This window comes from Amycolatopsis sp. NPDC028719 (genome assembly GCF_055565395.1).
This window is the reverse complement of the sequence record NZ_JBVHUL010000012.1, coordinates 1-54,575: the sequence shown is the minus strand read 5'-3', so window position 1 is coordinate 54,575 and position 54,575 is coordinate 1. Positions and strand designations below refer to the sequence as shown.

Annotated in this window: 58 protein-coding genes (1 of these 58 running past the window's edge); 34 read left to right on the top strand and 24 right to left on the bottom strand. The window is 71.1% G+C overall.

Going from position 1 to position 54,575, the window contains the following annotated elements; genetic code table 11:
- Positions 1-823, top strand: partial view of a C40 family peptidase gene (locus ACZ4TR_RS40515; RefSeq protein ID WP_465293447.1) — the 3' portion only. It extends 209 nt beyond the left edge of the window; the window shows 823 of its 1,032 coding nt (coding positions 210-1,032); its start codon lies off the left edge, out of view; the stop codon is at positions 821-823.
- Here the strand turns inward: ACZ4TR_RS40515 and ACZ4TR_RS40510 are convergent.
- Positions 796-1,449 (bottom strand): hypothetical protein, encoded by a 654-nt coding sequence (locus tag ACZ4TR_RS40510; RefSeq protein ID WP_465293446.1) that lies wholly within the window; start codon positions 1,447-1,449, stop codon positions 796-798. The two genes, ACZ4TR_RS40515 and ACZ4TR_RS40510, sit on opposite strands and share 28 nt — an antisense overlap.
- Positions 1,450-1,498: 49 nt before the next feature.
- Here ACZ4TR_RS40510 and ACZ4TR_RS40505 point away from each other — a divergent pair, with 49 nt between their 5' ends.
- Positions 1,499-1,834: a VOC family protein gene (locus ACZ4TR_RS40505; RefSeq protein ID WP_465293445.1), complete on the top strand. Its 336-nt coding sequence runs from the start codon at positions 1,499-1,501 to the stop codon at positions 1,832-1,834.
- Between the two features lie 3 nt (positions 1,835-1,837).
- Here ACZ4TR_RS40505 and ACZ4TR_RS40500 read toward each other — a convergent pair whose 3' ends face one another.
- On the bottom strand, positions 1,838-2,842 hold the full coding sequence (locus ACZ4TR_RS40500) for an alkene reductase (RefSeq protein WP_465293444.1): 1,005 nt from the start codon (positions 2,840-2,842) through the stop codon (positions 1,838-1,840).
- 64 nt (positions 2,843-2,906) lie between these two features.
- Here ACZ4TR_RS40500 and ACZ4TR_RS40495 point away from each other — a divergent pair, with 64 nt between their 5' ends.
- Positions 2,907-3,761 carry a sigma-70 family RNA polymerase sigma factor gene (locus ACZ4TR_RS40495; RefSeq protein WP_465293443.1) on the top strand — a complete coding sequence of 285 codons (855 nt, stop codon included), beginning with the start codon at positions 2,907-2,909 and terminating at the stop codon, positions 3,759-3,761.
- Here ACZ4TR_RS40495 and ACZ4TR_RS40490 read toward each other — a convergent pair.
- On the bottom strand, positions 3,751-4,338 hold the full coding sequence (locus ACZ4TR_RS40490; RefSeq protein WP_465293442.1) for a dihydrofolate reductase family protein: 588 nt from the start codon (positions 4,336-4,338) through the stop codon (positions 3,751-3,753). The genes ACZ4TR_RS40495 and ACZ4TR_RS40490 overlap by 11 nt on opposite strands.
- Positions 4,339-4,528: 190 nt before the next feature.
- On the opposite strand from ACZ4TR_RS40490, the gene ACZ4TR_RS40485 reads away from it, so the two are divergent.
- The 3 genes from ACZ4TR_RS40485 (at position 4,529) to ACZ4TR_RS40475 (ending at position 7,015) form a co-directional block, all read left to right on the top strand.
- Complete coding sequence (locus ACZ4TR_RS40485; protein WP_465293441.1) at positions 4,529-5,347, top strand: class I SAM-dependent methyltransferase; 819 nt, start codon at positions 4,529-4,531, stop codon at positions 5,345-5,347.
- A 15-nt stretch (positions 5,348-5,362) separates the two neighbouring features.
- Complete coding sequence (locus ACZ4TR_RS40480; RefSeq protein ID WP_465293440.1) at positions 5,363-5,974, top strand: TetR/AcrR family transcriptional regulator; 612 nt, start codon at positions 5,363-5,365, stop codon at positions 5,972-5,974.
- 132 nt (positions 5,975-6,106) lie between these two features.
- Positions 6,107-7,015, top strand: coding sequence for a LysR family transcriptional regulator (locus ACZ4TR_RS40475; RefSeq protein ID WP_465293439.1), 909 nt, complete (start codon positions 6,107-6,109; stop codon positions 7,013-7,015).
- Between the two features lie 149 nt (positions 7,016-7,164).
- On the opposite strand, the gene ACZ4TR_RS40470 is transcribed toward ACZ4TR_RS40475, so the two are convergent.
- Entirely contained in the window at positions 7,165-8,163 is a 999-nt protein-coding gene (locus tag ACZ4TR_RS40470; RefSeq protein ID WP_465293438.1) for a GlxA family transcriptional regulator, read from the bottom strand.
- A gap of 71 nt (positions 8,164-8,234) precedes the next feature.
- Here ACZ4TR_RS40470 and ACZ4TR_RS40465 point away from each other — a divergent pair, with 71 nt between their 5' ends.
- Entirely contained in the window at positions 8,235-9,002 is a 768-nt protein-coding gene (locus tag ACZ4TR_RS40465) for an NAD(P)H-dependent oxidoreductase (protein ID WP_465293437.1), read from the top strand.
- 52 nt (positions 9,003-9,054) lie between these two features.
- Here ACZ4TR_RS40465 and ACZ4TR_RS40460 read toward each other — a convergent pair whose 3' ends face one another.
- Positions 9,055-9,792, bottom strand: a complete 738-nt coding sequence (locus ACZ4TR_RS40460; protein ID WP_465293436.1) for an SDR family NAD(P)-dependent oxidoreductase — start codon at positions 9,790-9,792, stop codon at positions 9,055-9,057.
- Positions 9,789-10,640 (bottom strand): NAD(P)-dependent oxidoreductase, encoded by an 852-nt coding sequence (locus tag ACZ4TR_RS40455; protein ID WP_465293435.1) that lies wholly within the window; start codon positions 10,638-10,640, stop codon positions 9,789-9,791. Before ACZ4TR_RS40455 ends, ACZ4TR_RS40460 begins: the two co-directional genes overlap by 4 nt.
- 82 nt (positions 10,641-10,722) lie before the next feature.
- Between ACZ4TR_RS40455 and ACZ4TR_RS40450 the strand changes: the two genes are divergently transcribed.
- The gene (locus tag ACZ4TR_RS40450; protein WP_364518798.1) at positions 10,723-11,088 is read left to right on the top strand and encodes a winged helix-turn-helix transcriptional regulator; all 366 of its coding nucleotides are present in this window, start codon (positions 10,723-10,725) and stop codon (positions 11,086-11,088) included.
- Between the two features lie 9 nt (positions 11,089-11,097).
- On the opposite strand, the gene ACZ4TR_RS40445 is transcribed toward ACZ4TR_RS40450, so the two are convergent.
- Positions 11,098-11,658, bottom strand: a complete 561-nt coding sequence (locus ACZ4TR_RS40445) for a flavodoxin family protein (protein WP_465293434.1) — start codon at positions 11,656-11,658, stop codon at positions 11,098-11,100.
- Positions 11,659-11,735: 77 nt separating this feature from the next.
- Here ACZ4TR_RS40445 and ACZ4TR_RS40440 point away from each other — a divergent pair, with 77 nt between their 5' ends.
- The 6 genes from ACZ4TR_RS40440 to ACZ4TR_RS40415 all read left to right on the top strand — a co-directional run bounded on the left by ACZ4TR_RS40440 (position 11,736) and on the right by ACZ4TR_RS40415 (position 16,696).
- Complete coding sequence (locus tag ACZ4TR_RS40440; protein WP_285999899.1) at positions 11,736-12,152, top strand: MarR family winged helix-turn-helix transcriptional regulator; 417 nt, start codon at positions 11,736-11,738, stop codon at positions 12,150-12,152.
- A gap of 56 nt (positions 12,153-12,208) precedes the next feature.
- Positions 12,209-13,000 (top strand): SRPBCC family protein, encoded by a 792-nt coding sequence (locus ACZ4TR_RS40435; RefSeq protein ID WP_465293433.1) that lies wholly within the window; start codon positions 12,209-12,211, stop codon positions 12,998-13,000.
- A 34-nt stretch (positions 13,001-13,034) separates the two neighbouring features.
- A complete protein-coding gene (locus ACZ4TR_RS40430) occupies positions 13,035-14,138 on the top strand; it encodes a sensor histidine kinase (RefSeq protein ID WP_465293432.1) in 1,104 nt (367 codons plus the stop codon).
- Positions 14,135-14,782, top strand: a complete 648-nt coding sequence (locus ACZ4TR_RS40425) for a response regulator transcription factor (protein ID WP_364518806.1) — start codon at positions 14,135-14,137, stop codon at positions 14,780-14,782. The genes ACZ4TR_RS40430 and ACZ4TR_RS40425 overlap by 4 nt, the downstream gene beginning before the upstream one ends.
- A gap of 64 nt (positions 14,783-14,846) precedes the next feature.
- Positions 14,847-16,484: an acyl-CoA carboxylase subunit beta gene (locus tag ACZ4TR_RS40420; RefSeq protein ID WP_465293431.1), complete on the top strand. Its 1,638-nt coding sequence runs from the start codon at positions 14,847-14,849 to the stop codon at positions 16,482-16,484.
- Complete coding sequence (locus ACZ4TR_RS40415) at positions 16,481-16,696, top strand: acyl-CoA carboxylase subunit epsilon (RefSeq protein ID WP_364518810.1); 216 nt, start codon at positions 16,481-16,483, stop codon at positions 16,694-16,696. The genes ACZ4TR_RS40420 and ACZ4TR_RS40415 overlap by 4 nt, the downstream gene beginning before the upstream one ends.
- A gap of 4 nt (positions 16,697-16,700) precedes the next feature.
- On the opposite strand, the gene ACZ4TR_RS40410 is transcribed toward ACZ4TR_RS40415, so the two are convergent.
- Both ACZ4TR_RS40410 and ACZ4TR_RS40405 read right to left on the bottom strand, forming a co-directional pair.
- Positions 16,701-17,159, bottom strand: coding sequence for a MarR family winged helix-turn-helix transcriptional regulator (locus ACZ4TR_RS40410; protein ID WP_465293430.1), 459 nt, complete (start codon positions 17,157-17,159; stop codon positions 16,701-16,703).
- Positions 17,160-17,168: 9 nt separating this feature from the next.
- Positions 17,169-18,062 (bottom strand): LLM class flavin-dependent oxidoreductase, encoded by an 894-nt coding sequence (locus tag ACZ4TR_RS40405; protein ID WP_465293429.1) that lies wholly within the window; start codon positions 18,060-18,062, stop codon positions 17,169-17,171.
- Positions 18,063-18,501: 439 nt separating this feature from the next.
- Between ACZ4TR_RS40405 and ACZ4TR_RS40400 the strand changes: the two genes are divergently transcribed.
- The 3 genes from ACZ4TR_RS40400 to ACZ4TR_RS40390 all read left to right on the top strand — a co-directional run bounded on the left by ACZ4TR_RS40400 (position 18,502) and on the right by ACZ4TR_RS40390 (position 22,479).
- A complete protein-coding gene (locus tag ACZ4TR_RS40400) occupies positions 18,502-20,085 on the top strand; it encodes a TROVE domain-containing protein (protein WP_465293428.1) in 1,584 nt (527 codons plus the stop codon).
- A 170-nt stretch (positions 20,086-20,255) separates the two neighbouring features.
- Positions 20,256-20,885 carry a PadR family transcriptional regulator gene (locus ACZ4TR_RS40395; RefSeq protein WP_465293427.1) on the top strand — a complete coding sequence of 210 codons (630 nt, stop codon included), beginning with the start codon at positions 20,256-20,258 and terminating at the stop codon, positions 20,883-20,885.
- Positions 20,866-22,479 carry a DHA2 family efflux MFS transporter permease subunit gene (locus ACZ4TR_RS40390; RefSeq protein ID WP_465293426.1) on the top strand — a complete coding sequence of 538 codons (1,614 nt, stop codon included), beginning with the start codon at positions 20,866-20,868 and terminating at the stop codon, positions 22,477-22,479. The genes ACZ4TR_RS40395 and ACZ4TR_RS40390 overlap by 20 nt, the downstream gene beginning before the upstream one ends.
- A 144-nt stretch (positions 22,480-22,623) precedes the next feature.
- Here ACZ4TR_RS40390 and ACZ4TR_RS40385 read toward each other — a convergent pair whose 3' ends face one another.
- Positions 22,624-22,752 carry a hypothetical protein gene (locus ACZ4TR_RS40385; protein WP_465293425.1) on the bottom strand — a complete coding sequence of 43 codons (129 nt, stop codon included), beginning with the start codon at positions 22,750-22,752 and terminating at the stop codon, positions 22,624-22,626.
- A gap of 117 nt (positions 22,753-22,869) precedes the next feature.
- Between ACZ4TR_RS40385 and ACZ4TR_RS40380 the strand changes: the two genes are divergently transcribed.
- Both ACZ4TR_RS40380 and ACZ4TR_RS40375 read left to right on the top strand, forming a co-directional pair.
- Positions 22,870-23,499, top strand: a complete 630-nt coding sequence (locus ACZ4TR_RS40380) for a Maf family protein (RefSeq protein WP_465293424.1) — start codon at positions 22,870-22,872, stop codon at positions 23,497-23,499.
- Between the two features lie 100 nt (positions 23,500-23,599).
- On the top strand, positions 23,600-24,952 hold the full coding sequence (locus ACZ4TR_RS40375; protein WP_465293423.1) for a dicarboxylate/amino acid:cation symporter: 1,353 nt from the start codon (positions 23,600-23,602) through the stop codon (positions 24,950-24,952).
- A 62-nt stretch (positions 24,953-25,014) separates the two neighbouring features.
- Here ACZ4TR_RS40375 and ACZ4TR_RS40370 read toward each other — a convergent pair whose 3' ends face one another.
- On the bottom strand, positions 25,015-25,737 hold the full coding sequence (locus ACZ4TR_RS40370; RefSeq protein WP_465293422.1) for a hypothetical protein: 723 nt from the start codon (positions 25,735-25,737) through the stop codon (positions 25,015-25,017).
- Between the two features lie 130 nt (positions 25,738-25,867).
- On the opposite strand from ACZ4TR_RS40370, the gene ACZ4TR_RS40365 reads away from it, so the two are divergent.
- The 8 genes from ACZ4TR_RS40365 (at position 25,868) to ACZ4TR_RS40330 (ending at position 32,156) form a co-directional block, all read left to right on the top strand.
- Entirely contained in the window at positions 25,868-26,143 is a 276-nt protein-coding gene (locus ACZ4TR_RS40365) for an SAV_915 family protein (protein WP_465293421.1), read from the top strand.
- Positions 26,144-26,249: 106 nt separating this feature from the next.
- On the top strand, positions 26,250-28,043 hold the full coding sequence (locus ACZ4TR_RS40360; RefSeq protein ID WP_465293420.1) for an acetyl/propionyl/methylcrotonyl-CoA carboxylase subunit alpha: 1,794 nt from the start codon (positions 26,250-26,252) through the stop codon (positions 28,041-28,043).
- 58 nt (positions 28,044-28,101) lie between these two features.
- Positions 28,102-28,656, top strand: a complete 555-nt coding sequence (locus ACZ4TR_RS40355; protein ID WP_465293419.1) for a DUF1707 SHOCT-like domain-containing protein — start codon at positions 28,102-28,104, stop codon at positions 28,654-28,656.
- A 6-nt stretch (positions 28,657-28,662) separates the two neighbouring features.
- Positions 28,663-29,052: a DUF1707 SHOCT-like domain-containing protein gene (locus ACZ4TR_RS40350; RefSeq protein WP_465293418.1), complete on the top strand. Its 390-nt coding sequence runs from the start codon at positions 28,663-28,665 to the stop codon at positions 29,050-29,052.
- Between the two features lie 22 nt (positions 29,053-29,074).
- Positions 29,075-30,229 carry a sensor histidine kinase gene (locus ACZ4TR_RS40345; RefSeq protein WP_465293665.1) on the top strand — a complete coding sequence of 385 codons (1,155 nt, stop codon included), beginning with the start codon at positions 29,075-29,077 and terminating at the stop codon, positions 30,227-30,229.
- 75 nt (positions 30,230-30,304) lie between these two features.
- Positions 30,305-31,321: a hypothetical protein gene (locus ACZ4TR_RS40340; RefSeq protein ID WP_465293417.1), complete on the top strand. Its 1,017-nt coding sequence runs from the start codon at positions 30,305-30,307 to the stop codon at positions 31,319-31,321.
- 59 nt (positions 31,322-31,380) lie between these two features.
- Positions 31,381-31,911 carry a GNAT family N-acetyltransferase gene (locus tag ACZ4TR_RS40335; RefSeq protein WP_465293416.1) on the top strand — a complete coding sequence of 177 codons (531 nt, stop codon included), beginning with the start codon at positions 31,381-31,383 and terminating at the stop codon, positions 31,909-31,911.
- Positions 31,908-32,156 carry a hypothetical protein gene (locus ACZ4TR_RS40330; RefSeq protein WP_465293415.1) on the top strand — a complete coding sequence of 83 codons (249 nt, stop codon included), beginning with the start codon at positions 31,908-31,910 and terminating at the stop codon, positions 32,154-32,156. Before ACZ4TR_RS40335 ends, ACZ4TR_RS40330 begins: the two co-directional genes overlap by 4 nt.
- A gap of 371 nt (positions 32,157-32,527) precedes the next feature.
- Here the strand turns inward: ACZ4TR_RS40330 and ACZ4TR_RS40325 are convergent, their stop codons facing one another.
- Positions 32,528-34,261 carry a glycerol-3-phosphate dehydrogenase/oxidase gene (locus tag ACZ4TR_RS40325; protein WP_465293414.1) on the bottom strand — a complete coding sequence of 578 codons (1,734 nt, stop codon included), beginning with the start codon at positions 34,259-34,261 and terminating at the stop codon, positions 32,528-32,530.
- 235 nt (positions 34,262-34,496) lie between these two features.
- On the opposite strand from ACZ4TR_RS40325, the gene ACZ4TR_RS40320 reads away from it, so the two are divergent.
- Both ACZ4TR_RS40320 and glpK read left to right on the top strand, forming a co-directional pair.
- Positions 34,497-35,246: an MIP/aquaporin family protein gene (locus tag ACZ4TR_RS40320; protein WP_364518845.1), complete on the top strand. Its 750-nt coding sequence runs from the start codon at positions 34,497-34,499 to the stop codon at positions 35,244-35,246.
- A gap of 31 nt (positions 35,247-35,277) precedes the next feature.
- The gene (gene glpK, locus ACZ4TR_RS40315; protein WP_465293413.1) at positions 35,278-36,792 is read left to right on the top strand and encodes a glycerol kinase GlpK; all 1,515 of its coding nucleotides are present in this window, start codon (positions 35,278-35,280) and stop codon (positions 36,790-36,792) included.
- Positions 36,793-36,865: 73 nt separating this feature from the next.
- Here the strand turns inward: glpK and ACZ4TR_RS40310 are convergent, their stop codons facing one another.
- From ACZ4TR_RS40310 to ACZ4TR_RS40290, 5 genes are all read right to left on the bottom strand, one after another.
- Positions 36,866-37,669, bottom strand: a complete 804-nt coding sequence (locus ACZ4TR_RS40310) for a VOC family protein (RefSeq protein ID WP_465293412.1) — start codon at positions 37,667-37,669, stop codon at positions 36,866-36,868.
- Positions 37,670-37,759: 90 nt separating this feature from the next.
- Positions 37,760-38,404 (bottom strand): class F sortase, encoded by a 645-nt coding sequence (locus ACZ4TR_RS40305; protein ID WP_465293411.1) that lies wholly within the window; start codon positions 38,402-38,404, stop codon positions 37,760-37,762.
- 86 nt (positions 38,405-38,490) lie between these two features.
- Entirely contained in the window at positions 38,491-39,054 is a 564-nt protein-coding gene (locus ACZ4TR_RS40300) for a hypothetical protein (protein ID WP_465293410.1), read from the bottom strand.
- A 219-nt stretch (positions 39,055-39,273) separates the two neighbouring features.
- Positions 39,274-39,747: a hypothetical protein gene (locus ACZ4TR_RS40295; protein WP_465293409.1), complete on the bottom strand. Its 474-nt coding sequence runs from the start codon at positions 39,745-39,747 to the stop codon at positions 39,274-39,276.
- A 72-nt stretch (positions 39,748-39,819) separates the two neighbouring features.
- Entirely contained in the window at positions 39,820-41,220 is a 1,401-nt protein-coding gene (locus tag ACZ4TR_RS40290) for an NAD(P)H-quinone dehydrogenase (protein ID WP_364518858.1), read from the bottom strand.
- Between the two features lie 128 nt (positions 41,221-41,348).
- Here ACZ4TR_RS40290 and ACZ4TR_RS40285 point away from each other — a divergent pair, with 128 nt between their 5' ends.
- A complete protein-coding gene (locus tag ACZ4TR_RS40285) occupies positions 41,349-41,801 on the top strand; it encodes a gamma-glutamylcyclotransferase family protein (RefSeq protein ID WP_364518860.1) in 453 nt (150 codons plus the stop codon).
- Positions 41,802-41,833: 32 nt separating this feature from the next.
- Here ACZ4TR_RS40285 and ACZ4TR_RS40280 read toward each other — a convergent pair whose 3' ends face one another.
- The 6 genes from ACZ4TR_RS40280 to ACZ4TR_RS40255 all read right to left on the bottom strand — a co-directional run bounded on the left by ACZ4TR_RS40280 (position 41,834) and on the right by ACZ4TR_RS40255 (position 49,738).
- Positions 41,834-42,676, bottom strand: a complete 843-nt coding sequence (locus tag ACZ4TR_RS40280; protein WP_465293663.1) for an endonuclease domain-containing protein — start codon at positions 42,674-42,676, stop codon at positions 41,834-41,836.
- Between the two features lie 202 nt (positions 42,677-42,878).
- Positions 42,879-44,180: an amidohydrolase gene (locus ACZ4TR_RS40275; RefSeq protein WP_364518862.1), complete on the bottom strand. Its 1,302-nt coding sequence runs from the start codon at positions 44,178-44,180 to the stop codon at positions 42,879-42,881.
- Positions 44,181-44,377: 197 nt separating this feature from the next.
- Positions 44,378-44,680: a hypothetical protein gene (locus ACZ4TR_RS40270; protein ID WP_364518864.1), complete on the bottom strand. Its 303-nt coding sequence runs from the start codon at positions 44,678-44,680 to the stop codon at positions 44,378-44,380.
- Between the two features lie 49 nt (positions 44,681-44,729).
- Entirely contained in the window at positions 44,730-45,725 is a 996-nt protein-coding gene (meaB, locus tag ACZ4TR_RS40265; protein WP_465293408.1) for a methylmalonyl Co-A mutase-associated GTPase MeaB, read from the bottom strand.
- Positions 45,726-45,728: 3 nt separating this feature from the next.
- On the bottom strand, positions 45,729-47,897 hold the full coding sequence (gene scpA, locus ACZ4TR_RS40260) for a methylmalonyl-CoA mutase (protein WP_465293407.1): 2,169 nt from the start codon (positions 47,895-47,897) through the stop codon (positions 45,729-45,731).
- Positions 47,894-49,738 carry a methylmalonyl-CoA mutase family protein gene (locus ACZ4TR_RS40255; RefSeq protein ID WP_465293406.1) on the bottom strand — a complete coding sequence of 615 codons (1,845 nt, stop codon included), beginning with the start codon at positions 49,736-49,738 and terminating at the stop codon, positions 47,894-47,896. Before ACZ4TR_RS40255 ends, scpA begins: the two co-directional genes overlap by 4 nt.
- A 171-nt stretch (positions 49,739-49,909) precedes the next feature.
- Between ACZ4TR_RS40255 and ACZ4TR_RS40250 the strand changes: the two genes are divergently transcribed.
- A complete protein-coding gene (locus tag ACZ4TR_RS40250) occupies positions 49,910-51,595 on the top strand; it encodes a serine/threonine-protein kinase (protein ID WP_465293661.1) in 1,686 nt (561 codons plus the stop codon).
- On the opposite strand, the gene ACZ4TR_RS40245 is transcribed toward ACZ4TR_RS40250, so the two are convergent.
- The gene (locus ACZ4TR_RS40245; RefSeq protein ID WP_465293659.1) at positions 51,592-52,224 is read right to left on the bottom strand and encodes a MerR family transcriptional regulator; all 633 of its coding nucleotides are present in this window, start codon (positions 52,222-52,224) and stop codon (positions 51,592-51,594) included. The genes ACZ4TR_RS40250 and ACZ4TR_RS40245 overlap by 4 nt on opposite strands.
- Before the next feature lie 113 nt (positions 52,225-52,337).
- Here ACZ4TR_RS40245 and ACZ4TR_RS40240 point away from each other — a divergent pair, with 113 nt between their 5' ends.
- The 3 genes from ACZ4TR_RS40240 to ACZ4TR_RS40230 are packed head-to-tail and all read left to right on the top strand — an operon-like array spanning position 52,338 to position 54,471.
- Complete coding sequence (locus tag ACZ4TR_RS40240) at positions 52,338-53,279, top strand: hypothetical protein (RefSeq protein ID WP_465293405.1); 942 nt, start codon at positions 52,338-52,340, stop codon at positions 53,277-53,279.
- Entirely contained in the window at positions 53,276-53,695 is a 420-nt protein-coding gene (locus ACZ4TR_RS40235) for an ABA4-like family protein (protein ID WP_465293404.1), read from the top strand. The genes ACZ4TR_RS40240 and ACZ4TR_RS40235 overlap by 4 nt, the downstream gene beginning before the upstream one ends.
- Positions 53,692-54,471 carry a purine-nucleoside phosphorylase gene (locus ACZ4TR_RS40230; protein WP_364518877.1) on the top strand — a complete coding sequence of 260 codons (780 nt, stop codon included), beginning with the start codon at positions 53,692-53,694 and terminating at the stop codon, positions 54,469-54,471. The genes ACZ4TR_RS40235 and ACZ4TR_RS40230 overlap by 4 nt, the downstream gene beginning before the upstream one ends.
- The last annotated feature ends 104 nt before the right edge of the window (positions 54,472-54,575 follow it).

The following is a 54,575-nucleotide window of genomic DNA, read 5'->3' as shown; positions in this document are numbered from 1 at the left end:
GGAACCGGGCCAGGGCGCGGCCGGCCAGGGTGGCAAGAGCCCGCTGCAGCAGTGGGCCGGCCAGCTGGCCGGGCCCCTCGACATCCCGGCGGACGCGTTGATCGGCTACGCGAACGGCGAGCTGGCGCTGCGGAGCGAAGACCCGTCGTGCCACCTCTCGTGGGTGACGCTGGCGGGGGTCGGCTCGGCCGCGTCGAACCACGGCCGGTCCGGCGGGAACCTCCTGGGCCTGACCGCGGCCCAGAGCAAGAAGTACGGCACCGACGCTTCGATCGCGGCCGGGCGCGCCCTGTGCGCGGGCGGCACCGACCTCGGCGCGGGCGCGGGCTGGTGGAAGGCCATCGCGGCCTACCACCCGGGCAACGACACGGAGCTGTTCCGGCAGCGCGTCCTCGGCATGGCCCAGCTGTACGCGACGCTCTCCCTGGACCCGGCGGCGGCCGATTCGGCCCGGGTCCGCGCGACCCGGTTCGCCCTGGGCCAGCTCGGCCTCCCGTACGTCTGGGGCGGCAACGGCCCCGACGCGGGCGCGGCGGGCTTCGACTGCTCGGGCCTGACGAAGGCGTCGTACGACAGCGCGGGCGTGGCCCTGCCGCGCACGGCGGACAGCCAGTTCCGCGCGCTCCCGCCGGTGCCGGCTTCGCAGGAGCCCCGCCTGGGCGACCTGGTGTTCTACGGCAGCCCGGCGACGCGCATCCACCACGTGGGCCTGTACCTGGGCAACGGCCTGATGATCAACGCCCCGACCGAGGGCCAGGCGATCCAGATCCACACGTACCACTCGAAGGGCGACGACTACGCGGGCGCGGGCCGCCCGGCCTGAGTCAGCTCCCCCATCGCCCGCGCCAGCAGCGCGGCCTCCTCCTCGGGCAGCGACTGTCCCAGCCGCACCATCTGCACGGCGGTCAGCAACGCCGTCCGGTCGTCCGCCGTCCCGAGGTCACCGAGGTAAGGCGGCAGCAGCACCCCGAGCGCCCGGAAGTCCTTGCGCTCGCACAACTTGCCGAGCAGCTCGGTCAGCGCGGCGCTCCCGCCGTCGTCCGTCCGCAAGGCGGCGGCGATCGTGAACCGCATCCCGTCGCGGTACGGCCCGGCCGGCACGTCCTGGAGGCGCGCGGCCGCCTGCCGGTAGTGCTCCTGCGCCCGCTCGGCGTCTCCGAGCTCTTCGTGCGCGCGGGCCAGGTTCAGGTGCAGCGACGGGTAGAACCCGCGGACCCGCTCGTCCCCCACGCGGTCCGCGCGCTCCAGGCACTCCTGGTTCCAGCGCAGCACGTCCTCGGGAGTCGTCTGGTGCCGGGCGAGGTAGTGCGCCGCGACGCAGGCGCCGTAGTCGTCGGTCGCCGCGTCCCAGGCCCGCTCGAACAGCGCGTGCGCGTCTTCGTTGCGGCCTGCCGCTTCGGCTTGCATGCCCTCAGCGCACAGGCGCACGACGGCGTCGTCGAGATCCATGGCGCCCAGGCTAGCGTTTTTGTCGGTGGTCGCCGCTAGCTTCGGCACCATGTACGAAGTCGACTTCGCCGAGTTCCCGTCCACGTCGGCCACCGCGTCCGGCGAGTTCTTCGCGCGCGCCTTCGGCTGGGAGGTGACGCCGTACGGGCCGGCGTACGCGGACGTCCGCGCGCCCGGCCTCACCTTCGGTTTCCAGGCCGACCCGGCCGAGCAACCCCGCGCGCCCCTGGTCACGATCCGCACGGACGACCTGGCGGCGGCCCGCACCGCGGTCGTCGCGGCCGGTGGGGAGGTGACGAGGGAACCGTTCGGCTTCCCCGGTGGCCGCCGCTTCCACTTCCGCGAGCCCGGCGGCAGCGAGCTGGCGGTGTGGTGCCCGGAATAGCCGTCACGACACCGCGGTGACGCCGTAGTACGTCGCGGGATCGGCGGTTTCCAGCGGCAGGCCGAGCGCGAACCGCGTCACGAGGTCCGGGTTCGCGACGAAGTGCCGGGAGTACGACACCGCGTCGGCGATCCCGGCCCGGATCGCGGCGTCCCCGGAGTCGCGGTCGAAGCCGTTGTTCACGATGAGCGAGCCACCGAACAGACGCCGATACCGTGCGAAGCCGGTGAAGTCCGGCCCGGCGTCGGGTCCGCGAAGGTGCAGGTACGCGACATCGAGCCCGGCGACCAGCTCGTCGTATTCGGCGCGCAGGGATTCATCCACAGTGAACAGTCCGCCCGTCCACCACGGCGAAAGCCGTACCCCGACAGCGATTCCGGAGGCACGCACGGCGTCGACGATCTCCAGCAGCAGTTTGGGCCGGCAACGCCCGTACGCGTCGGTGCGGCGGTTCGACCGCGGGTGCAGGAACTGCGCGAGCAGGTACACGCCGTTGGCCGCCACCTCGACGCCGTCGAAGCCGGCCCGCCGCGCGTTTTCCGCCGCCGCGCCGTAGTCCGCGACGACGGCCCGGATCTCGGCCACGCTCATCTCGCGCGGAGTCACCGTCGGCCGCCGGCCCGAGGCGGTGTGCACGGACTCTTCCGGGTTCACCGCCGACGGGCCGGCCGGCCGCGCGCCGAGGAACTCCGGGTGTGAGACCGCGCCGGTGTGCCACAGCTGCACCACGATCCGGCCGCCGAGAGCGTGCACGACGTCCGTGACCTGGCGCCAGCCGGCGACCTGGTCCTCGGTGTACAGCCCGGGAACGTCCAGGAATCCGACGGCCCGCTCACTCACCCAGGTGCCTTCGGTGACGATCAGCCCGGCGCCGGCACGCTCCGCGTAGTAGGCGGCCTGCGGTTCACCGGGCACGCCGCCGGGAACGTGCGCTCGGGTCGTCGGCGCCAGCACCACGCGGTTCGGCAGGCGCCATCCGGCCAGGTCGGCGGGGGTCAGCAAGCTCATCGGTCACCTCTGGTCGCAGCGATTCGTCGGGAGTGCGACGGTGGGTGCGGGCGAAAGGTGACCGATGGACGAGCTGGCCCGGGAGTTCGAGGCCGAACGCACGAGGCTGCGCGGGCTGGCCTTCCGGCTGCTCGGCTCGGCGGCCGAGGCGGACGACGCCGTCCAGGAAGCCTGGCTGCGGCTGAACCGGGTGGACTCCGTCGACAACCTGGCGGCCTGGCTGACGACGGTCGTCTCCCGCGTCTGTCTCGACGTCCTGCGCTCGCGGAAGGCCCGTCGCGAGGACCCCTTCGACGTCGTGCCGGAGCCCACGGCCGACGCCGATCCGGCCGGCGAGGCCGAGCTGGCCGACTCGGTGGGCCGCGCGCTGCTCGTGGTGCTGGACGCGCTGGGCCCGGCCGAGCGGATCGCGTTCGTGCTGCACGACCTGTTCGCCGTGCCGTTCGACCGGATCGCCCCGGTGCTCGACCGCACGCCGGTGGCGGCGAAGAAGCTCGCGAGCCGCGCGCGGCACCGGGTCCACGGCGCGTCTCCGCTGCCCCCGGCCGACCTGACGCGGCACCGCCGGGTCGTCGACGCGTTCCTGGCCGCGGCCCGCGGCGGCGATCTCGGGGAGCTCCTGGACGTCCTGGCTCCGGACGTCGTCCGCCACGCCGACGCGGCCGCCCTGCCGGCCGGAGCGGCCCTCGAGACCCGCGGGGCCCGTGCCGTGGCCGAGGAGACGCAGGTGTTCGGCAAACGGGCTCACTTCGCCGAGGCGGCCCTGGTGGACGGCGCGGTCGGCGTCGTCGTGGCCCCGCGCGGCCGGCTGCTGCTCGCGCTCGCGGTGACGGTCGAGGGCGAGCGGGTGGCGGCGTACGAGGTGATCGCGGACCCCGCCCGGCTCGCCGCGCTGCACGTCACGCTCCTCAGCGCTTGATCCGGTAGGAGAGGTGCGTGACGCCGGTCCCCTCGACGACCTCGGGCCCGGTCAGCTCGGTGGTGGCGTCGAGCTGGTCGAAGAACCGGACACCCGAGCCGAGCAGCACCGGGACGAGGTCGACCTGGATGCCGTCGAGCAGGCCGAGGTTGAGGCACTGCTGCGCGATCTTGGTGCTGGCGACCGCGACGTTCTTGTCGCCGGCGACCTTCTTGGCCTGCTCGACGGCGCTGGCGACGCCGTCGGTGACGAAGGTGAACGGCGCGTCCGGGTGCGGCCAGTCCGCGGGTGCCTCGTGGGTGACGACGAAGACCGGCGCCCCCATCGGGTGCTGCCCGCCCCAGCCCTGGGTGATGTCGAACAGGTGCCGGCCCGCGATCAGCGCGCCGACGTTCTCCATGGCGTCGCGGAGCATCTTCGCGCTGGCTTCGGAGGTCTTGAAGGTGGCCCACTCGACGGCGGTCGGCACCTCGACGTCGCCGTTGCCGAACCACCCGAACAGGTGGTCGATGCGGTCCTGCGGGTCGGCGACGAAGCCGTCGAGGGACATGGACATGTTGGCGATGACGTCGGCCATTTCTAGCTCCTTTGTGCTGGTCGGAGGCGGTTTGCCTCGCTGATGAGAAGTCTTGCGCGATCGCCCGGCCGGAAGATCTGCCACCTGGCCGACATCCGTCGGCGGGTGGCCGATGCCTTGACAGGCACCCGCGCCTTGGCAACTATGAACGAGTGTTCATGAACGCGTGTTCACGATGAAGGAGATGGGGATGACCGGGATCGTCAACACCGCGCAGGCCGAGGCTTGGAACGGCTACGAGGGGGAGCACTGGGCGTCGCACGCCGACCGCTACGACGCGGTGAACGACGGGTTCAACGGCTACGTGCTCGACCGGGTGGGCCGGGACGACCGGGTGCTCGACATCGGCTGCGGCAACGGCCGGCTGACGCGGCTCGCGGCGGCGCGGGCCCGGTCGGCGACCGGGGTCGACCTGTCCGGGCCGATGCTCGCGACCGCGCGGGCACGGGCGGCGGAGGTGCCGAACGTGGCCTTCGAACAGGGTGACGTCCAGGTGCACCCGTTCGCCGAAGGCGGGTTCGACCTGGCGGTCAGCCGGTTCGGGGTGATGTTCTTCGCCGATCCGGTGGCGGCGTTCGCCAACGTCCGGCGGGCCCTGAGCCCCGGCGGACGGCTCGCGTTCCTCTGCATGGCGGCGCTCGCCGGCACCGATCTCGGCAAGGTGTTCGGGGCGATGGCGGCGTACCTCCCCCAGCCGACGGGTCCGGACGGCAGCGGCCCGACGTCGTTCGCGGACCCGAGCCGCACGACGGCGGTCCTGACCGAAGCCGGCTTCGAGGACGTGGAGTGCACCCGCGTCGAGGCCGACCAGGTCTGGGGCCGTGACGTCCCGGACGCGGCGCGGTTCATCAGCGACTGGGGGCCGGTCCGCCACCACCTGGGCATGGTCGACACCGCGACCGCCGCCAAGGCGACCGAAGCGCTGACGGCGGCGCTCGAGCCGTTCGCGGGCCCGGAGGCGGTCCGCCTGCGCGGGGCGGCGTGGCTGGTCACGGGAAGGAGGTCCTAGGACGCTGGTTCTACGATGGCGGTGATGTCACCGAGGAAAGCCGCGGCTCAGCGGGACGGCCAGTCCCTGCACGACCTGCTGGTCGAAACCGCTCAGAAGATGATCGCCACGCACGGGACGACCGGGATGACCGTGCGCGAGATCGCGCGCATGGCGGGTGTCGCCGACGGCGTGCTCTACAACCACTTCTCCGACAAGGAGGAGCTGGTGGCCAGGGCCCTCCTGGAGCACGTGCGCACGACGGAAGCCGAGCTGGGCGAGCTGCCGGTGGCCGGCGAAGGGACGTTGGAGGGGAACCTCCGCCGCCACCTGGAGTTCGGCCTCGCCCTGCACGAGGTGATCGTGCCGGCGTTCAGCGGCCTGCTCGGGCAGCCGAGGGTGCTGGAGCGGTTCGCCGAGATCAGCGAGCGATCCGGCTACTGGCGCGACCGCCTGCTGGCTTACCTGAGGGAGGAGCGCACCCTCGGCAGGCTGCGCCCGGAGTCCGAAGTGGACGCGACGGCGGCCATGCTGGTCGGCTACTGCCACGCCTCGGTCATGGCGGCGGTCTTCCCGCACACGGGCCCGCTCGACCCGCCCACGGTGGACTCGGTGGTGCGGGCGGCCCTCGACGGCATCGCACCCTGACACCGCCCTTCGCCCGCTTCACAGGGTTTCCGCCATCGGTATCCGTCCTTTGTGGAATTCTCGACACCTAGGCCGCCATTCGCACGGCAGAAAGGCAAAGACCGATGGGCTCCGCCGCGATACCCTCGCGGTGTGGACGACGTCGAGGTCCGTGAGCTGCGGTACTTCCGCGCGGTCGCCGAAGAGCTGAACTTCTCCCGCGCCGCCGAGCGGCTCGGGATGGCGCAGCCACCGTTGTCCCGCGCGATCCGGTTGCTGGAGCGGCGGCTGGGCGTCCAGCTCTTCGAACGCACCAGCCGGCACGTCGAGCTGACACCGGCTGGGAACGTCCTGTTCACGGAGTCGGCGAAGGCACTGGACGCGGTCACGGCCGCCGTCCGGCGCACTCGCCGGGCGGCGCAGGAGCTGCCGGCGCTCGTCGTCACCGCGAAACCCGGGTTCGCCACCGAACTGCTGCAGCGGATCGCCGACCGGCACCCGGACCCGGTCGAGATCCGGCTCGGCGGGTTCGGCGGGTTCGGCGCGCGGACGGCCATACTGCGCGACGGCCCGGCCGACGTGGCGTTGGTCGGCTGCCCGGGCGGCCACGGCGACCTGGACGTCGAGGTGCTCGTGACCGAGCCTCGGGTCGCCGCGCTCCCGGTGCGGCACGAGCTGGCGCACCGGGCGTCGCTGACCTGCGCGGACTTCACCGGCCGGGCGACGCCGTCCTGGCCGGACGCGTCGGCCGCCGACCGGGCCTACTGGTCGGGCCGGGACGTGACCGGCGGCCCGGTCACGCCGGGGCCGGTGGTGCACGACAGCGCGCAGCTGCTGGAGACGATCGCACTCGGGCAGGCGATCGCGCTGCTGCCGGTGTCGTTCGCGGAGGGGCACCCGCGGGCCGACGTCGTCTACCGGCCCGTCGCCGACGCGACGCCGTACTCTCTGGCCCTCGCCTGGCCGGCGGGCGCACGGGACCTGCGGATCGCGCGGTTCGTCCGGACGGCCGTCGAGGTCAGCGAAGCACTATCTCGACCGCGAGCCGTCCCGGCGGGGTGACCGAGGGATCACCGGTGGCGCCCGCACGTCCGCGGCCTCGGGCTCGGGCTCGGGCTCGGGCTCGAACAGCGCACGCAGCTGCTCGGCCGGCGACCACGCCTCCGTGACCACGTAAAGCCGTGCCGGGTGCTGTCGCCTGGGCGCGGAATTCAGCCGGCCTGCGCCGTCAGCTCGCCGCGGAACGTCGTGCGGTATGCGCTCGGTGACACTCCGAGGGCGGCCTGGAAGTGCTGGCGCAGCGATGCCGCCGTGCCGAAGCCGGCCTCCGCCGCGACGCGGTCGACCGGCAGGTCCGACTCCTCCAGCAGCTGGCGGGCGCGCTCGATCCGTTGCTGCGTCAGCCATTGCAGGGCCGAGATGCCGACCTCGTCGCGGAAGCGGCGGGTGAACGTCCGGGTGCTCATCGCCTCGCGGGCGGCTAGTTCGCGCAGCGTCAGCGGGCGGTGCAGGTTCTCCAGCGCCCACGCTCGCGCCGCCTTCGTCGACGACGTGCGCGGCTCGGGTACCGGCCGCCGGACGAACTGGGCCTGGCCGCCTTCGCGGTGCGGGGACACCACCGTGCCGCGGGCGACCTCGTTGGCGACGGCCGCGCCGTGGTCGCGGCGGATCATGTGCAGCACCAGGTCGATTCCGGACGCGACGCCCGCGGACGTCAGGACGTTGCCGTCGTCGGTGTAGAGGACGCACGGGTCGACCTCGACCTCTGGGAACCGGTTCTGCAGGTCGTCGGCGGAGCGCCAGTGGGTCGTCGCGCGGCGGCCGTCGAGGAGGCCGGCCGCGGCGAGCACGAACGCGCCCGTGCAGATCGACGCGATCCGCGCGTCCGCCGGGATCCGGTCCAGCGCCGCCGCGAGGGGCGGGGTCAGCACGCGCGCCATCGGCTCGTACTCGGCCAGCGATGCCGGGACGATCACCGTGTCGGCTTCCGCCAGCACCTCGGGACCGCGGTCGATCGGGATCGTGAAGTCGGAGTCGGTGCGGACCGGGCCGGGTTCGAGGGTGCAGGTCACGACCTCGTACAGCGGCTCGCCCGACGCCGAGCGCGCCTGCCCGAAGAGCCGGTGGACGATGCCCAGCTCCATCACGAGCATGCCGTGCCTGACCAGCACGGCGACGTGGTGACGCGAAGGGTGCACGAAAGCGGCCATGGCTCGATTCTTGCACATGTTGGCTATCAGGCCACTCGATCGAGGCGCCGGCCCGCGTGACCATCGAGGTCATGAACGTCTTGTGGGTTTACGCGCATCCCGAGCCGCGCTCGCTGAGCGGGGCCCTTCGCGACGACGGGCTCCGGACGCTCCGCGAGCTCGGTCACGACGTCCGGGAGTCGGACCTGTACGCGATGAAGTGGAACCCGGTGGTCGACGCGGCCGACTTCGGCGCCGAGGCGGACGACGAGCGGCTGGTCGTCGGGGCGACGTCGGCCCGGGCGCACGCACGCGGTGAGCTGAGCCCGGACATCGTGGCCGAGCAGGAGAAGCTCGACTGGGCGAACACGGTCGTGGTGCAGTTCCCGTTGTGGTGGTACGGCATGCCCGCGATCCTCAAGGGCTGGTTCGACCGCGTGTTCGTGAAGGGGTTCGGCTACGGCGTCCGCGCGGCGGACGGCCGAACACTGCGCTACGGCGAAGGCAGGCTCGCGGGCAAGCGCGCGATGGTGGTGCTCACCGCGGGGGCCCGCGAGCCGGCCCTGGGTCCGCGCGGGGTGAACGGCGAACTAAACGAAGTCCTGTGGCCGCTGCAGCACGGAACTCTGTTCTACGCGGGAATGTCGGTCCTGGAGCCCCTCCCGGTCTACGGTGCCGACCGGCTCCCGGACGACCAGTTCGCCGAAGCCCGAGAACGCCTACGCGAACGTCTGCGCACGCTGGAGACAGCCGACCCGATCCCGTTCCGGACCCAGCACGGCGGCGACTACGACGAAGACCTGGTCCTGCGTCCTGACCGCGCACCCGGCGAGACGGGCCTGGCCGTCCATCTCACCTGAAGTGAAGGGCACATCGAGAGACCCGAAGTCCCTCGATGTGCCCTTCACGGCTTTACGCGGGGAGGGTGAGCCGCTGGCCCAAGCCGCCGTCCACCGGGAGGTCCGCTCCCGTGGTGAACGTCGCCTCGAACGCCAAGAACAGCACCGCCGCCGCGACTTCCTCCGGCCTCGCGTGTCTCTTCAGCGGCGTCACCTCGTCGCCCGTCGCCTTGAAGGCCGCCATTACCGAAGACGGCACCCCCGTCACCCCCATCGTCGGAGTGTCGGTGTAGCCCGGGCTGACCACGTTCACCCGGATCCCGCGCGGGGCCAGCTCGGCCGCGTACGTCAGCGCGAACGACCGGACCGCCGCCTTGGCCGCCGAATACGGCCCCATTCCCGCGATCCCTGCCCCGGCCGCCACCGACGTCGTGAACACGAACGACCCGCCCGGCCGCACCAGCCCGGCCAGCCGCTGGGCCGTGAAGTACGCGCCCTTCGCGTTGACGTCGAACGTGCGGTCGTAGATCTCCGGAGTCGCTTCCGAATACGGCGTCAAAGTCGCGAAACCGACGTTGATGAACACCAGGTCCACCGACCCGAGGGTGTCCGCGGCGACCGAAGCCAGCGAGTCGATGTCGGCCAGCGACGAAGCGTCCGACGACAGCAGGTGCGCCGGCAGGTCCAGTCCCGACACGTCGCGGCCGGTCGCCAGGACCTCCGCGCCGCCGTCCGCCAGCGCCCGCACCACCGCCAGCCCCATTCCGTGCGTGCCGCCCGTGACGACGGCCTTCTTCCCCGAGTACTTCACCGGATCTCCTCGATGACGCTGGCGATCGCGTGCGCACCGTGGCCCGCCGCCACCGCGCGGTCGAACAGCTCCCGTACGGCCGCCGGCACCGAAGACCCGATCCCCTGCGCGCGGCTCGTCTCCACCAAGAGGCCGAGTCCGGCCGCGTTGATGTCCAATGCGGACACGTCGGTCTCGTAGTCGCCACTGGCCACCTGCGCGCCGATCCCCGGCAGGAACCCGCCGACCGCCGAAAGCCACGACAACGCCATCGGCGTGAACGTCGAAGGCGTGACGCCTTCGGTCCCCACCAACGCCAGCGCGTGCAGGTACCCGGCCATCGTCGACCACATGATGCCCAGCAGCGCCAGGTCGTACAGCGCCGCCAGACCGGCGTCCTCGCCGAGGAACACCGGCTCCCCCAGCACCGACAACACCTCGCGCTGCGCCGAAAACGCCGGCACCGATCCGCTGTACAGGATCCGTGACTCCGCGGTCCCGATGCCCTGCGGCACCGCCATGATGACGCCGTCCACGTAGTCGATCCCCGCCGACGACGCCCACGAAGCGACCTCACGAGCCTGCGCGGGGGTTCCCGACGTGAGGTTGACGAGCACCTTCGGGGAAGCGGCTTCCAGCACCGCCCGCTGACTGTCGTATGTGGACAGACAGCTGACGACGACGTCCGCCGAGGCCACCTCCGCCGGCGTGGCCGCGAGCCGCGCGCCGCGGTCGAGCAACGGCCCCGCCTTGAGCGGCGACCGGTTCCACACCACGACGTCGTGGCCCGCCCCCAAAAACGCGCCGGCGAGGGCCGAACCCATCCGGCCCAGGCCGAGCACGCCCACTTGTTTCTTGCTTTCTCCCATGCCGATCATGCTGCGGGCGCGCTTTACGATGGACAAGTACCGACTAATAAGTCAGGTACCCACCCGAAGGTAAGGATCCTGCATGCTGGCGAGAACCTACCGCTGCGGACTGGACGCGGCGATCGACGTCGTCGGCGGTCGCTGGAAGGCCTTGATCCTCTGGGCCTTGCACGCCGAGCCGCTGCGGTTCGGGGAACTCAAGCGGAAAGTGAGCGGGATCAGCGAGAAGATGCTGATCCAGGCGCTGCGGGAGCTGGAGGCGGACGAGGTCGTGCACCGCGAGGTGTTCCACGAGATCCCGCCGAAGGTCGAGTACTCGCTGACCGAGCTGGGGCAACGGCTGAACACCGCGTTGCTGCCGCTGGGCGACTGGGGCGAGGAGAACATGGCCGGCATCGCGAAGCGCCGTGGCGTCACCCCCGCGCCGCCGCACACTCCTCGAGCGTGATCGCGGCGCCTAGGCGGTCACCAGGTCCGCACCGGTGAAGAACGTCGAGGCCGCGGACATCGCGTCGGCGTCCAGGAGCACGTCGCCGGGGCGGCTGCCGTTCCCCAGGAGCACGCCACCCCAGTTCATGCCGAGGTACTCCGCGCACAGCTCGAGCGTGCCGATCAGCGGCTGGGCCTCGCGCGGCGTCTCGCTCAGGACGCTCACGCCCCACAGCGACTTGCCGCGCATCTTCGGCTTGAAGTCGACCGGCAGCCGCATCCAGCCCGACCAGTAGTCCAGGTAGAGCTTCACGCTCGCCGCGACCGAGTACCAGTACACCGGCGACACGATCACGATGTCGGTCGCCGCGAACGTCGCGTCCATCAGCAGCTGCTCGTTCTCGCCGGGCTCAGGGTGCGAACCGGCGCCGTGACGGCGGTCCTCGAACGGCGGCAGCGGCAGCTCGGGCAACCGGAGCCACCGCTGCTCGACATCGGAAGGCAGCTCCTTGGCCGCCCGCCGGGCCAGCATCTCCGTGTTCCCGCCGGCCCGCGCCGCGCCGACCAGGAAGAGGAAGTTCCGCGTCATCTCGAGTCCCCTCAGTTACTTGCATGTACATATAAAGACTGTCCCTGGACTATGCTGGTGTCAAGAGGAGGCCGGAAATGACCGTCGACGAACAGTCCTGGGGACGCATGCTCGTGCTGCACGCCCGCATCGAGCAGGACTTGGGGAAGGCACTGCAACGAAGGCACGGGCTGGGCCTGTCCGAGTACCGCGCGCTCGGCAAGCTGGTCGCGGGTCCGCGCGGCGGCCTGCGGATGCAGGAGCTCGCCGAGGCGATCGGGCTCAACCAGAGCTCGGTCAGCCGGATGTGCGCGCGCCTCGAAGACGCCGGCCTGACGATCCGCGACCTGTGCGAAGACGACCGCCGCGGCGTCTACTCGGTGATCACCGACGCCGGTCGCAAGCGCTACGCCGAGACCGAGCCGACGTACTGCTCGGTGCTGCGGACCTCGCTGGACAAGGCCGCGAGCGACCCGGAGCTCGCCGCCGCGGTCAGTGCCGTCCGCGGCGCTTGACCCGCATATGCCTCAGTGGTTATATACGGGCACAGGCAACCCAACGGGAGGACGCCGTGTCCGCGAAGCTGCTGACCGTCGATGATCGCCCTGTCCTGCGGCTGGAACGCCGGCTGAAGCACGCGCCCGAGAAGGTCTGGCACGCCATCACCGACCCGGCCGAGCTCGCGCACTGGTTCCCGGCGAAGGTGGACGTCGAGCTGCGCGACGGCGGCGCGATCCGGTTCACCTTCCCCGGCGAGGACACGACGACGACCGGGAAGGTCGTCACCGCCGACCCGCCGCGCGAGTTCACGTTCGTCTGGAACGACGACACCCTGCGCTGGCTGATCACCCCCGACGACGACGGCAGCCTCCTGGAGTTCACGCACACCTTCGGCCGCGGCGAGCCGGCGATCGCGAAGCTCGCGGCGGGCCGCAACGCCAGCGGCTGGGACGTCTGCCTCGACGCCCTCGACGCGCGGCTGGCCGGCCGCGGCTTCGAGCAGCCGGCGGACTGGCACGCCCGCATGGCGTCCTATGTGGAGGAGTTCGGCCTCGGCTTCGGCGAGGTCCTCCCCGACGGCACGATCCGCTTCCGCCGGGACCTCGTCTGGAAGCCGGTGGACGAGGTCCGCGCGCTGCTCCCGGACGAACCCGGCTGGCACGTCGTCCAGGATCCCCTCGAAGGCACCCGCGTCGAGTTCACCGAGCCCGCGCCCGACGACGTCGTCGCGGAGCTGGCCCGGCGCCACGAGCAGCTCGACAAGCTGTTCGCCGCCACGCACGGCGTCGAACTGCCGGACTGGACGCCCGACCGCGTCGAAGCCGTGAAGAAGCATTACGCGGAGCGTCCGACCCAGGGTTGACGCGCGGCGCGGGCGTCCGCATTACGTTCGGTGCATGCGAATTCGCGTGGTGCTGGACGCGCTCGCGGTCCTGGTGCTGGCGTTCGGGGCCGGCGGGAACCTCGCCGCGGGGGCGTGGGCGCTGCCGCCGTGGCTGCCCGCGTGGCTCGGCTGGACCATCCTGCTGACGAGCGTCACGCCGATCCTGCTGCGGCGCTGGTGGCCGCGGCCCGCCTACGTCGCGGCGCTCGCGCTGACCGCCGCGGCCGTGCCGATCGGCGGGCCGGTGCTGGCGGTCGCCGTCGTGGCGGCCGGGTGCGCGCTCTACACCTTCGTGGTGCACCGGGGCAGCCGCGCGTCGCGGTTCGGGTTCGCGGCCGGGCTGGCCGGGATCGGCCTGGCCGCGTTCGTGGTGCCGAACCCGAGCGTCGCCACCACCGTCAACTTCGGGACGTCGGCGCTGATCGTCGGGTTCGCGCTCGGCGTCGCCGTGCACGGGCGCCGCGAGTACGCCGCGGCCGAGCGGGAAAACCACGCGCGGGAAGCGGTTTCGGCGGAGCGGCTGCGGATCGCGCGCGAGATGCACGACGTCGTCGCGCACAGCATGAGCCTGATCGCCGTGAAGGCGGCCGTCGGCAACCACGTCGCCCTGGAACAGCCCGCTGAGGCGCGGGAAGCGTTGCGGGTCATCGAGGACACCAGCCGTGAGACGCTCGCCGAGCTGCGGCGGATGCTGGGCGTGCTGCGCGACGGCACCGGCGTCCCGGCGCTCGCCCCCGCCCCGACGCTCGACGACCTGCGCACGCTCGCCGAACGCGCGGAGCAGGCGGGCCCGTCCGTGGATCTCGCCGTCGAGGGGCTCGACGAGCTGCCGGGTGGCGTCGGCCAGTCGGTGTACCGGATCGTGCAGGAGGCACTGACCAATGTGGTCAAGCACGCGGGCGCGACGACGTGCCGCGTCCGCGTCACGGGCGGCGAGGGGGAAGTGAGCATCGAGGTGCGCGACGACGGCCGCGGCGGCTCCGCGACCCCGGGCCACGGCCTGATCGGCATGCGCGAGCGCGTGGCCGTCTACGGCGGCGACTTCTCCGCGGAGCCGGCGGAGGCCGGGTTCCGCGTGTTCGCGCGCCTCCCCTACGAAACGGTGGTGGCCGGATGACCCGCGTCCTGATCGCCGACGACCAGGCGTTGCTGCGCGGCAGCTTCCGGGTGCTGGTGGACAGCGCACCCGGCCTGGAGGTGGTCGGCGAGGCGTCGGACGGCGTCGAGGCGGTGGCCCTGACGCGGCGCGAGCAGCCGGACGTCGTGCTGATGGACGTCCGGATGCCGTCGATGGACGGCATCGAGGCGACGCGCCGGATCTGCGCGGAGTCGGCGGTCCGGGTGCTGATGCTCACGACGTTCGACCTCGACGAGTACGTGTACGCGGCGTTGCGCGCGGGCGCGAGCGGGTTCCTCCTGAAGGACACGCGGCCGGCGGACCTGCTGGCGGCGATCGAGGTCGTGGCGTCGGGGGACGCGCTTCTGGCGCCTTCCGTGACGCGCCGGCTGGTGGCGGAGTTCGCGCGGCTGCCGACGGGCCCGGTGAAGCGGCTGGAGGGGGTGACGGCGCGTGAGCAGGAGGTGCTGGCGCTGATCGCGCGGGGGTTGTCGAACGACGAGATCGCTTCGCGGCTGCACCTGGGGATCGCGACGGTGAAGACGCACATCGGGAGGCTGCTGCACAAGCTGGCGGCGCGCGACCGGGCGCAGCTGGTGATCGCGGCGTACGAGTCCGGCCTGGTGCGGCCGACCGCGTCGTGACCCGGCCGGGGACGTTGCCTACGCCACACGCGAAGTGACCGGCAAGTAGCTAAGCTCCCGTGGCATGAGCAGTGCGACGGAGCCGCTCGGGACGCCGCCCGAGGATGAACCGGACATCCACACCACGGCCGGCAAGCTGGCCGACCTGTACCGCCGGTACGACGAGGCGGTGCACGCGGGCTCGGCCCGCGCGGTGGAGAAGCAGCACGCCAAGGGCAAGAAGACCGCGCGCGAGCGGATCGAGCTGCTGCTCGACGAGAACTCGTTCGTGGAGCTCGACGAGCTGGCCCGGCACCGCTCGACCAACTTCGGGCTCGAGAAGAACCGCCCGTACGGCGACGGCGTCGTCACCGGCTACGGCACCGTCGACGGCCGTCCGGTGTGCGTGTTCAGCCAGGACGTGACGGTGTTCGGCGGCGCGCTCGGCGAGGTCTACGGCGAGAAGATCGTCAAGGTGATGGACCTGGCCATCAAGACCGGCCGGCCGATCATCGGCATCAACGAAGGCGGCGGCGCGCGCATCCAGGAAGGCGTCGTCTCGCTCGGCCTGTACGGCGAGATCTTCAACCGCAACGTCAAGGCGTCCGGCGTCATCCCGCAGATCTCGCTGATCATGGGCGCGAACGCGGGCGGCCACGTCTACTCCCCCGCGCTCACCGACTTCGTCGTGATGGTCGACGAGACCTCGCAGATGTTCATCACCGGCCCGGACGTCGTCAAGACGGTCACCGGCGAGGACGTCACCTTCGAGGAGCTCGGCGGCGGCCGCACCCACAACACGAAGTCCGGCGTCGCGCACTACCTCGGCAACGACGACGAAGACGCCATCGCCTACGTCAAGGAACTGCTCTCCTACCTGCCGCAGAACAACCTCTCCGACGCGCCGGTGTTCGAGCCGTCGGACACCCCGGCCGGCTTCTTCGACGACGTCACCGACTCGGACCGCGAGCTGGACACGATCATCCCGGACTCGCCGAACACCCCGTACGACATGCACGAGGTCATCACCCGCGTGGTCGACGACGGCGACTTCCTCGAGGTCCACGAGCTCTTCGCGCCGAACATCATCGTCGGCTTCGGCCGCGTGGACGGGCAGAGCGTCGGCGTCGTCGCCAACCAGCCGACGCAGTTCGCCGGTTGCCTCGACATCGACGCGTCCGAGAAGGCGGCGCGGTTCGTCCGCACCTGCGACGCGTTCAACATCCCGGTGCTCACCTTCGTCGACGTCCCGGGCTTCCTCCCGGGCACCGACCAGGAGTGGAACGGCATCATCCGCCGCGGTGCGAAGCTGATCTACGCCTACGCGGAGGCGACGGTTCCGCTGGTCACGATCATCACGCGCAAGGCGTACGGCGGCGCGTACGACGTCATGGGCTCCAAGCACCTCGGCGCCGACATCAACCTCGCCTGGCCGACCGCGCAGGTCGCGGTGATGGGCGCCCAGGGCGCGGCGAACATCGTGCACCGCAAGACCCTCGCGAAGGCGGCTTCCGAAGGCCAGGACGTCGACGCGCTGCGCGCCGAGCTGATCCAGGAGTACGAGGACACACTGCTCAACCCGTATGCGGCGGCCGAGCGCGGCTACGTCGACTCGGTGATCGTGCCGGCGCACACCCGCGGGCACGTCGCGCGGGCGCTGTCGCTGCTGCGAGACAAGCGCGAGTCGCTGCCGCCCAAGAAGCACGGGAACATCCCGCTGTGAGCGAGGAGAAGCCCCTGCTGCGGGTGGTTCGCGGAAACCCGAGCGACGCCGAGCTGGCGGCGCTGACGGCGGTCGTCGCCGCGGCGTCGGCGGCTCGGCCCGCGCGGAAGCCGAAGCCGCGTACGTCGTGGTGGGGCGATCACGCCGCTTCGCTGCGTAAGCCGCTTCACCCCGGCGAAGGTGCTTGGCGCGCTTCGGGTTTCCCCAGCTGACCTTTCAGCGCTGAACGGCGTCGAGGAACACGGTCGGGACTTCGTTCTCGCGGACGACCCGGCCCAGCAGCGTCGCCAGCTTTTCCCGGTCCGCGGCGGGCAGGCCGTCCGCCAGGTCGGCGACGCGCCGGCACGTCGCCGCGTAGAAGTCCTCCGCCAGGTCGCGGCCTTCCGCCGTCAGCACGACCTGCACCGCGCGGCGGTCGTCCGGGTCCGGCTCGCGGCGCACGAGCCCGCGCCGGACCGCGCGGTCGACCAGCCCGGTCAGGCTGGACTTTTCGAGGCCGAGCGTCGCGCCGAGGTCGCCCATGCCGTACGGCCGGCCCATCAGCACGCACAGCAGCTGTCCCTGCTGGACGGTCAGCCCGTACTCGCGGGCGGATTCGGCGTAGACGGCGTTCACCAGGAACGACGCCCGCACGAGCCCGGCGACGACGCCGAGGTCCTCCCCGCGTTTCCCCATCTCACCACCCTACTTCGCGACGGCCTCGCGCACGGCGGGCACGATCTCCTCGGCCCAGCGCGCGGCGGCGACCGCGTCGGGTGTGGTGCCGCCGCGCCCGAAGAGCACGAATCCGGCCGCGCCGTGCTCCAGCACCGCGCCGGTCAGCTCCTCGATCCACTGGTCCGGTGAGCCGCCGATCCAGCGGCCGTCGTCACCGCGGGTGGCGCGCAGCGGCTCCGCCGTGATGCGACCGGGGAAGTTGTAGACGGTGGCGATGTCGCCGGGATCGCGTCCGGCGTCGACGGCGGCCTGGTCGATCACCGGGCGTGAGGTGCGGTAGCGCTCGCTGAGCCAGTCGGCGGCGCGGCCGGGCATCCACCCGTCGGCCACGCGTCCGGTGACGGCGAGCGACTTCGGCCCCACCGAGCCGGTCCACACCGGCGGCATCGCTTCCGCGGCCGGCTCCAGGGCGGTGACCTGGTAGAACTCGCCGTCGAAGGTGACCGGCTCGCCGCCCCCGCCCAGCAGCTTCACCAGCCGGATCCCCTCCTCGAAGGCACGGACGGCCTGTCCGGGGGTTAGCTTGGTGAACCCGAGCCGCGCGATGTCGTCCCAGAGGCCGCCGACGCCCATCCCGAGCACGATCCGGCCACCGGTCAAGGCGCTCAGCGACGTGATCGTGCGAGCGAGCATCGGCGCGGGGCGCGTCGGCAGGTTGGTGACGCTGACCAGGCCGGAGATCCGCTCGGTGCGTCCCAGCAGGACACCGATCTCGGCGTACGCGTCGAGGCGGTCGGCGAAGTAGGGGTGATCGGACACGGTGAGCACGTCGAGCCCGGCGCGATCGGCTTGGACGGCGAGGTTCAGGGTGTCGGGTACGGCGGCGACAGCTGTGGACACCCCGATGCCGAAGTGCGTCATAATTCCTCCCAGTGTTAGTTCGTGTTACGAACTTATGATACATAGTTCCCAGCACGAACTACTGGCGGTTCGCCACTCCGCGCCGACCGCGCGGATATTCGGTTCCCTCCGGCCGGTGCGGCGGCTAACGTGGGTCTCGCCCGGTGCGGCGGTGAGGGTTACTTCTCTGGTATCCCATGGGTTCGACTCCCGAAAGCCTTCACCACTTCGATCTCGGGCAACGCACTCCCGGTGCGGAAAGTTCTCGGGAGCCGCGGCCACACCGATGCCCGGTGCGCAGGCGAGGGTTACTTCCTTGTAATGGGCAGGTCGGGGGTTCGAATCCCTCCCGGGCCGTTCCGGTCCGGTAGCTCAGCATGGCAGAGCAGCAAACGTACCTTCACCGACTTCGAACTCGGGCATCGCCGTGGCCGCGGCTCCCTCATCACGAGGGGGAGAAATGAGCAAGTTCAACACCGCCCGCGCGCCCGCCGCGAGCTCGCCGGTCCGCGGTGAGGCCACGCCGTCCGCCGTCACCCACGAAGGTGGCGCCGGCTACGCGCGCGACGCCCGGTCCGAGCTTTTCCTGCTCGCCGTCACCAACATGGTCGGTGAGCACACCTTCTACGAGTCCGCCGGTGCGCGCGACACCCGCTACACCGCGCTCGTCCACGCCGCGACCCTCGAGGATCCACAGTGGACGGCCCGGTTCCTGCGCTGGCTGCGCACCGAAGCGAACCTGCGCACCGCGTCGCTCGTCGGCGCGGCCGAGTTCGCCAAGGCGCGCCTCGACGCCGGGCTCGACGGGCTCGGCCGCCAGGTCGTCGCCGACGTCCTGCAGCGGGCCGACGAGCCCGGCGAGCTGCTCGCCTACTGGACTTCCGTGCACGGCAAGACCATTCCGAAGCCGGTCAAGCGCGGCGTGGCCGACGCGGCCCGGAAGCTCTACGACGAGCGCGCGTACGTCAAGTGGGACTCGGCCGCGCGGGTGTTCCGCTTCGCCGACGTCCTCGAGCTGACCCATCCGGGCCCGCGCGATCCCGCCCAGGGCCAGCTGTTCAAGCACGTCCTCGACGAGCGGCACGACCGCGGGAACCCGCTCCCGGACGCACTGGAGGTCCTGCGCGCCCGCGCCGAGCTGACGGCGTGGGACGTTCCGCGTCGCCGTGCGCTGTTCGCGCAGCCGGACGCCGCGGACGTCCTCCGCGCGGCCGGCATGACGTGGGAGTCGGTCGCCGGCTGGCTGCAGGGTCCGCTCGACGCGCGCGTCTGGGAGGCACTGATCCCGTCGATGGGTTTCATGGCGCTGTTGCGGAACTTGAGGAACTTCGACGAGGCCGGCGTCTCGGACGAGGTCGCGCAGCGCGTCGCCGGGCGGCTGGCCGATCCGGCGCAGGTCGCGAAGTCGCGGCAGCTGCCGATGCGGTTCCTGTCGGCCTACCGGGCCGCGCCGTCGCTGCGCTGGGCGTGGGCACTCGAGCAGGCGATCGCGCTTTCGCTGGCGAACGTGCCCGAGCTGCCCGGCCGGACGCTCGTGCTCGTCGACACCTCGTCGTCGATGAACATGGGGTTCAGCCGCGACGGCACCCTGATGCGCTGGGACGCCGCCGCGGTCTTCGGCCTCGCGCTGGGCCGCCGGTGCGCGGACGCCGACGTCGTCTCGTTCTCGGACCGCCTGCTGGGCGGCACGCGCACCAAGGTGTTCAGGCTGCGCCGGGGCGGGTCGCTGCTGAGCGACGTCGAGCGCTGGAGGTCCGGCGGCTTCTTCCTCGGCGGCGGGACGAACACGGCGGGCGCGCTGCGGAAGCACTTCGCGAAGCACGACCGCGTCGTCATCCTCACCGACGAGCAGGCCGGCTTCGGTGACGTCGGGCAGGCGCTGCCCGCACACGTGCCGCTGTACACGTGGAACCTGGCCGGCTACCGGTACGGTCACGCGCCGTCCGGCACCGCGCACCGGCACACGTTCGGCGGCCTGACCGACCAGGGGTTCCGGATGATTCCCCTGCTCGAGGCTGGGCGGAACGCCGACTGGCCGTTCTGAGAGAAGCCGTGAGGGGCGCCTTCAGGGATCTTTGAGCCCTGGAGGCGCCCCTCACGGCTTTCGCGCCGTGTACGGACCGTCACAGAAGTGACCGTGGACCAGAAAGTAGTCTGCGCCGTATAGTCCACGTGGAATAAACGACCTGGAGTCATCCGGAGGGACCAACGATCATGGCCTCGGCCAAGCTGACCCCGCTCGGCATCGCCGTGCTGGAGCTGCTCCACGAGAAACCCATGCACCCGTACGAGATGGCCCAGCTCATGCGCGAGCGGTACGTCGACACCCGGGTCAACGTGAAGGCGGGATCGCTCTACCACACCGTGGAACGCCTGCACCGCGGCGGTTTCGTCGAGGTCGTCGACACGCAACGCGACGGCCGGCGGCCCGAGCGGACCGTCTACGGCATGACCCAGGCCGGGCTGGACGAGTTCAGCCAGCGCGGCCGCGAACTGCTGGGCGACGTCATCAAGGAGTTCCCCGCCTACCTGTCCGGGCTCGCCGTCATCGACGAGCTGGGCAAGGAGGCGTCACTGCTCGAGCTCGAGCACCGCGTCACGCGGCTGCGCGCCGGCGTCGCCGCCGACCAGGCCGTGCTCGACCACCTCACCGGGGACGGCACGCCGGAGATCTACTGGCTCGACTGGCGCTACCAGTGCGACCACCGGAAGTTCGAGCTCGAGTGGACCGAACGGCTCCTCGACGACCTGCGCTCCGGGCGGATCCCGTTCCAGGACCACCACCACCAACGCCACCTGAGCCTCATCACCAGGGAAGACGACGATGAACGCAAGACAAGCTAACCCGTGGGCCGCGCTGGGCGCGCTGTGCCTCGGCTTCTTCATGATCCTGCTCGACACGACGATCGTGTCGATCGCGATCCCGACCATGCTGCGCGAGCTGAACGCCGGGCTGAACTCCGTCGTCTGGGTGATCAGCGTCTACCTGCTGACCTACGCCGTGCCGATGCTGTTCACCAGCCGGCTCGGCGACCGCTTCGGCCCGAAGCGGGTGTTCCTGGCCGGGCTGGTCGTGTTCACCGGCGCGTCGCTGTGGTGCGGTCTCTCCGGCAACGTCGAGATGCTGATCGCCGCGCGGGCCGTGCAGGGCATCGGCGCCGCGCTGATGACGCCGCAGACGCTGGCGTTCATCACGCACCTGTTCCCGCCGGCCAAGCGCGGCCCGGCGATGGGCATGTGGGGTGGCGTCGCCGGGCTGGCGACGATCACCGGCCCGCTGCTCGGCGGCGTGCTCGTCGACCACCTCGGCTGGGAGTGGATCTTCTACGTCAACGTGCCGATCGGCGTGGTCGCCATCGTGATGACACTGCTGCTGGTGCCGGACTGGCAGCCGAAGCACTCGCACTCGTTCGATTTCATCGGCATCCTGCTGTCCAGCCTGGCGCTGCTGTTCATCGTGTTCGGCGTGCAGAACGGCCAGCAGTACGACTGGGGCACCGTCTGGGGCGGGATCACGGTGTTCGAGATCATCGGCGCCGGCGTGCTGATGCTCGTGGCGTTTGTGGTGTGGCAGCGGGCGAACAAGCGCGAACCACTGCTGCCGCTGCAGGTCTTCGCCAACCGCAACTTCTCGGCGGGCACGCTCACGGCGACGACGGTCGGCTTCGCGATGACCGGCATGTTCCTGCCGCTGGTGATCTACATCCAGTCGGTGCTCGGCCTGAGCCCGACGATGGCGGGCCTGCTGACCGCGCCGATGTCGCTGCTGTCGGGGATCGTGGCGCCGTTCGTCGGGAACCTGTCCGACAAGGTGAACGGCAAGTACCTGGTGATGTTCGGCCTGGCGGCGCTGGCCGGCGGGCTCGGGGTCATCGCACTGCAGGCGTCGCCGACGAGCAGCCCGTGGAGCTTCATCCCGGCGCTGCTGCTGTGCGGGCTCGGCATCGGCTGCATCTTCTCGCCGATGAGCAACATGACGATGGGTTCGGTGGAGCCCCGGCTGGCCGGCACGGCTTCGGGGATCTTCAACACCTCCCGCCAGGTCGGCGGCGTGCTCGGCTCCGCGGCCATCGGCGTGCTGCTGCAGGCCCAGGTCAGCTCGTCCATCGCGGACGAAGCGGCGAAGGCGGCTTCGCAGCTGCCGGAGCAGTATCGGGCGCCGTTCGCGGAAGGCATCGCGAAGGCCGCGGCGAGCACCGGGGAGTTCGGGTCGGCCGGCGGGCCGTCGCCGATGCCGGGGCTGCCCGCGGAGGTCGCCGCCCAGGCCGGCCGGCTCGCGTCGGACGCGGTCCACAGTGGACTGACGGACGCCGCCCGGGTGACGATGCTGCTGCCGATGGCCGTGCTGCTGCTGGGCGTGCTCTCGGCAGCTGTGCTGCGGCAGGTCAAGCCGCGCTGGGAGACCCCGGCGCCGGCGCCCGAGGCCGCCACGGCCTGACGGAAAGCCTCTGAAGGCCACCTTGAGGGCACCGGATGCCCTCAAGGTGGGCTTCAGAGCATTCGGCGACCCGGAACCGTGTGGGCCTCCGCGCCGGGTGTCGGGACCGGAGCGGAGGCCCGCACGAACCGCGGGAGCGGTGGTTCAGCGCGCGGTCTTCGGCGCCGAGGCCGAATCCGCCCGGATGGTCGCCCGGCCCTTCGTCGCGCGGATCCTGGTCCACAGCGACTGCGTCCTGGTGAGGGGCGTCGATTCCGTGACTCGCACGGTCATCGGTCACCTCCGCGTCTTCCCGGCGCCATATGTTGCGAGCCACAACAAACTAACTCCGAACCCGCGGTGACGCCGGTCACAATTCGGTTACGACGAGCGTCCGGGTACCTTCGCCGTGTGCAGTTCGTCCTCGCCTCCCAGTCCCCCGCCCGGCTCGCCCTCCTGCGGTCCGCCGGCCTCGATCCGGCCGTGTTCGTCTCCGGCGTCGACGAGGACGCCGTCGCCGCCTCGCTGACCGACCCGGCGCCGTCGGAGCTCGTCGCGGCCCTCGCCGCGGCCAAGGCCGAAGCGGTCCTCGACCAGGTCGCCGCGGCCCACCCGGACGCCGTCGTCGTCGCCTGCGACTCGATGCTGAACATCGGCGGGCAGATGGTCGGCAAACCGGCGAACCCGGACATCGCGCGGCAGCGCTGGGCCGCGATGGCGGGGTCATCCGGTCAGCTCCTCACCGGGCACGCGGTCGTCCGGCTCGACGGCGGGACGCGCGCGAAGGAGACCAGTGGCTGGGAGTCGACGACCGTCCGGTTCGGCACGCCGAGCGCCGAGGAGATCGACGCGTACGTCGCGACCGGCGAGCCGCTGCACGTGGCCGGCGGGTTCACGATCGACGGCCTGGGCAGCTGGTTCGTCGAGGGGCTCGACGGCGGGCACACGAGCGTGATCGGCATCAGCCTGCCGCTGACGCGCCGGCTGCTGGCCGAGGTCGGCGTGAGTGTCGTGGATCTCTGGCGGCGTCCCGCATCCTGAGAAGGGCGCCACACGAACGGGTGATCCGGAAGAGTCCTGCCTTGCCTAACGTTCTCTTTACCCGGCAAGACAAGAAACTTTCGAGCACCGGAGTCGCCCCGTGTCTTTCGTACGGACATACACCAAGCCGCGGGTGTTCGCGGCCGCGGTTCTCGGCTCGCTCGTCGTCGGCGCCCTCCTGGGCGTCGTCGCACGGCAGACCGAAGCCGGCTGGCTGACCGATCTCCTCGACCAGATCGGCACCATCTTCACCACGCTGCTGCAGATCGCGGTGATCCCGCTGGTCTTCACGGCGATCGTGGTCGGCATCAACAGCCTGCGGAAGCTCGGCGGTGGCCGCACCGCCGCGCGCCTCGGCGGCAAGACGGTGCTCTGGTTCGCCATCACGTCGTTCATCGCCTCGCTGATCGGCATCGCCGTCGGCCGGCTCTTCGACCCGGGTTCGGGCGGGCTCGGCGGCGTCACGGCGACCGCCAAGAACGCCGACAAGGCGGCGCAGAGCGTGGACCACTGGGGTTCGTGGAGCGCTTTCGTCGACGGGCTCCTGCCGGAGAACTTCGTGAAAGCGTTTGCCGACGGCGAGACGCTGCAGGTGCTCTTCCTCGCGCTGGTCATCGGCGCGGCCGCGTACAGCCTGGGTGACAAGGCGAAGCCGTTCGTGGACTTCACGACGAGCGTGTTCGAGATCATCCAGCGGTACCTCGGCTGGATCGTCCGGCTGGCCCCGATCGGCATCATCGGCCTGATCGGCGCGGCGGTCTCCAACTACGGCGACGCGCTGTTCCGGCCGCTGTTCTCCACCACGCTCGCGGTGTACGTCGGCTGCCTGCTCGTGCTGTTCGTCGTCTACCCGATCCTGCTTCGGTTCGTGGCGAAGGTCAGCCCGCTGAAGTTCTTCGCGAAGGCGGGCACGGCGATCCAGTTCGCGTTCGCTTCGCAGTCCTCGGCCGCGACGCTGCCGCTGACCCGCCAGTCCGCGGTGAACCTCGGCGTCCAGCCGGCGTACGCGGCCTTCGCGACCCCGCTCGGCAGCGCGACGAAGATGGACGGCTGCGCGGCGGTCTTCCCGGCGATCGCGGCGATCTTCGTCGCGAACCTGGCCGGGGTGTCGCTGAACTTCTGGCAGTACGTCGGCATCGTCGTGGTCGCCGTGGTCGGCGCACTGGCGACGGCCGGCACCACCGGCTGGCTGACGGCGTTCACGCTGACGACGTCGTTCATCGGCCTCGACGCGAAGCAGGTCGCGATCGGCCTGGCGCTGATCTATTCGGTCAACCCGATCATGGACATGATGCGCACGGCGACGAACGTGGCCGGCCAGATCGCGGTCCCGGTGATCGTGGCGCGCGGCGAAGGCCTCCTCGACGACGAGGTCCTCGACGCCCCGACCGACAACCCGGAGCACAGCGACGACGGCACGGAGGCCCGCCACACGGAACCCGCCCCCGCCTGACCCGCAAGTCCGTGAATGTCGCATTGAGGGACTTGAAGTCCCTCAATGCGACATTCACGGCTTCAAGACGGGCAGGTGCGCAGGTCGGCGCGGGTGAGGCGGATGTCCGGCCAGCCGCGCAGGTCCGACGGGGCCGTGTACCGGCGTGTGCAGCCGACCGACTTGCCCGTCAGGTCGTACACCTGGCCCAGCACCGGGGCCGCGTCGCACTTCGGGGTTCCGGAGTCCGCGCCGCGGCAGTCGTGGCGGACGACGATCACGTCCGGGCGGCCGTCGGCCGTGACGTCGTAGAGGGACAACGTCCCCGCGTCCGCGAAGTACGGCTTGCCCGGCGCGCGCCAGACCCCGCCGCTCGCGACGAGCAGTTCGCCGTACGCCGTGGTGCCCTGGTCGCCGACGTCGCCGCGGACCAGGCACGTCGGCGCCGGGCCGTCGATGCAGCGCAGCGAGTTCTGGTCCAGCCGCACGCCCAGCTGGCCGATCGACAGCTCGAACACCGTGCCCGGCTCCGGCCCGACGCGCACCCGCGCCGAACCGCCCACCGCGTCGGTCAGCAGCACCACCGGGGTCCCGCCGACCGTCATCGCCGCGAGCTGGCGGCACGGGCCGCCGCCGCACGTCACCACCGGTGACACCGGCGCGGCCGCGGGCTCGGCCACCCCGGCGGGCTCCTCCGGCCGCGGCCGCAGCAGGAACACCGCGGCGATCGCGCCGAGGGTCACCACCGCGGCCAGCACCGCGGTGAGCAGCGCCGACCGGGGCGTGCGCGCCGCCGAAGTCCGCATGAGACAGAGCGTAAGCCGCGTCGCGACTGTGTGTGGGCAGCGGCCCGGCGGGGTGTGGCCGAAATCCCCCGGCCGGGCACCCGGCCGAGGCACCCCGCCTTCGCGGAGAGTGTCCGTCTATGTTGTCCGGGTGACCAACCCGAACCTTCCCCCCGCGCTCTACCTCCCGACCGGCCCGGTCGACGCCGAGACCGAGGGCGCGTCGATCGAGCTGCGCCGCACGCCGGACGGCCGCACCGCCCTGGTCGCGTTCACCGCGCTCGACCGGCTGATCGACTGCTGCGGCGAGCACCAGCCGTGGGCGCTGGTGAACACCGAGCACCTGCCGAAGGTCCACGCGGCGAACCCGTACGACGTCATCGTGCTCGACTCCCCGCTGCCCCAGGAGCTGCGCCACCACGTCTGAGCGTGGTTCAGCTCTCACTCAAGAGACTCCCGACGTCAGATCCGTAGACTCCCCCGTACCGCGTGGGCGGTCAGCAAAGCAGCTGTCGGGACGCAGGAGGTGCGGGGTGGCCGAGCAGGTCGGCGAATCCACCGGTGGTCCGGTGACCAAGATCCTGGTCGCCAACCGGGGCGAGATCGCGGTACGCGTGATCAGAGCCGCCAAAGACGCCGGCCTGGCCAGCGTCGCGGTGTACGCCGACCCGGATCGCGACGCACCGCACGTGCGCCTGGCCGACGAGGCCTTCGCGCTCGGCGGCACCACGGCCGCCGAAAGCTACCTGAACATCGAGAAGCTGCTCGACGCCGCCAAGCGCGCGGGCGCCGACTCCGTCCACCCGGGCTACGGCTTCCTCTCCGAAAACGCGGACTTCGCCCAGGCCGTCCTCGACGCCGGGCTGACCTGGATCGGGCCGAGCCCGCAGGCCATCCGCGACCTCGGCGACAAGGTCACCGCGCGCCACATCGCCATGCGCGCGGGCGCGCCGCTGGTGCCGGGCACGAAGGAGCCGGCCAAGAACGCCGACGAGATCGTCGCGTTCGCCGACGAGCACGGCCTGCCGGTCGCCATCAAGGCCGCGTTCGGCGGCGGTGGCCGCGGCCTCAAGGTCGCGCGCACCCGCGAAGAGATCCCCGAGCTGTTCGAGTCGGCGACGCGGGAAGCCGTCGCCGCGTTCGGCCGCGGTGAGTGCTTCGTCGAGCGCTACCTGGACAAGCCGCGTCACGTCGAGGCGCAGGTGCTGGCCGACATGCACGGCAACGCGATCGTCGTCGGCACCCGCGACTGCTCGCTGCAGCGCCGGCACCAGAAGCTCGTCGAGGAGGCGCCCGCGCCGTTCCTGAGCGACGAGCAGCGCAAGCGCATCCACGAGTCGGCGAAGGCGATCTGCAAGGAAGCCGGCTACTACGGCGCCGGCACGGTCGAGTACCTCGTCGCCACCGACGGCACCATCTCCTTCCTCGAGGTCAACACGCGCCTGCAGGTCGAGCACCCGGTCTCGGAGGAGACCACCGGCCTCGACCTCGTCCGCGAGATGTTCCGCATCGCGCGCGGCGAGAAGCTGCGGATCACCGAAGACCCCGAGCCGCGCGGTCACTCGATCGAGTTCCGCATCAACGGCGAGGACGCCGGCCGCGGCTTCCTGCCCGCGCCGGGCACGGTGACGAAGTTCGTCGCGCCGAGCGGGCCGGGCGTGCGCGTCGACTCCGGTGTCGAGTCGGGCAGCGTCATCGGCGGCCAGTTCGACTCGATGCTGGCGAAGCTGATCGTCACCGGCTCGGACCGGAACAACGCCCTCGAACGCAGCCGCCGCGCGCTGGCCGAGATGGTCGTCGAGGGCATGGCAACGGTGCTGCCGTTCGACCGCGTGATCGTCGACGACCCCGCGTTCATCGGCGACGAGAACGGCTTCAGCGTGCACACGCGCTGGATCGAGACGGAGTTCGACAACAAGATCGAGCCGTTCGTGGCGCCGGACGTCGAGGCCGCCGAGGAAGAGCCGCGCCAGAACGTCGTCGTCGAGGTCGGCGGGCGGCGCCTGGAGGTGTCGCTGCCGGGCGGGTTCGCGCTCGAAGGCGGCGCCGGGGGCGGTACCGCCGTCAAGGCGAAGCCGCGCAAGCGGGCGGGCGGCGGCAAGGCCGCGGTGAGCGGCGACGCCGTCACCGCGCCGATGCAGGGCACCATCGTGAAGGTGGCCGTCGAAGAGGGCCAGACGGTCGAAGCCGGTGAGCTGATCGTCGTCCTCGAGGCGATGAAGATGGAGAACCCGGTCACCGCACACAAAGCGGGTACGATCACCGGTCTTTCGGTCGAGGTCGGCGCCGCCGTGACGCAGGGCACGCAGCTTCTCGAGATCAAGTAGGGCAGAACGTTGCAGATGTCGTGGTGGGCCGCCCCCGAGGCGGCCTACCATCGACAAGGTGACCGAAGTCCCGTCTCCGCAGCTGCGGATCAGCGACCAGAACCGCGAGTCCGCGCTGTCCGCGCTCGGTGAGCACATGAGCGCGGGGCGGATCGACATCGACGAATACGGCGAGCGCTCGGCGCGGATCACCGCGGCGAAGACGCGCGGCGAGCTCGTCGAGCTCTTCGCGGACCTGCCCGCGCCGCACCCCCGCTATGACGACGTCCCGCAGGCCGTCGCCGCGCCCGAGCCGGCGGCCGCGCCCGCGCCGCGGCAGCCCGCTTCGCCGGAAGGCTGGACCGGCCCGCAGCGGTTCGTCGCGGCGTTCGTCCCGCTGGTCTGGATCGCGGTGATCGCGCTGATCGCCACCGGCGTCGTGCACGGGGCGCTGATCCTCGTCCCGATCGGGCTGAGCATCTTCGGCCGCTCGATGTGGGGCCACAGCGGGCACGACAACAACCACCGCCACCACGATCACCACGACCGCCGCGAGCGGCACCTGCGCGACCGGGAGCGCCGCCGCGAGCTGCGCGACTCCTTCCGCGACCACCGGCGCGGCCTGGGCCGCTGATCCGCCGTGGGCGACATGCGGTTGAGCGACGACGAACGCCAGGACGCCCTGGACGTCCTCGAAGAGCACGTCCGCTCCGGGCGGCTCGACATCGACGAGTACGGCACCCGCTCGGCGAAGGTCACCGCGGCCAAGCGGGTCAGCGAGCTCATCCCGTTGTTCGACGACCTGCCCTCGCCGCGCCCGAGCGCCCTGCTCAACGGGGCCTCCGCGCCCCCGGTGCCGGTGATGTCCGGGGAAAGCGCGCTCTCGCAGTTCCTGACCCGCGGCGCGGTCCCGATCGCGATCATCCTGGCGGTCGCGGTGCTCATCCTGTCCCGCGGCCGGCTGCTCATCATCTCGATCGCGCTGCCACTGGTGGTCGCGATGATCGCCGGGACCCGCCGGCGGCGCTGAGCCTGCGAGAATCACCGGCGTGATGGGCGTGGTGCCGGGCGCGCTGGACGCCCGAGGCGAACGGGTGGCGGGGCCGATCTTCACCGGCGTCGGCCTGGCCGGGCTCGCCGCATGCGTGCTCTGGGGGCCCGGCATCCGGGGCGCCACGCTGGTCGCCGTCGTCGTCGCGGCCGCGTGGATACCGCTGCTGATCCCGCTGTTCCCGCACCGGCGCACGCATCCGTGGCTCGTCGCGGGCTACTACGCCGGGGTGCTCGCGGTCGCGACCGTGCTGGTGGCGCGCGAGGACACGTTCATGGGCTTCGCGTCCTTCGGCTATCCCCTCGCCTTCGTGCTCTTCCCCGCGCGATGGGGGTTCTTCGCGGTGGCCGCGACGGCGACGTTGCCGCTGCTGGCCGCCGATCCGGATTCGCGCAGCCCGACGTGGGTGCTCGTCCTGTCGATGGCCGGGCCGCTGCTGTACGCCGCGTGGTTCGTCGGCGCGGAGAGCGAGCGGCGGCGGAAGGCGAACGTCCGGCTGGAGGCCGCGCTCGAGGAGAACGCGGACCTGCACGCGCGGCTGGTCGCCCAGGCACGGGAAGCCGGCGTGCTCGACGAACGGCAGCGGATGGCCCGCGAAATCCACGACACCCTGGCCCAGGGCCTGACCGGCATCGTCACGCAGTTGCAGGCGGCGGACGGCCCGGATCGCGACCGGCGGCTGGAGCGGGCCGAGCAGCTGGCCCGCGACAGCCTCGGCGAAGCGCGTCGCGCGGTGCAGGCCCTGCGGCCGGAACCGCTGGTCGACGCCCAGCTGCCGGAAGCGCTTTCCCGGCTGGCCAGGCGGGTCTCCGAGACGTCCGGGGTCGCGGTGCGCGTGGAGACGACCGGCGACACCCGGCCGCTGCTGCCCGACCTGGAGGAGACGCTCTACCGCGTCGCGCAGGAGGCACTGGCGAACGCGGAGAAGCACGCGAAGGCGTCCCGGATCGGCGTGACACTGTCCTATGCGGACGATCTGGTGCTGCTCGACGTCGTCGACGACGGTGCCGGCTTCCGCCCCGGCGACCGCGGTGACGGCACCGGGTTCGGCCTGGAGGCGATGCGGCAGCGCGTCCGCCGGGTCGCGGGGACGCTGACGATCGAGAGCGCGCCGGGCGGCGGCACGGCCGTGAGCGCCCAGGTCCCCGCGCTCTGAGATTGCTCCTTTCGGCGGGCAACCGGTTCCCCGCCTCGGACGTGTGGTCCGTGCAGGTCGGGGAAAGGGGACCAAATGAAGAAGACGTGGATGCGGGCGGGGGTGCTCGCCACCGTGGCGATCGCCGTCACCGCACTGGGAGTTCCGGCTTCCGCGAACGCCGCGGCGGTCCGCATTCCGTGGCGGCCGACGATCCTGCCGCTGCCGCCCGGCGCGGGCGCGGGCAACATCACCGGGTCGGACGGGAAGGGCGAGTACACCGGCACGTTCCGGGTCAACGACGTCACCCAGGCCGTGAGCTGGCGCAACGGGCAGCCGTTCTTGCGTGGCGTGCCGGATGGGTACGAGCGGGTCGACGCCAACGACGAAAACTCGTCCGGCGTCGTGGTCGGCACGATCCACGACTACGAGACCTTCACCAGCCGGACGTTCACCTTGGACGAGTCGTGGTACCACATCAAGGACAACCCGGCGGGCTACCAGGAAGTGACCGGCATCGCGATCAACACCCGCGGCGACGTGCTGGGCGAGGCCTACCAGCCCGGGGTGCCCCGGGCCATCGTCCTGTGGCGGGCCGACGGCAGCGCGCCGGTGGTCATCCCGGAGACCGGGGACGTCTCGTCTCCGCGCGACCTGGACGACGACGGCACGATCCTGCTGAGCACCGGCACCGGCTCGGCACTGTGGAAGGACGGCGTCTTCCGGAAGCTCTCGCCGAGCCCATCCGCGCAGGCCGAGGGGATCGCGATCCGCAACGGAGTCGTCGTCGGGTGGCGCTCGTGGGGCGGCAGCCAGGCAGCCCGCTGGTCGACAGCGGATTCGGCGATCGTCGGCCTGGAGGGCGGCGGCTTCGCGCAGGACGTCAACAAGGCCGGCCTGACGGTGGGCATGGTGCCGACGCCGTCGGGGCCGCAGATCTACGGCAACGCGGCGGTGTGGCGCGGCACGGTCCCGGGCGTGGTCCAGGGCCCGAGCGGCTATTCGGTGTTCCGGGCCGAGGTCGCGGCCGATGACGGCACGCTGGCCGGCTACGCGTCGAACGACGCGACCCCCAGCAGCGGGGTGCCGGTGATCTGGCGCTTGACGCCGTGACGCGGCCTTGACCGCCGGGCCGGGAGCGGGGTGCTCCCGGCCTGGCTAGGCTGGGCGGAGTGGAACCGGTGGAGATCAACGCGGGCACCTACTACCTGCGTCAGCTGCGCGCCGACCGGCACATCGACGACCGGCCGCTGCTCATGGAGGCGTTCGCCGACCCGACGCACCGCAAGTACGTGCTGAACTACCGCTTGCGCACCCTCGACGAGGCAACGGAGTACGTGGCGCTCCGGGCGGCCCAGTGGGCGGGCGACGAGCGCTGCTCGTGGGCGATCGCGGAGCCGACGTCGGGCCGGTTGCTGGGCGAGGTGGGCCTGCGCGAGCTGAACCTGTCCGCGAACTACGCCGAGGCGACGATCTGGGTTCACCCGACCGAGCGAGGCAAGGGCATCGCGACGACGGCGTTGAACGCGGCCTTGCGTTTCGGCTTCGGCGGCCTGGAGCTGACCGAGGTGAGTTACCGGTACGAGGAGAGCAACACGGCGTCGGCGATCGTGGCGGAGCGCTGCGGGTTCACGTTGGTGGGCCCGGAGCCGGATCCCGCGCCGACGGGCGAGCGCCTGATCCGCTGGCACCGGACTTCGTGACACCGAACGGCTTCCGGCCCGGGGACATCTACGAGGACTGCTCGTTCCACCCGGTCCTGTGCACCTACCTCGACGACGGCGACGAGATCGGCGGAATTTCACTGATCGACGCGAGCGAGCCCCGGGCGTGCTCACTCAGCGGCTGCGCGGTGACCAAGCTGACGATCGAGGACGTGATCGCGGCCCGGGCGGACTGGCCGGCCTATGTGGCCCGGCGCAAGGCGGAGTTCGACGGCGAAGGTTGATCGGTCCGGAGGCACGGTCTGAACAGCCCCCACCACTCCCAGACAGGGTTCCGGCAATGTCGTGGTTCAGCCGCCCGCTTCCGCCGCTGCAGTGAAACGGCTCGCGGTCTATTCGCCTGCGCCCGCACTCCCGGCGTCGCGAAATGAGTTCATTCGCGACGCCGGAGGTCCCCAATGACTCACTCGCGACACTGAGCCCGGCGAAGCCGGGCCCGGTATCTGCCTCTGCTCTGGGCGGGTCCACACCGACAGCCCCCGCTACTCCCAGGGGGCGGCCCCGAGGCCAGTCTCGCGGCGCCCCCGGCCGAAACCCCGTCCGAAGGCGCCCGACAACCGCTGTTATCCACAACCCGCCCGGGTTGGGGACAACCTCAGCTCACCGGCTCCGTGATGCCCGCGCGGGCCTCCGGGGCCGCCGACCTCAACGCGTCCGCCGCCTCGTCGCTCGGATGTGACTGGGACTCGCGTTCCGCCTCCACCCGGGCGTTGTAGACCTCGATCTCCCGCTTCACCGTTTCGGGTGACCAGCCGAGGACCTCGCCGACCAGTGCCGCCACCTGCTCGGCGCAGTCGACTCCGCGGTGGGCGTACTCGATCGAGATGCGCGTCCGGCGGGCCAGGACGTCCTCCAGGTGCAGCGCCCCCTCGTGCGAAGCCGCGTACACCACTTCGACGCCGAGGTAGTCCGGTGCGTGCTCGATCGGCTTCAGCAGCTCCGGGCGGCCGTTCGCCGTCGCCAGGACCTCGTTGACCAGCGAGCCGTAGCGGTCGAGCAGGTGCCTCACCCGATAGGGGTGCAGGCCGTGCTCGGCGGCCAGGTGGTCGGCCTGGTTGACCAGCGCGTGGTAACCGTCCGCGCCGATCAGGGGAACCTTGTCCGTGATCGACGGCTGTGAACGGCCCGGCAGGTCCACCGCCGCCGCGTCGACCGCGTCCGCCGCCATCACGCGGTACGTCGTGTACTTGCCGCCCGCGATCGCGACCAGGCCCGGCGCCACCCGCGCCACCGCGTGCTCGCGCGAAAGCTTCGACGTCTCTTCGCTCTCCCCCGCCAGCAACGGGCGAAGCCCCGCGTACACGCCTTCGATGTCGTCGTGCGTCAGCGGCGTCGCCAGGACGCTGTTGACGTGCTCGAGCAGGTAGTCGATGTCGTGCTTCGTCGCCGCCGGGTGGGCCAGGTCCAGGTTCCAGTCCGTGTCCGTGGTCCCGACGATCCAGTGGTTGCGCCACGGGATCACGAACAGCACCGACTTCTCGGTGCGCAGGATCATCCCCGATTCCGAGACGATCCGGTCACGCGGCACGACGATGTGCACGCCCTTGCTCGCGCGCACGCGGAACCGCCCGCGACCGCCGGAGAGCCGTTGCAGCTCGTCGGTCCACACGCCGGTGCAGTTGATCACCGCGGCCGCCGAAATCTCCGTCTCGCGCCCGTCCTCGACGTCGCGTACGCGCACGCCGGACACCCGGTCGGCCTCGCGCAGGAACCCGACGACCTGGGTCGACGTCCGCACGACCGCGCCGTAGTGCGCCGCCGTCCGGGCCACCGTCATCGTGTGGCGGGCGTCGTCGGACTGCGCGTCGTAGTAGCGGATCCCGCCGATCAGCGCGGACCGCTTGAGCGCCGGCACCATCCGCAGCGCACCGGCGCGGGTGAGGTGCTTCTGGCCCGGGACGCTGCGGGCGCCGCCCATCGTGTCGTACATGAGCAGGCCGGCGGCGGTGTACGGCCGTTCCCACACGCGGCGCGTCAGCGGGTAGAGGAAGCTGACCGGCTTGACCAGGTGCGGCGCGATGGTCGTCAGCATCAGCTCACGTTCGCGCAGCGCCTCCCGGACCAGGCCGAACTCGAGTTGCTCCAGGTAGCGCAGGCCGCCGTGGAAGAGCTTGCTCGACCGGCTCGACGTTCCCGAAGCGAGGTCACGGGCTTCGACGAGCGCGACCCGCAGGCCGCGCGTCGCGGCGTCGAGCGCCGTGCCCGCGCCGACCACGCCGCCGCCGATGATGACGACGTCGAAGGTCTCGTTGCCGAGCCGCTGCCAGGTCTCTTCCCGCTTGGCCGGGCCCAGTCGAGCCGGGTTGGTCTCCGCTGCGTGCTGCGCCACGTGACATTCCTCCTCGTGCCGGCGAGGGTTCCAGCATCGCACGACCTGGTGATCATCCGCCCGCCCACGCATGACACTTGTGGCGTAACCCTCCGCGATCATGGAGAGATTCGGCTACCCAGTGCCTGGAATGATCTTCGTCACCCCGGTAACGTCGCCCGGACGTGGGTCGGCAACGGCGCCGTGGCACGCCGTGATCGACCCTGCGCAGAGTGTCCAGTGTGGAGGTGCAGCGGTGAGTGCTGGGGCAATAATCGTCTGGGAACTACTGGGAACGGCCGCCCTGATCCTGCTCGGCAACGGTGTGGTCGCGAACCACGTGCTCCGCAAGACCAACGGCAACAACGGCGGAATCCTGTTCATCAACTTCGGGTGGGCGTTCGCCGTCTTCACCGGCGCCAGCATCGCCGCACCCAGCGGCGCGCACCTCAACCCGGCGGTGACCCTCGGGCTCGCCATCGCCGACAAGACCCCGTGGGCCGACGTGCCGTTCTACTTCATCGGTCAGATGGCCGGCGCGATCATCGGCGCCATGCTGTGCTGGGCGACCTACAAGCTGCAGTTCGACGACCACCCCGAGCCCGAGAACACCCTCGGCATCTTCTCCACCGCACCGCAGATCCCGAACACCGTGTGGAACCTCGTCACCGAGGTCATCGGCACCTTCGTCCTGGTGGCCTGGATCCTGCTCAGCCCGGTGGTCACCGTCGGCGACGGCGGCACCCCGAACTTCGGCAACTCCGCGCTGGGCTACGCGGGCGTCTCGTTCGTCGTCCTCGTGATCGGTACTTCCCTCGGTGGCCCCACGGGGTACGCCATCAACCCGGCGCGTGACCTCGGCCCCCGGATCGCGTACGCGTTCCTGATGCCGATCCGCAACAAGGGGAACGCCAACTGGGGCTACTCGTGGATCCCGGTCGTCGGCCCGCTGGCCGGTGGCGCGATCGCCGCGCTCCTGTACCTCCTCGTGCACAACCTGACCTGATCGCCGAACCTCCCGAATTCCTGGAGCACACATGACTTCGTACGTAGCCGCGATCGACCAGGGCACCACGTCGACCCGGTGCATGATCTTCAACCACGAAGGCCGCGTCGTCTCGGTCGACCAGCGCGAGCACGAGCAGATCTTCCCGAAGGCCGGGTGGGTCGAGCACAACGCCGAAGAGATCTGGGAGAACACGCGCCGGGTCGCCGCGGGTGCGCTGGCCAAGGCCGACCTGACCGCGAAGGACGTCGCCGCCGTCGGCATCACCAACCAGCGCGAGACCGCGCTCGTCTGGGACAAGAAGACCGGCAAGCCGGTCTACAACGCGATCGTCTGGCAGGACACCCGCACCGACCGGATCGTCACCGAGCTCGGCAACCTCGGCGGCGGCCAGGAGCGCTACCGCGAAAAGGTCGGCCTCCCGCTCGCGACGTACTTCTCGGGGCCGAAGGTCAAGTGGATCCTCGACAACGTCGAAGGCGCGCGGGAGAAGGCCGAAGCCGGTGACCTGATCTTCGGCAACATGGACACCTGGGTGCTGTGGAACATGACCGGCGGGGCCGACGGCGGCGTGCACGTCACCGACCCGACCAACGCGTCGCGCACCATGCTGATGGACCTCGACACCCTGCAGTGGGACGCCGAAATCGCCGGTGAGATGGGCATCCCCCTTTCGATGCTGCCGGAGATCCGCTCCTCGTCCGAGGAGTACGGCAAGGTCCGCGAGAAGGGCGCGCTGGCCGGCGTGCCGATCGCGGGCATCCTGGGCGACCAGCAGGCCGCGACGTTCGGCCAGGCCTGCCTTTCGCCCGGCGAGGCCAAGAACACCTACGGCACCGGCAACTTCATGCTGCTCAACACCGGCACCGAAAAGGTGATGTCGCAGAACGGGCTGCTCACCACGGTCTGCTACAAGATCGGCTCGAACGACACGATCTACGCGCTGGAAGGCTCCATCGCGGTGACCGGTTCGCTGGTGCAGTGGCTGCGCGACAACCTCGGCATGATCGCGACGGCGGCCGAGATCGAGGAGCACGCGCGCAGCGTCGAGGACAACGGCGGCGCGTACTTCGTCCCGGCGTTCTCGGGCCTGTTCGCTCCTTACTGGCGGTCCGACGCCCGCGGCGCGATCGTCGGGCTCACCCGGTTCGTGAACAAGGGCCACCTCGCCCGCGCGGTCCTGGAAGCGACGGCCTTCCAGTCCCGCGAGGTCATCGACGCGATGAACGCCGACTCGGGTGTCCCGTTGAAGTCGCTCAAGGTGGACGGCGGCATGGTCGTCAACGAGCTGCTGATGCAGTTCCAGGCCGACATCCTCGGCGTGCCGGTGATCCGCCCGGTGGTGAACGAGACGACGGCGCTGGGTGCCGCGTACGCCGCCGGCCTGGCGGTCGGGTTCTGGGAGTCCGAGGACGACATCCGGAACAACTGGGCGCAGGACAAGCAGTGGGACCCGTCGATGGACGACTCCCGCCGCGAATCCGAGTACCGCAACTGGAAGAAGGCCGTGACGAAGACCTTCGACTGGGTCACGGACGAGGACTGACCGGCCCTGGGTCGGAGGCGTCGTTCCGGCGCCTCCGGCCCGCGGTCGCCCTCCCCCTGCCGCGCTTCGCCCCTCAGTCCTCCCAGCCCTCCGGTTTCCCGGACTGCTCGTTCGGCGCGATGACCAGGAACGGCGCCCCCTGGTCGTCCACCACCCGCACCTGCCGCCCGTACGGTGAGTCGAACGGCTGGTCCAGTGCCCGGCCGCCCAGCTCCGCGACCTTCGCCGCGCTCTCGTCCGCGTTCGCCACCGAGAAGTACGTCGACCAGTTCGACGGCACCTCGGCCGGCACCGAATCGGGCAGGGCGCCGAGCCCGCCGACCGGGCGGCCGTCGAGCAGCAGCACCGCGTACGTGAAGTCGTCGTTCGACAGGTCCTGGAACCCGTAGCCGAACACCTGCTCGTAGAACGCCTTCGCCGCCGGGTAGTCGCGGCTCATGCATTCGTTCCACGCGAGCGTGCCCGGTGCCGCCGTGACCTGAGTGCCCAGGTGGTTGCCCGGCTCCCACAGCCCGAACACCGCGCCCGCCGGGTCGGCCGCCACGGCCATCCGGCCTTCCTTCAGCACTTCCCTCACCGGCACGACGATCTGCCCGCCGGCCTCGGTGATCGACGCGGCCGTCTTGTCCACGTCGGACACCGACAGGTAGGTCGTCCACACCGGAGGCATGTCCTGCCCCGGCGGTGTCTGGCCGATCCCGGCGACCGGACGGCCGCCCAGCTCGGCCATGCCGTAGAAGCCGGTTTCTTCACCGCCCGCCTGCACGTCCCAGCCGAACAGGCCGCCGTAGAAGGCCACCGCCTTCGCCTGGTCGGGCACCATCAGGTCCACCCAGCTGGGCGTGCCGTCCGGCCACCGCTCATCCCGGAACAACATGTCGACTCCCAACCCCTCGCCTACGCCGTCTCGGGTGACGGCCGACACAGTCTGGCACCCACCACCGACAAAACCGGGGCCGAAGGACTCTCAGCGCCCCACGAGCTGGGCATACACGACGATGTTGTCGACGTAGTTGTGCGCGCTCCGGTCGAAGACGCCGCCGCAGGTGATCAGCCGCAGCTCGGGGCCGGCCGTGTCGTCGTACACGCCTTCCTTTTCGAACTCCTGCTTCGGCACCTGGTGCACCTTGGTCACTTCGAAGAGCGCCGTCGTCCCGTCCGCGCGCGCGATCGAGACGCGGTCGCCGGCGGCCAGCTCCTTGAGCCGGTAGAAGATGCCCTTCTGGTGGTTGCCGTCGACGTGCCCGAGGACGACGGCCGGGCCGACCTCGCCCGGCGTCGGCGCGTAGGTGTACCAACCCGCCTGCAGCGGCGTGGTCACCGGCGGCACCTGGATCGTGTTGTCCGCGTTGACACCCAGCGGGACCAGCGACGAATGCGCGCCGATCTTCGGGATGTCGATCGAAACCGGATCGGACTTCGGCAGTGCGGCAACGGCGTCGGCGGGCTGCTCACCGGCTGGGTTCACCGCGACGGGCTGTGCGGGCGGCGGTTGCGCGGCCGGCGGCTCGGCCCCTCCGCCGAGCGTCAGCGCCAGCACCACCAACGCGGCCAGAAGCGCCACGACGAGCGCGATCAGGTAGCCCCGCCTGCTCGTGATCTTCGTAGTCATGTGCTCCCCCTTCGCACGGGTTTACACGTCTGGGCGGCCCGATCGGCTGGGCCGCCCAGACGCTACCCCCGCTCCCCCTCGGGAGATCAGCGGCGCCGAGCCCGCCGGGCCAGCACCAGGCCGCTGCCGCCGAGCGCGAGGACGCCCATGGCCGCCGCGGCCGCGAGCGGTGCGCCGGAGTCGTCGGCCGGACCGTCGGTGCCGCCGGTCTGCGGCGCGCCCGCCGGCACCTTGGTGACCTGCTTGGCACCTGGCGTCTTCGTGGCCACCCGGTCCACGACGAACGGCACGTCGACAAAGGTGTCGGGACGGCCGTCCCGCGGGTGGCAGCGCAGGTTGACCGGGTACTCACCGGCGCGGACGTCGCGCACGACCCCCGTGTAGGCCCGCACCGAGCCCTTCGGATCGGCGTCCGCGAAGGCGTCGACCGCCCTGGAGGTGACGTAAGCCTCGCCCTCGCAGCCGACGGTGATCCGCACCTCCGCGCCGGGCACTCCGTGGCCCGGGGTGACGGTGAGCTTGGGCGCGGCCGGCTTGGCGGTGGTGCCCGGAGTGGGGCTCGCGGTCGGCGAGGTGCTCGCGAGCGCCGCGCCGGGCGCGAGGACGAGGAAGGCCGCGGCGATACCCGCGACGACAGCTGCGTTCTTCATTCTTTTCTCCCCGGTGTAATGCGCGAACAAAGCAAGGATGTGGACACCGGTCACAGTTCCCCCTGCTTCGGCTTCATCCGCTTGCTTGTGCACTTAAAGACGTATCCACCTGCGGAAGGTTGCGCTCGTATGTCACGAATACGCCGCGAAATCGCGCGTCGGGAACCCATGAAAAACCACCCCGGAGCGCGGCTCCGAGGTGGTTCGTGTTTTGCGGATTCAGCCGGCCATGCTGCCGTCGCCCGCTTTCGCGGCACCGGAAGGCACCTTCGAAACCTGCGGCGCGGGCACCGAGAACTGGGTGCGGTAGGTCTGGTCGCCGCAGGTCACGGTCAGCGGGTACGTTCCGGCCGGGGTGCCCGGGTTGAGCGCGGCGTCGGCGCTGATGTTCGCGTCGGCGCCCATGAACGGGCCCGGGGTGTAGTTGGAGAAGGTCAGCGCCGGCGAAGAGAACTTCGGCGAAGCACCTTCGCACTTGGCCAGCGCGACGTTCGGCGCGTCACGGACGTACTTGTCCACGAGCGACTGGTTGATCGCGGTGTTGACGTTGAGCTGGACGCTGCCCTTCGCCGGCGCGGCGCTCGGCGTCGGACTGGGACTGGGACTGGGACTCTGCTGCTGCGCTTGCGCCGGCCCAGCCAGCGTCGTCGCCCCGATCACCGCTGCCACAACGAAAACCACCGTCTTGCGCACCTTCGCACCCTTCGCGTCCTTCAGCCGTACAACCGACAAGACGCGACGGGTGCGAAGGGGTTGCGTAACGGATCAGTCGAGATCGTCGTGGCGCATGAGCTGGCGCCCGGCCTCGGTGATCGAGCCCGACAGCGACGGGTACACCGAAAATGTCAGTGCCAGGTGGTCCACTGTGAGCTGGTTCTGGACGGCGAGCGCGATGGGAAGGATGAGCTCGCTCGCCTGCGGCGCCACGACGACTCCACCGACGACCACGCCGGTGGCGGGGCGGCAGAACAGCTTCACGAAGCCTCGGCGGAGGCCCTCCATCTTCGCGCGCGCGTTGGTGGCCAGGGGCAGCATGATGGTGCGCGCGGGCACCTCGCCGGAGTCGATCGCCTGCTGGCTGATGCCGACGGTGGCGATCTCCGGGTGGGTGAACACGTTGGCGGCGACGGTCTTGAGCTTGATCGGCGCGACGCCCTCGCCCAGCGCGTGCCACATCGCGATGCGGCCCTGCATGCTCGCCACCGAGGCGAGCATGAGCACGCCGGTGCAGTCGCCGGCGGCGTAGATCCCCGGAACGGAGGTGCGCGAAACGCGGTCGACGGTGATGAACCCGCCGGGGCCGGGCGAGATGCCGACCTTGTCGAGGCCGATGTCCTTGGTGTTGGGGACCGATCCGACGGTCATCAGCGCGTGGCTGGCTTCGATCACGCGGCCGTCGGCGAGGAAGATCTCGACGCCCTTTTCGGTGCGCTCGACCCGGTCGGCGCGCGCCTGCTTCGCGACGGTCGTGCCGCGCTGCGAGAAGACCTCTTCGAGCACCGCGGCGGCGTCGGCGTCCTCGTGCGGGAGGACACGGTCGCGGCTGGAGACGACGGTGACCTTGACGCCCATCTCGGTGTAGGCGGACGCGAACTCGGCGCCGGTGACGCCCGAGCCGATCACGGCGAGGTGCTCGGGCAGCTCCTCGAGCTCGTAGAGCTGGCGCCAGTCGAGGATGCGCTCGCCGTCGGGCACGGCGCCGGGCAGGACGCGCGGGGTGGCGCCGGTGGCGATCAGGACGACGTCGGCGGGCAGCTTCTCGGTGCCCTCCTGCGTCGTCACGGCGACCTTGTGGGTCGCGAGGCCGGGCTCTTCGTCGCAGAAGCGGGCTTCGCCGACGACGACGCGGACGCCTTCGCGCTGGACGCGGGCGCGGATGTCGGCCGACTGGGCGAGCGCGAGGCCCTTCACCCGGCCGTGGACGGTCGGGAGGTCGATGCTCGTGTCGGCCATGTCGGTGTTGATGCCGAGCTCGCCGAGGTCATGCATCTTCGCCAGCGCGCCCGAGCTCGCGATGAACGTCTTCGACGGAACGCAGTCGTAGAGGACGCACGCGCCACCCAGGCCGTCCCGTTCGACGATCGTGACGTCGGCCCCGTGCTGGGCTGCGACCAGCGCGGCTTCGTAGCCGGCCGGGCCCCCGCCCATGATCACGATCCTGGTCACCTGGGTCCTCCTCCGAGTGCGTGCGTGCGGTGCTCTCACCGTACGCGGCGAAGGTGACCGGACACTGAAGTGGGCGAACACGGCGAGTACGTCCACTCGGGTCAGCGAGGTGTCGCTACGCTGTCGGCGTGCCGTTGTATGCCGCGTACGGATCGAACATGGAGCCCGCCCAGATGCTGGAGCGCGCGCCGCACTCTCCGATGGCCGGCACCGGCTGGCTGGAGGGGTGGCGCCTGACCTTCGGCGGCGAGGACCTCGGCTGGGAAGGTGCCCTGGCGACGATCGTCGAGGACCCGGGTTCCCGGGTCTTCGTCGTGTTGTACGACGTGACGTCGCTGGACGAGGCGGGCCTGGACCGCTGGGAAGGCGGCGAGCTGGGGATCCACTCGAAGATCCGGTTACGGGTCCAGACGATGGACGGCTCGGTGCTGGCCTGGCTCTACGTCCTGGACGCCTACGAGGGCGGCCTGCCTTCGGCGCGTTACCTGGGCGTGCTGGCCGACGCCGCCGAGGCCGCCGGAGCCCCCGCCGACTACGTCGACGACTTGCGTACCCGCCCCTGCTCCGGCATCACCGGCTGATGCCCCTCCAATCACGCGTGATGCCCTCCTGATCACGCGAGATGCCTCGAACGTAACTTGAAGACGTTCCGCAACTCGGCGAGGACGCGGCTCGGATCCCGCAGGTCGACCGCCGTCGCGCGAATGGTGGTCCACCCTCGGCCCGCCATCCGTGCATCCCGCTCGGCGTCACGCTCATGCCGCTCCTCGTGCGCGGCGAACCCGTCGTACTCGAGCGCGATCCGCAACTCGGGCCAGGCGATGTCGAGTACGTACAGCCGGCGACCGTCGGCCGTGGTGATCTCGAACTGCACCTCCGGAACCGGGAACCCGGCCTCGACCACGATCAGCCTAAGAATGCTCTCCGGGGGCGATTCGGCCTTTCCGGTGGCCAACGCCAGCAGCATCTGCGCCCTGTGGATACCTCGCCGGTCCCGGCGGTCGAGAAGGCGGTCTCGGACGTTCTTCCGCAGGGTCCGGCAGTGGTCCGGCGGGAGCCCGGCCATGGCCTGATCGACCGCCGCGAAGGCAGTCCGCTCGTCACCATCGCAGAGGTAGTCAGCGAGGGCGAGATCGAGGGAGAAGGCCGGAAGCCCCTCGAGTTCGATCACATCCGACGGCTGGTATTCGGCCCGGTGCACGACCAGTCCATGCTTCGAGCGGGCCCGCTTCGCAGGGGGTACGGACAGGTGGATCACGGTACCTGCGACCGCCGAGATCCCGTGCAGCGCAAGGGAAGTCGCGCCGGACAACGCGGCGGGTTGGCCGACGTGGATCAACGCCGCCTGGGCCAGCGTCGGCAGGTTCAACGAATCGGCGGCATGGATGAGCACCCCACGCCAGGGCTGCGCGAGCACCCCCGTCGCCAGACCCTCCAGCACCGCCCGACGACCCAAGATCCGATCAGCCTCGGCCCGTGAAACCGCTCCATGTCGTCCTCCCCAATCGATCACGTAATCGAGAATCGGCCCTTCCCTCGACGAAGGGAAGAGCCGATTCCGTGACCTGTGGACAACTCGCTAAACCTGTGGATAACTCTGTGCGGAAAGAGGCATCACGCGTGTCTGCAGGGGCATCACGCGTGATTGGAGGGGCATCTCACGCGAGGGTGGTTAGGGCTGTGTGGACCAGGGTTCGGACTCCGCAGAGCAGGGCTCGTTCGTCCAGGATGAACGTGGGGCGGTGGATGTCGGACTGGGGTTCCGGCGAACCGGACCAAACGCCCAGACGGGCGAAAGCTCCCTGGATGTGCTCCAGGTACCAGCCGAAGTCCTCGCCGCCCGAGGACTGCTCCGTCGAGGCCACCGCGCCTTCGCCCAGGGCCGCTTCGACGCCGGCGCGCATCAGGGCCGTCGAGTCCGCGTCGGACACCACCGGCGGGACGCCGCGGCGGTAGTCCAGCGAGAAGCCCACCCCCGTCGGCGCCAGCAGTGACTCCACCGACGACGCCACCAGCGGCTCCAGCGACGTCCAGACCTCGTGGTCGGCCGTGCGCAGCGTGCCGCGCAGGACGCCGTCCTGCGGGACCGCGTTGGCCGCCTGGCCCGCGTGGACCGCGCCCCACACCAGCACCGTGCCGGAGCGCGGGTCGACCCGGCGCGAGAGCACCGCGGGCAGGGACGTGATGACCGTGCCCAGCGCGTGGACCAGGTCGGCGGTCAGGTGCGGGCGGGACGTGTGACCGCCCGGCGACGTCAGCCGCAGCTCGATCAGGTCCGCCGCCGACGTCAGCGCGCCGACGCGCATCCCGACCTTGCCCACCTCGAGACGCGGGTCGACGTGCAGGCCGTAGATCCGCTCGACGCCGTCCAGCGCGCCCGCCGCGATCATGTCCAGCGCGCCGCCGGGCATGACCTCCTCGGCGGGCTGGAAGATCAGCCGCACGCGCCCCGGGAGCTCCGGCGCGCCGGCCAGGGCGCGGGCCGCGCCGAGCAGGATCGCCGTGTGCGCGTCGTGGCCGCACATGTGGGCCGCGCCCTCGACGGTCGACGCGTAGGGCAGCCCGGTCGCCTCGGTGAGCGGCAGGGCGTCCATGTCCGCCCGCAGCGCCACGCACCGCTCGCCGCTGCCGATGTCGCAGACGACGCCGGTGCCGCCGGGCAGCACCCACGGCTTGAGCCCGACGGAGCGCAGCAGCGTGACGACCAGCTCCGTGGTCGCGAACTCGTGCCGCGACAGCTCCGGGTGCGCGTGGATGTGCCGGCGCCACGCGAGCACGTCGGTCGCGTTGGCGCGCAGCCAGTCGTCCAGCCAGAACGGGCCGCGGCCCGCACCAAGGTCCTCCACGGGAGCCATGCTTACGCCGGCTTCGGAAATGAGCGCTTCGGACCCCTCCATGGGGTTGATGATGCGCCCGTGGGGGTCGCCTGGAACGTCCGGTCGTGAGTCGAGCACCGTCACGCCACACCTCCTCCCGCAACACGGGTAACCCGGGCAGCGGCTGGGGTCACGCAACGTGCCGATCGATCTGTCGTACGCATTTGCAGACGATCGTGCACCATGCAGGCGGCAACGCGCGCCTCGGAAACGGCCGTCCTAGATGGCCGGTACCGGATCTGCGTTGAACGGCGTGCAGTAGTTCGGCAAAGCCGAACGCGTCACGAGCTCTTGGCCTTCTTCGAACGGACCCGCCTGCCCCAGATCACGATGGCGAGCAGCGCCACCGCGACCACGCCGGCGATCAGCTTGTTCTTGGTCTTTTCGGTGTTCGCCTTGTCCGTCTGGGCCGGGTCGAGGACCGGGCCGGGCGGCTGGGTCTGCGCCGGGGCCGGCGCGACGGCCGCGTGCGCCACCGTCACCGTGACGGCCGCCTGACGCACCGGTTCGGCGGACGCCGGCGACGCGCTGAACAGCACCGCGCCCAGCACCCCGGCCAGGACCAGACCCCGCAGTTTCGCCATGTCATCCCTTCGCCGCCACCAGGCATTCTGCCCGCGGAACGCCGGTGCGTCAGCCACCGCGCGGTGGACCGAACGCGTCGAGGATCCGCTGAGCACCGAGGGTAGCCGTCAGCTCACCGTCGCGCACCGCCCGTTCGACGTCGGGAACGACCGTTCGCACGTCCGGATGTGCCGCCAGGCGACTCAGCAACTGTTCGCGCACCATCGCCCACGTCCAGTCGACCTGCTGCCGCCGGCGCCGCTCGTCGAGCTCGCCGGACGCCGTGAGCGTCTCGCGGTGCTTCTCGATCGCGCCCCAGACCTCGTCCAGGCGCAGGTTGTGCAGGCCGCTGCAGGTGAGCACCGGCGGCGTCCACGACGCCTCGGGCCCGTAGATCATCCGCAACGCGCCCGAGAGCTCCCGGGCCGCGCGGCGAGCGTCCCGTTCGTGGTCGCCGTCGGCCTTGTTGACGGCGATGACGTCGGCGAGCTCCAGCACGCCCTTCTTGATGCCCTGCAGCTGGTCGCCCGTGCGGGCGAGCGTCAAGAACAGGAAGCAGTCGACCATGTTCGCGACGGTCACTTCGGACTGTCCGACCCCGACGGTCTCGACCAGGACGGTGTCGTAGCCGGCGGCTTCCATCAGCACGATCGTCTCGCGGGTCGCCCGGGCGACGCCGCCCAGCGTCCCGGACGTCGGCGACGGCCGGATGAACGCCCGTTCGTCGACCGCCAGGCGCGCCATCCGGGTCTTGTCGCCGAGGATCGACCCCCCGGTGCGCGTCGACGACGGGTCGACCGCCAGCACGGCGACACGGTGCCCGGCCGAAGTCAGGTCGGTGCCCAGCTGGTCGATGAATGTCGACTTGCCGACACCGGGCACGCCCGTGATGCCGATCCGCCGCGCGCCACCGGCCGAAGGCAGCAGCTCGACCAGCAGCTCCTGCGCCTGGGCCCGGTGGTCCTCCCGCTGCGACTCGACCAGCGTGATCGCCTTCGACAGCGTCCCGCGGTCCCCCGCCAGGACGCCCTTGGCGTAGGCGGTGACGTCGACCTTGCGCGGCAAGGGTCAGGACTCCTGCGCCGTCAGCTGGCCGAGCAGGTCGATGGCCGCGTCCGCGAGCACCGTGCCCGGCCCGAAGATCGCCGCCGCCCCGGCCTCGCGCAGCGCCGGGTAGTCCTGCGGCGGGATGACGCCGCCGACCACGACCATGATGTCCTCGCGGCCCAGCTCGGCGAGTTCGTGGCGCAGCGCCGGCACCAGCGAGAGGTGCCCGGCGGCCAGCGACGAGACGCCGACGACGTGCACGTCCGCCTCGATCGCCTGCCGCGCCACCTCGGCCGGGGTGGAGAACAGCGGGCCCACGTCGACGTCGAAGCCGATGTCGGCGAAGCCGGTGGCGATCACCTTCTGCCCGCGGTCGTGGCCGTCCTGGCCCATCTTCGCGACGAGGATCCGGGGCCGGCGCCCTTCCTCCGCGGCGAACTCTTCGACCAGCTGGCGAGCCTTCTCGACGTTCTGCGACTTACCCACCTCTTCGCGGTAGACGCCCGAAATCGTCCGGATCTGCCCGGAATGCCGGCCCCAGAGCTTCTCCAGAGCGTCGGAGATCTCGCCGACGGTGGCCTTCGCGCGCGCCGCGCCGATGGCCAGCTCCAGGAGGTTGCCGCCGTTCCCGGCGCCTTCGGTGAGCCGTCGCAACGCGTCCTCAGTGGCGGCGGAGTCACGCTCTTCGCGGAGGCGTCGCAGCTTCTCGAGCTGCTGCGTCCGGACACCGGCGTTGTCCACTTTGAGCACTTCGATGTCTTCGTCGCTCGTGACCTGGTACTTGTTGACGCCGATCACGGGCTGCCGGCCCGAGTCGATCCGGGCCTGGGTGCGGGCCGCGGCCTCCTCGATGCGCAGCTTCGGGATGCCCGCGTCGATCGCCTTGGCCATGCCGCCGGCCTGCTCGACCTCGCTGATGTGGCCCCAGGCCTTGCGCGCGAGGTCGTAGGTCAGCTTCTCGACGAAGGCGCTGCCGCCCCACGGGTCGATCACGCGCGTCGTCCCGGACTCCTGCTGCAGCAGCAGCTGGGTGTTGCGCGCGATCCGCGCGGAGAAGTCGGTCGGCAGCGCGAGGGCCTCGTCGAGGGCGTTGGTGTGCAGCGACTGCGTGTGGCCCTGGGTCGCGGCCATCGCCTCGACACAGGTGCGGACGACGTTGTTGTAGACGTCCTGCGCGGTCAGCGACCAGCCGGACGTCTGGGAGTGCGTCCGCAGCGAAAGCGACTTCGGTGACTTGGGGTCGAAGCCCTTGACCAGCTTCGCCCACAGGAGACGCGCCGCGCGCAGCTTCGCGACCTCCATGAAGAAGTTCATGCCGATCGCCCAGAAGAACGACAGCCGCGGCGCGAACTTGTCGACGCTCAGCCCGGCGTCGACGCCGGAGCGGATGTACTCGACGCCGTCGGCGAGGGTGTAGGCCAGCTCGAGGTCGGCGGTCGCCCCGGCTTCCTGCATGTGGTAGCCGGAGATGGAGATCGAGTTGTACTTCGGCATGTGCTGCGAAGTGTAGGAAAAGATGTCGGAGATGATCCGCATCGACGGCTGCGGCGGGTAGATGTAGGTGTTGCGGACCATGAACTCCTTGAGGATGTCGTTCTGGATGGTCCCCGCGAGCTGCTCCGGCTTCACCCCCTGCTCCTCGGCCGCGACGACGTACAGGGCGAGCACCGGCAGCACCGCGCCGTTCATCGTCATCGACACCGACATCTTGTCGAGGGGAATCCCGTCGAAGAGCTGCCGCATGTCGTAGATGGAGTCGATGGCGACGCCCGCCATGCCGACGTCGCCGGAGACGCGCGGGTGGTCGGAGTCGTAGCCGCGGTGGGTGGCCAGGTCGAAGGCGACCGAGAGGCCTTTCTGGCCGGCGGCGAGGTTGCGCCGGTAGAAGGCGTTGGACTCCTCGGCGGTGGAGAACCCGGCGTACTGGCGGATGGTCCACGGCTGGTTGACGTACATCGTCGGGTAGGGCCCGCGCAGGAAGGGCGCGATGCCGGGGTACGTGCCCAGGAAGTCCACATCGGACAAGTCGGCGGCGGTGTAGACCGGCTTGACGCCGATGCCCTCGGGCGTCTCCCAGGCCAGCGCGTCCGGGCCCTTGCCGGTGGCTTCCTGCACGGCCTTGACCCAGGCGTCGCGGTCGGCCGGCTCGGGCGAACCGAGGCCGACGTCGGCGAAGTTCGGGATGGTCATCGCGAAACTCCCAGCTTGGCGTGCAGACCGGTCAGGACTTCGAGTGCGTCGCACCCGGCGAAGATGGTGCCGTCGACGCCGTCGAACTCGCCCTTCCCGGCCAGGAGGACGTGGTCGGCTCCCAGTGCGGCCGCCACCTCGGCGGCCTGCGCCGCGTAGGCGTCGTCGGTGCCGCAGAGGCAGGCGATCCTGGCGCCGGACGCGCGGAACGCACCGGGCAGGTCGTCGGTCGCGCCCGGGTTGACGGCCTCGATCCCGCCCGCCTGGAAGAGGTTGGCGGCGAAGCCGGCCCGCGCGGTGTGCGCGGCGGCCGGGCCGAGCGTGGCCAGAAAGATCTTCGGCCGCTCACCGTGCTCGGCCAGGTAGGCGTCGGACGCGTCGCGCAGGGCCTCGAAGCCTTCGGCGTACCGGTGCCGCGGCAGCCCACCTTCCACAGTGGACTCCACAGGCGCCCTGACCACCGGCTTCTCGGCCAGGTTCGGGAACTCGCTGACACCGGTGAGCGGGTCGCGCCGGGTGGCGATCCGCTTCGCGCGCTTCTCCCACGTCTCGGCGAGCCGCCCGGCCAGCGCGCCGGACGACAGCTCGGCGACCAGGCCGCCCGCGCCCTCGATGGCGGTGAACTCGGCCCAGGCGACGTGCGCGAGGTCGTCGGTGAGCTTCTCGACGTACCAGGAGCCGCCCGCCGGATCGGCCACGCCGGCCAGCTTGGACTCCTCCAGCAGCACGGCGTGGGTGTTGCGGGCGATCCGCGCGGAGAAACTGTCAGGGCGGCCGATCGCGGCGTCGAACGGCAGCACCGTGACCGCGTCCGCGCCGCCGACACCCGCGCCGAAGCAGGCGACCGTCGTGCGCAGCATGTTCACCCAGGGATCGCGCCTGGTCAGCATCGACGGCGACGTCACGACGTGCTGGCGCATCGGCGAAGAGAAGCCGCACACCTCGGCGACGCGGGCCCACAGGCGGCGGGCCGCGCGCAGCTTCGCGATGGTGGAGAACTGGTCGGCGGTCGCGGCGATCCGGAACTCCAGCTGGCCGGCCGCGGTTTCGGCGTCGAGGCCCGCGTCCGTCAGCGAACGCAGGTAGGTGACGCCGGCGGCGACGAGCGCGCCCAGCTCCTGCGCGTCCGACCCGCCCGCTTCGTGGAACGGCAGGCCGTCGGCGACGATCGTGCGCACCTTCGGGTACTTCCCGGCGACACGCGCGGCGAGCGCGGCGGCCGGTTCGAGCACGGCGGCCGAGCCGGTGCGCGCCGCGAGCCCGATCGGGTCGGCACCGAGCACCGCGGTGGCTTCGCTCGCCGGGATCTCGCGTTCGTCGAACAGCGCCAGCAGCTCCGAAGCAGCCTCTTCGTACGAAGCACCCGCGTCCAGCACGACCGGCGCCAGGTCGAGGTAGACCTCGTTGAGCGCGTCGGCGATCGACGCGGGCGGGACGGACAGCCAGATCGACGTCACGCCGCCTTCGAGGTCGGCGAGGATCGCGCGGTTGACCTCGCGGGCGTCGTCACCGGTGAACCGGGCCCGGACGTCCCAGCCCGTGCTGATCCGGCCGTCCGGGCGGGACCCGCGCACGAACGGCGGCAGTCCCGGGAACCCGGTTTCGCCGGGTACGTCTTCGGCCGTGTACAGCGGCTGGATCTCGATCCCGTCGTAGGTCCGCGTGACGAGCTTGCTCTCGGGGGCGCCCGAGAAGCCCGTGGGGTCTCCGGGCAGCTTGCCGCTCTTGCGCAGGACCCCGGCCACGAGCTCCTGCCACTGCTCGCGCGTCGCCTGCGGGAACTCGGCCGCGAGATCGAGGTCGGAGATCGGCGCTGACTCCGGACCGGCCACTTCAGTCATACCCAGTGATGGTAGAGGCACCGGCCGCGTCCGACCTGTGACTCTAGTCGCGCCCCTAGGCAGCCAAGGGTGAGCCGGGTACGACACAATCAGGGGGTGCCCCCCTCCAGCGAAGAGACACGACTGGTCGCCGGTCGCTACCGGCTGCGCTCGGTGCTGGGTTCGGGGTCGATGGGCACCGTCTGGTCGGCCTACGACGAGTTCCTGCATCGGCAGGTGGCCGTCAAGGAGATGAAGGTGCCGCCGGGCATCCCCTCTTCGCAGGCCGACGAGCTGCGGGAGCGGACGCTGCGCGAGGCCCGCGCGATCGCCGTCCTCTCCCACCCGAACGTGATCATCCTGCACGACGTCGCCCGCGAGGACGACCAGCCGTTCGTGGTGATGGAGCTGCTGCCCTCGCGCAGCCTGGCGCACATCCTGCGCGACCACGGGCCCCTGACCGTCGGGCAGGCCGCCGCGGTCGGCATCGCCGTCGCGTCCGCGCTCGAGGCCGCGCACGCCGCCGGGATCACCCACCGCGACGTCAAGCCGGGCAACGTCCTGGTCGCCAGCGACGGCCGGATCAAGCTGACCGACTTCGGCATCGCGCGCAACGTCTCCGAAGCCACCATGACCCGCACCGGGATCATGCTGGGCTCCCCCGCCTACATCGCGCCGGAGGTCGCCTCCGGCGGCGCGGTCGTCCCGGCCGCCGACCTCTGGGGTCTCGGCGCGACGCTGTTCGCGGCGGTCGAGGGCGCGCCGCCGTACGACGCCGACGGCGATCCCCTGGAGACCGTCGGCAAGGTCGTCAACGGCAAGGTGCCCAAGCCGAAAGCCGGGCCGCTCGCCGACGTCATCTCCGCGCTGATGAAGAAGGAGCCCGGCGACCGGATCACCCTGCGCGAGGTCCGCCACCGGCTCTACCCGCTGCAGTCGAAGACGCCGCTCGACCTGTTCGGACCCGAGCTGTTCCGCACCCCGGACGGCAAGAAGACGTCCGCGCAGCCGGACGCGACCGACACGCAGGTGATCAAGACCGTCCTGCCCCAGAAGGCGGAGAAGAAGGCCGAGGGGTCGAGCAGCGAGCTCGCCACCGACCCGGGCCCGCTGCCGTTCCTGCGCCCGCCCGCCCCGGCGCCGGCACCCGCGCCTTCGCCGGAACCGGCGACGCTGTTCGTCGCGCCGCCGCCGCGACCGGCCGGCCGGCGCACCGCCCGCGCGAGCGCCGTGCTCGTCGCCGTGGCGATCCTGCTCTTCCTGCTGGCCGCGGGCGGCGGGTTCGCGCTGGCCAGGACGGTCGGCGGGCAGTCACTGCTGCCCCCGGCGGCCGAACCGGCGAGCACACCGAACGGGCCCACCCGGGTGCCGCCGCCGACGCTGGTGCACCAGACCGGCAACGGCAGCGCCCTGAACAACGACGGCGGGCAGTACGGCCTCGACGTGCCGGAGGGCTGGCAGCGGTTCGTCGCCCCGCACAACACCAAGTTCGGGCTGAGCCTGGCCGTCCAGTACGTCTCGCCGGACGGGCGCCGGTCCCTGCGCCTGGAGCGGCTGGCGAAGTACTTCGACCAGTTCGACAGCTACGAGGACTACCTCGGCTGGCTGCGGGGGTCCTACCAGGGCAGCGAGCTCGAGCTCTTCGCGCCGTCGAAGTCGGCCGACGGCAAGAGCGCCACGGTGACCTACCGCTTGGCCGAGGGCGGCGCGGCGGTCAAGGGTGACGGCAGCGGGGGCACCCGAGTGACGTTTGTGAAGCTGGTCCAGGCCGGCTTGAGCCTGTGGATCCTGTCGGTCACCGTGCCGGCCGAGCAGGAGTCCGCGGGCCAGGTGGACGTCTTCGACCGCGTGGCACCCACGCTGCAGGTTTCGGACTAAGGCGCCCGGTTCAGCACCTCGAAGGACACGGACTCCTGCGCGAGGTGGCGCAGGCCCGTGAAGATCCGGTCGCCCAGGACCGTGGCGACCAGGCCGGCCTCGATGATCTTGTCGAACGACGTCAGCCCCGTCACGACCTCGACGTCCAGCTTCGCCACGCGCAGCGCCAGCACGCAGTACTCGTCCAGCCGCTCGGCGAGCTTCTCGTGTCCGAGCTCCTTCGCCGTCGCGAGTGCGGCGATCAGGTTGCCGATCGCCCGGTTCTCCGATCCGTGCCACTTCCAGCCGTGGCGTTGGGAGAGGTCCTGCAGGAGCGCGGTCGCCCACTCGGCGGCTTCGTCGGACACCTTCGGCGGGTCGCCGGCCAGCTCTTCCTGGACGACGCCCATCGTCTCGTGCGGGGTGGCGTTGCCGTCGATCGCCTGCAGGACGGCGCCGACCGACGCCAGCGGCAGGCCGCCGACCTCCGTCAGTGCCTTGACCAGCCGGAGCCGCTGGACGTGCTCCGCCGAGTACCGCGCCTGGTTGGGGCTGGTGCGCTCGCCCGGCGGGAGCAGGCCTTCGCGCAGGTAGTACTTGACGGTCGCGACCGGCACCCCCGATTCGGCGCTCAGTTCGGCCATCCGCATGCGCATCCGCTCCGATCCCAGGGTCGGCCTCCGGGACAACCCTGACGACTTCCCAGTATGGATAGTTTAACTTCCCATAACGGAGAGCATGACTATCCGTTCTGGGAGGAACCATGACCATCCTTGCCGACGTCCGGAGCAGAACGCGCGGGTGGCACCGGCCGTCCGCGCTGGCGGCCGCCACCTTCGGGGTGATCGCGGTGCTGTGCGTCGCCGCGCTGCTCGTCGACCAGCGGACCCTGGCCGGCGCCCCGATCTGGGCGAAGCCGCTCAAGTTCGCCATCTCCGGCGCGCTCTACTTCGCCACCTGGAGCTGGCTCGTCTCGCTGCTGCCACGGTTCCGGCGCACGGCGGGCTGGTTGACGAACTTCCTGGTGCTGATCTTCGCCCTCGAGTACGTGCTGCTCGTGTTCCAGGCCGCGCGCGGCCGGGCGAGCCACTTCAACAACGCGACCCCGCTGGACGCCACCATCTACAGCGTCATGGGCAAGATGATCATCGGCCTGTTCGGCGCGACGCTGGTGCTGACCGTGCTGGTGATGGTCACGAAGATCGACGACCGGGCGAGCTTCTGGGCCGTGCGCGCCGGCGCCGTCTTGTCGCTGGCGGGGCTCTCGCTGGGCATCCTGATGACGAACCCGACCGCGCAGCAGCTCGCGCAGTGGAAGACGGGCGGCACCCCGGACATGGTCGGCGCGCACACCGTCGGGCTCGCCGACGGCGGCCCCGGCCTGCCGATCCTCGGCTGGAGCACGGTCGCCGGCGACCTGCGGATCCCGCACTTCGTCGGGATGCACGCGCTGCAGCTGCTGCCGTTGCTCGCCATCGCGCTGACGGCGCTGGCCCCGCGCTTCGCCCGGCTGCGCGACGACGTCGTCCGCACGCGGCTCGTCCTGGTCGGCGCGGCCGGGTACGCGGGGCTGACCGCGCTGGTCACCTGGCAGGCCCTGCGGGCGCAGTCGATCGTGCACCCGGACGCGACGACGCTGGGCGCGTTCGCGGTCCTGGTGGCCGCCGTCGGGCTGGGCTCGTGGGCCGCGGTGCGTGTCCGATGACCCTCTTCGGCCTGGCGTTCCCGCTCGCGGCGCCGTTCTGGGCGTTGCTGATCCTGGCGCCGAAGTGGCGGTGGACGGCGCGGATCATGGCGTCGCCGTGGGTGCCGCTGCTGCCGCTCGTCAGCTACTTCGCGCTCGTCGTGCCCCACCTCGGCGAGTGGGGACAGGCGATGCTCCGGCCCGACCTCGGCGTCCTGCAGGCGATCCTGGCGACGCCGTGGGGTGCCGGGCTCGTCTGGGCGCACCTCATCGCGTTCGACCTGTTCATCGCGCGGTGGATGTACTTCGAGGCGAGGGCCCGGGAGATCTCGCCGTGGCTCGTAAGCCCGATCCTGGTGCTGACGATCTTCCTTTCGCCGTTCGGCCTGGTGGTGTTCCTGGTGGTGCGGAGCGTCCGGATACGCTCCCTCGCATGAGTGAACACGAGGCCGCGGCCGCCATCGCCAAGCGCACCGGCGTGGACGCGCACGACATCGCGGTGGTCCTGGGATCGGGCTGGCGCCCGGCGGCGGACGTCATCGGGGAGTGCGAGACGGAGATCCCGTTCGCCGAACTGCCCGGCTTCACCACGCCCGGCGCGGTGGGCCACGGCGGCACCATCCGCTCGCTGAAGGTCGGGGACAAGAACGTCCTGGTGCTGCTCGGGCGGACGCACTTCTACGAGGGCAAGGGCATCGACCCGGTGGTGCACAACGTGCGCACCGCGGCGGCCGCCGGCGTCCGGACGGTGCTGCTGACGAACGCGGCGGGCGGGCTGCGCCAGGGTTTCCGGGTGGGGCAGCCGGTGCTGATCTCCGACCACCTGAACCTGACCGCGCGCTCACCGATCGTCGGCGCGAACTTCGTCGACCTGACCGACCTGTACTCGGCGCGGCTGCGGAAGATCGCGCAGGAGATCGATCCGTCGCTGGAGGAAGGCGTCTACGCGGGCCTGACCGGGCCGCACTTCGAGACGCCGGCGGAAATCCACATGCTGCGCACGCTGGGCGCGGACCTCGTCGGCATGTCGACGGTCCTCGAGGCCATCGCGGCCCGCGCGGCCGGCGTCGAGGTGTTCGGCCTGTCGCTGGTGACGAACCTGGCCGCCGGGATGACCGGCGAGCCGCTGAACCACCAGGAAGTCCTGGAAGCGGGCCGCGCGGCCGCGACGCAGATGGGCACCCTGCTGCGCGAGCTGGTCACCCGCGCCTGACCCGAGCGCCCCAATGTGGCCTTGGTTGCGTCTGACGCACCCAAGGCGGCCTTCGGTGCGTCAGACGCACCGAAAGCCACACTGGGGTGCTTTCAGACAGGGTC

Bases quoted from the DNA above. Each gene is read 5' to 3' on its own strand.
- ACZ4TR_RS40400 (WP_465293428.1), top strand. From the start codon at position 18,502: ATGAGCAAGTTCAACACCGCCCGCGCGCCCGCCGCGAGCTCGCCGGTC.
- ACZ4TR_RS40465 (WP_465293437.1), top strand. From the start codon at position 8,235: ATGAACGTCTTGTGGGTTTACGCGCATCCCGAGCCGCGCTCGCTGAGC.
- ACZ4TR_RS40505 (WP_465293445.1), top strand. From the start codon at position 1,499: ATGTACGAAGTCGACTTCGCCGAGTTCCCGTCCACGTCGGCCACCGCG.
- ACZ4TR_RS40390 (WP_465293426.1), top strand. From the start codon at position 20,866: ATGAACGCAAGACAAGCTAACCCGTGGGCCGCGCTGGGCGCGCTGTGC.
- ACZ4TR_RS40305 (WP_465293411.1), bottom strand. From the start codon at position 38,404: ATGACTACGAAGATCACGAGCAGGCGGGGCTACCTGATCGCGCTCGTC.
- ACZ4TR_RS40270 (WP_364518864.1), bottom strand. From the start codon at position 44,680: ATGGCGAAACTGCGGGGTCTGGTCCTGGCCGGGGTGCTGGGCGCGGTG.
- ACZ4TR_RS40485 (WP_465293441.1), top strand. From the start codon at position 4,529: ATGACCGGGATCGTCAACACCGCGCAGGCCGAGGCTTGGAACGGCTAC.
- scpA (WP_465293407.1), bottom strand. From the start codon at position 47,897: ATGACCATCCCGAACTTCGCCGACGTCGGCCTCGGTTCGCCCGAGCCG.
- ACZ4TR_RS40425 (WP_364518806.1), top strand. From the start codon at position 14,135: ATGACCCGCGTCCTGATCGCCGACGACCAGGCGTTGCTGCGCGGCAGC.
- ACZ4TR_RS40310 (WP_465293412.1), bottom strand. From the start codon at position 37,669: ATGTTGTTCCGGGATGAGCGGTGGCCGGACGGCACGCCCAGCTGGGTG.
- ACZ4TR_RS40510 (WP_465293446.1), bottom strand. From the start codon at position 1,449: ATGGATCTCGACGACGCCGTCGTGCGCCTGTGCGCTGAGGGCATGCAA.
- ACZ4TR_RS40405 (WP_465293429.1), bottom strand. From the start codon at position 18,062: ATGACGCACTTCGGCATCGGGGTGTCCACAGCTGTCGCCGCCGTACCC.
- ACZ4TR_RS40490 (WP_465293442.1), bottom strand. From the start codon at position 4,338: ATGGCCGACGTCATCGCCAACATGTCCATGTCCCTCGACGGCTTCGTC.
- ACZ4TR_RS40470 (WP_465293438.1), bottom strand. From the start codon at position 8,163: ATGGCCGCTTTCGTGCACCCTTCGCGTCACCACGTCGCCGTGCTGGTC.
- ACZ4TR_RS40245 (WP_465293659.1), bottom strand. From the start codon at position 52,224: ATGCGGATGGCCGAACTGAGCGCCGAATCGGGGGTGCCGGTCGCGACC.
- ACZ4TR_RS40495 (WP_465293443.1), top strand. From the start codon at position 2,907: ATGGACGAGCTGGCCCGGGAGTTCGAGGCCGAACGCACGAGGCTGCGC.
- ACZ4TR_RS40345 (WP_465293665.1), top strand. From the start codon at position 29,075: ATGGGCGTGGTGCCGGGCGCGCTGGACGCCCGAGGCGAACGGGTGGCG.
- ACZ4TR_RS40370 (WP_465293422.1), bottom strand. From the start codon at position 25,737: ATGCGGACTTCGGCGGCGCGCACGCCCCGGTCGGCGCTGCTCACCGCG.
- ACZ4TR_RS40500 (WP_465293444.1), bottom strand. From the start codon at position 2,842: ATGAGCTTGCTGACCCCCGCCGACCTGGCCGGATGGCGCCTGCCGAAC.
- ACZ4TR_RS40480 (WP_465293440.1), top strand. From the start codon at position 5,363: ATGGCGGTGATGTCACCGAGGAAAGCCGCGGCTCAGCGGGACGGCCAG.
- ACZ4TR_RS40420 (WP_465293431.1), top strand. From the start codon at position 14,847: ATGAGCAGTGCGACGGAGCCGCTCGGGACGCCGCCCGAGGATGAACCG.
- ACZ4TR_RS40455 (WP_465293435.1), bottom strand. From the start codon at position 10,640: ATGGGAGAAAGCAAGAAACAAGTGGGCGTGCTCGGCCTGGGCCGGATG.
- ACZ4TR_RS40340 (WP_465293417.1), top strand. From the start codon at position 30,305: ATGAAGAAGACGTGGATGCGGGCGGGGGTGCTCGCCACCGTGGCGATC.
- glpK (WP_465293413.1), top strand. From the start codon at position 35,278: ATGACTTCGTACGTAGCCGCGATCGACCAGGGCACCACGTCGACCCGG.
- ACZ4TR_RS40235 (WP_465293404.1), top strand. From the start codon at position 53,276: ATGACCCTCTTCGGCCTGGCGTTCCCGCTCGCGGCGCCGTTCTGGGCG.
- ACZ4TR_RS40385 (WP_465293425.1), bottom strand. From the start codon at position 22,752: ATGACCGTGCGAGTCACGGAATCGACGCCCCTCACCAGGACGCAGTCG.
- ACZ4TR_RS40430 (WP_465293432.1), top strand. From the start codon at position 13,035: ATGCGAATTCGCGTGGTGCTGGACGCGCTCGCGGTCCTGGTGCTGGCG.
- ACZ4TR_RS40445 (WP_465293434.1), bottom strand. From the start codon at position 11,658: ATGACGCGGAACTTCCTCTTCCTGGTCGGCGCGGCGCGGGCCGGCGGG.
- ACZ4TR_RS40230 (WP_364518877.1), top strand. From the start codon at position 53,692: ATGAGTGAACACGAGGCCGCGGCCGCCATCGCCAAGCGCACCGGCGTG.
- ACZ4TR_RS40240 (WP_465293405.1), top strand. From the start codon at position 52,338: ATGACCATCCTTGCCGACGTCCGGAGCAGAACGCGCGGGTGGCACCGG.
- ACZ4TR_RS40440 (WP_285999899.1), top strand. From the start codon at position 11,736: ATGACCGTCGACGAACAGTCCTGGGGACGCATGCTCGTGCTGCACGCC.
- ACZ4TR_RS40395 (WP_465293427.1), top strand. From the start codon at position 20,256: ATGGCCTCGGCCAAGCTGACCCCGCTCGGCATCGCCGTGCTGGAGCTG.
- ACZ4TR_RS40255 (WP_465293406.1), bottom strand. From the start codon at position 49,738: ATGACTGAAGTGGCCGGTCCGGAGTCAGCGCCGATCTCCGACCTCGAT.
- ACZ4TR_RS40300 (WP_465293410.1), bottom strand. From the start codon at position 39,054: ATGAAGAACGCAGCTGTCGTCGCGGGTATCGCCGCGGCCTTCCTCGTC.
- ACZ4TR_RS40250 (WP_465293661.1), top strand. From the start codon at position 49,910: ATGGGCACCGTCTGGTCGGCCTACGACGAGTTCCTGCATCGGCAGGTG.
- ACZ4TR_RS40410 (WP_465293430.1), bottom strand. From the start codon at position 17,159: ATGGGGAAACGCGGGGAGGACCTCGGCGTCGTCGCCGGGCTCGTGCGG.
- ACZ4TR_RS40450 (WP_364518798.1), top strand. From the start codon at position 10,723: ATGCTGGCGAGAACCTACCGCTGCGGACTGGACGCGGCGATCGACGTC.